Annotated in this window: 53 protein-coding genes (1 of these 53 only partly in view); 30 read left to right on the plus strand and 23 right to left on the minus strand. The window is 62.3% G+C overall.

Going from position 1 to position 56,756, the window contains the following annotated elements; translation table 11 throughout:
* The first annotated feature begins 253 nt into the window (after window positions 1–253).
* The 4 genes from BLT00_RS20920 to BLT00_RS20935 all read left to right on the plus strand — a co-directional run bounded on the left by BLT00_RS20920 (window position 254) and on the right by BLT00_RS20935 (window position 3,779).
* A complete protein-coding gene (locus BLT00_RS20920) occupies window positions 254–1,051 on the plus strand; it encodes a hydroxymethylpyrimidine/phosphomethylpyrimidine kinase (protein ID WP_003205858.1) in 798 nt (265 codons plus the stop codon).
* Between the two features lie 17 nt (window positions 1,052–1,068).
* The gene (gene thiE, locus BLT00_RS20925; RefSeq protein ID WP_092149975.1) at window positions 1,069–1,695 is read left to right on the plus strand and encodes a thiamine phosphate synthase; all 627 of its coding nucleotides are present in this window, start codon (window positions 1,069–1,071) and stop codon (window positions 1,693–1,695) included.
* Between the two features lie 28 nt (window positions 1,696–1,723).
* The gene (hemL, locus tag BLT00_RS20930) at window positions 1,724–3,007 is read left to right on the plus strand and encodes a glutamate-1-semialdehyde 2,1-aminomutase (RefSeq protein WP_058546736.1); all 1,284 of its coding nucleotides are present in this window, start codon (window positions 1,724–1,726) and stop codon (window positions 3,005–3,007) included.
* A gap of 217 nt (window positions 3,008–3,224) precedes the next feature.
* Window positions 3,225–3,779 (plus strand): tetratricopeptide repeat protein, encoded by a 555-nt coding sequence (locus BLT00_RS20935; protein ID WP_003205863.1) that lies wholly within the window; start codon window positions 3,225–3,227, stop codon window positions 3,777–3,779.
* Window positions 3,780–3,973: 194 nt separating this feature from the next.
* On the opposite strand, the gene BLT00_RS20940 is transcribed toward BLT00_RS20935, so the two are convergent.
* On the minus strand, window positions 3,974–4,303 hold the full coding sequence (locus BLT00_RS20940) for a DUF1820 family protein (RefSeq protein WP_003185742.1): 330 nt from the start codon (window positions 4,301–4,303) through the stop codon (window positions 3,974–3,976).
* A gap of 133 nt (window positions 4,304–4,436) precedes the next feature.
* Here BLT00_RS20940 and miaB point away from each other — a divergent pair, with 133 nt between their 5' ends.
* The 5 genes from miaB (at window position 4,437) to lnt (ending at window position 9,875) form a co-directional block, all read left to right on the plus strand.
* Complete coding sequence (gene miaB, locus BLT00_RS20945) at window positions 4,437–5,765, plus strand: tRNA (N6-isopentenyl adenosine(37)-C2)-methylthiotransferase MiaB (protein WP_170862100.1); 1,329 nt, start codon at window positions 4,437–4,439, stop codon at window positions 5,763–5,765.
* 217 nt (window positions 5,766–5,982) lie between these two features.
* Window positions 5,983–6,993, plus strand: a complete 1,011-nt coding sequence (locus BLT00_RS20950) for a PhoH family protein (RefSeq protein WP_063324241.1) — start codon at window positions 5,983–5,985, stop codon at window positions 6,991–6,993.
* Entirely contained in the window at window positions 6,986–7,444 is a 459-nt protein-coding gene (gene ybeY, locus BLT00_RS20955) for an rRNA maturation RNase YbeY (RefSeq protein ID WP_003205868.1), read from the plus strand. The genes BLT00_RS20950 and ybeY overlap by 8 nt, the downstream gene beginning before the upstream one ends.
* 40 nt (window positions 7,445–7,484) lie before the next feature.
* Window positions 7,485–8,324 (plus strand): HlyC/CorC family transporter, encoded by an 840-nt coding sequence (locus BLT00_RS20960; protein WP_003205870.1) that lies wholly within the window; start codon window positions 7,485–7,487, stop codon window positions 8,322–8,324.
* Window positions 8,325–8,351: 27 nt separating this feature from the next.
* Complete coding sequence (lnt, locus tag BLT00_RS20965; RefSeq protein WP_063324240.1) at window positions 8,352–9,875, plus strand: apolipoprotein N-acyltransferase; 1,524 nt, start codon at window positions 8,352–8,354, stop codon at window positions 9,873–9,875.
* A 362-nt stretch (window positions 9,876–10,237) separates the two neighbouring features.
* Here the strand turns inward: lnt and BLT00_RS20970 are convergent, their stop codons facing one another.
* Window positions 10,238–10,999 carry a YdcF family protein gene (locus BLT00_RS20970; RefSeq protein WP_092149981.1) on the minus strand — a complete coding sequence of 254 codons (762 nt, stop codon included), beginning with the start codon at window positions 10,997–10,999 and terminating at the stop codon, window positions 10,238–10,240.
* Window positions 11,000–11,102: 103 nt separating this feature from the next.
* Complete coding sequence (locus tag BLT00_RS20975; protein WP_063324238.1) at window positions 11,103–11,423, minus strand: hypothetical protein; 321 nt, start codon at window positions 11,421–11,423, stop codon at window positions 11,103–11,105.
* 303 nt (window positions 11,424–11,726) lie between these two features.
* On the opposite strand from BLT00_RS20975, the gene leuS reads away from it, so the two are divergent.
* From leuS to BLT00_RS21000, 5 genes are all read left to right on the plus strand, one after another.
* Window positions 11,727–14,333, plus strand: a complete 2,607-nt coding sequence (gene leuS, locus BLT00_RS20980) for a leucine--tRNA ligase (RefSeq protein ID WP_092149991.1) — start codon at window positions 11,727–11,729, stop codon at window positions 14,331–14,333.
* A 90-nt stretch (window positions 14,334–14,423) separates the two neighbouring features.
* The gene (gene lptE, locus BLT00_RS20985; protein WP_063324236.1) at window positions 14,424–15,029 is read left to right on the plus strand and encodes an LPS-assembly lipoprotein LptE; all 606 of its coding nucleotides are present in this window, start codon (window positions 14,424–14,426) and stop codon (window positions 15,027–15,029) included.
* Between the two features lie 39 nt (window positions 15,030–15,068).
* A complete protein-coding gene (gene holA, locus BLT00_RS20990; protein ID WP_072345408.1) occupies window positions 15,069–16,106 on the plus strand; it encodes a DNA polymerase III subunit delta in 1,038 nt (345 codons plus the stop codon).
* Window positions 16,107–16,347: 241 nt separating this feature from the next.
* Window positions 16,348–16,512, plus strand: a complete 165-nt coding sequence (gene arfA, locus BLT00_RS20995; protein ID WP_063324234.1) for an alternative ribosome rescue factor ArfA — start codon at window positions 16,348–16,350, stop codon at window positions 16,510–16,512.
* Window positions 16,513–16,584: 72 nt separating this feature from the next.
* Entirely contained in the window at window positions 16,585–17,907 is a 1,323-nt protein-coding gene (locus BLT00_RS21000) for a lytic murein transglycosylase (RefSeq protein WP_092149983.1), read from the plus strand.
* Window positions 17,908–17,974: 67 nt separating this feature from the next.
* Here the strand turns inward: BLT00_RS21000 and BLT00_RS21005 are convergent, their stop codons facing one another.
* Entirely contained in the window at window positions 17,975–18,919 is a 945-nt protein-coding gene (locus tag BLT00_RS21005) for a S66 peptidase family protein (protein WP_092149985.1), read from the minus strand.
* A gap of 154 nt (window positions 18,920–19,073) precedes the next feature.
* Between BLT00_RS21005 and BLT00_RS32215 the strand changes: the two genes are divergently transcribed.
* Window positions 19,074–19,199 carry a tannase/feruloyl esterase family alpha/beta hydrolase gene (locus BLT00_RS32215; RefSeq protein ID WP_256572786.1) on the plus strand — a complete coding sequence of 42 codons (126 nt, stop codon included), beginning with the start codon at window positions 19,074–19,076 and terminating at the stop codon, window positions 19,197–19,199.
* Between the two features lie 783 nt (window positions 19,200–19,982).
* On the opposite strand, the gene lipA is transcribed toward BLT00_RS32215, so the two are convergent.
* The 12 genes from lipA to BLT00_RS21065 form a co-directional block, all read right to left on the minus strand.
* Window positions 19,983–21,005, minus strand: coding sequence for a lipoyl synthase (gene lipA, locus BLT00_RS21010; protein WP_003205886.1), 1,023 nt, complete (start codon window positions 21,003–21,005; stop codon window positions 19,983–19,985).
* A gap of 1 nt (window position 21,006) precedes the next feature.
* A complete protein-coding gene (gene lipB, locus BLT00_RS21015; RefSeq protein WP_072345416.1) occupies window positions 21,007–21,654 on the minus strand; it encodes a lipoyl(octanoyl) transferase LipB in 648 nt (215 codons plus the stop codon).
* Complete coding sequence (locus BLT00_RS21020) at window positions 21,654–21,929, minus strand: DUF493 domain-containing protein (RefSeq protein WP_003185772.1); 276 nt, start codon at window positions 21,927–21,929, stop codon at window positions 21,654–21,656. The genes lipB and BLT00_RS21020 overlap by 1 nt, the downstream gene beginning before the upstream one ends.
* Before the next feature lie 81 nt (window positions 21,930–22,010).
* Complete coding sequence (locus BLT00_RS21025) at window positions 22,011–23,168, minus strand: D-alanyl-D-alanine carboxypeptidase family protein (RefSeq protein ID WP_092150480.1); 1,158 nt, start codon at window positions 23,166–23,168, stop codon at window positions 22,011–22,013.
* A 168-nt stretch (window positions 23,169–23,336) separates the two neighbouring features.
* On the minus strand, window positions 23,337–24,362 hold the full coding sequence (locus BLT00_RS21030) for a septal ring lytic transglycosylase RlpA family protein (RefSeq protein ID WP_063324229.1): 1,026 nt from the start codon (window positions 24,360–24,362) through the stop codon (window positions 23,337–23,339).
* Window positions 24,362–25,372, minus strand: coding sequence for a lytic murein transglycosylase B (gene mltB / locus BLT00_RS21035; protein WP_092150483.1), 1,011 nt, complete (start codon window positions 25,370–25,372; stop codon window positions 24,362–24,364). Before mltB ends, BLT00_RS21030 begins: the two co-directional genes overlap by 1 nt.
* Window positions 25,373–25,389: 17 nt before the next feature.
* Window positions 25,390–26,493, minus strand: coding sequence for a rod shape-determining protein RodA (gene rodA, locus BLT00_RS21040; protein ID WP_063325216.1), 1,104 nt, complete (start codon window positions 26,491–26,493; stop codon window positions 25,390–25,392).
* Window positions 26,494–26,524: 31 nt separating this feature from the next.
* The gene (gene mrdA / locus BLT00_RS21045; protein WP_063324227.1) at window positions 26,525–28,420 is read right to left on the minus strand and encodes a penicillin-binding protein 2; all 1,896 of its coding nucleotides are present in this window, start codon (window positions 28,418–28,420) and stop codon (window positions 26,525–26,527) included.
* Between the two features lie 9 nt (window positions 28,421–28,429).
* Window positions 28,430–28,897, minus strand: a complete 468-nt coding sequence (gene rlmH / locus BLT00_RS21050; RefSeq protein ID WP_047229490.1) for a 23S rRNA (pseudouridine(1915)-N(3))-methyltransferase RlmH — start codon at window positions 28,895–28,897, stop codon at window positions 28,430–28,432.
* A 9-nt stretch (window positions 28,898–28,906) separates the two neighbouring features.
* Window positions 28,907–29,401, minus strand: coding sequence for a ribosome silencing factor (rsfS, locus tag BLT00_RS21055; RefSeq protein WP_003205895.1), 495 nt, complete (start codon window positions 29,399–29,401; stop codon window positions 28,907–28,909).
* A 71-nt stretch (window positions 29,402–29,472) separates the two neighbouring features.
* A complete protein-coding gene (nadD, locus tag BLT00_RS21060) occupies window positions 29,473–30,147 on the minus strand; it encodes a nicotinate-nucleotide adenylyltransferase (RefSeq protein WP_092150587.1) in 675 nt (224 codons plus the stop codon).
* Between the two features lie 28 nt (window positions 30,148–30,175).
* Complete coding sequence (locus tag BLT00_RS21065; protein WP_092150486.1) at window positions 30,176–31,447, minus strand: glutamate-5-semialdehyde dehydrogenase; 1,272 nt, start codon at window positions 31,445–31,447, stop codon at window positions 30,176–30,178.
* 196 nt (window positions 31,448–31,643) lie between these two features.
* On the opposite strand from BLT00_RS21065, the gene BLT00_RS21070 reads away from it, so the two are divergent.
* Together BLT00_RS21070 and BLT00_RS21075 are read left to right on the plus strand one after the other, a co-directional pair.
* The gene (locus BLT00_RS21070) at window positions 31,644–32,321 is read left to right on the plus strand and encodes a DNA-3-methyladenine glycosylase (RefSeq protein ID WP_092150489.1); all 678 of its coding nucleotides are present in this window, start codon (window positions 31,644–31,646) and stop codon (window positions 32,319–32,321) included.
* A gap of 133 nt (window positions 32,322–32,454) precedes the next feature.
* Complete coding sequence (locus tag BLT00_RS21075) at window positions 32,455–33,771, plus strand: bifunctional DedA family/phosphatase PAP2 family protein (protein WP_092150492.1); 1,317 nt, start codon at window positions 32,455–32,457, stop codon at window positions 33,769–33,771.
* Window positions 33,772–33,837: 66 nt separating this feature from the next.
* On the opposite strand, the gene BLT00_RS21080 is transcribed toward BLT00_RS21075, so the two are convergent.
* From BLT00_RS21080 to BLT00_RS21090, 3 genes are read right to left on the minus strand one after another with little or no spacing between them, the layout of a single operon-like run.
* Window positions 33,838–34,428, minus strand: a complete 591-nt coding sequence (locus tag BLT00_RS21080) for an LON peptidase substrate-binding domain-containing protein (RefSeq protein ID WP_014340384.1) — start codon at window positions 34,426–34,428, stop codon at window positions 33,838–33,840.
* A 10-nt stretch (window positions 34,429–34,438) separates the two neighbouring features.
* On the minus strand, window positions 34,439–35,155 hold the full coding sequence (locus BLT00_RS21085) for an LrgB family protein (RefSeq protein ID WP_063324222.1): 717 nt from the start codon (window positions 35,153–35,155) through the stop codon (window positions 34,439–34,441).
* Window positions 35,152–35,517, minus strand: coding sequence for a CidA/LrgA family protein (locus BLT00_RS21090; protein WP_063324221.1), 366 nt, complete (start codon window positions 35,515–35,517; stop codon window positions 35,152–35,154). Before BLT00_RS21090 ends, BLT00_RS21085 begins: the two co-directional genes overlap by 4 nt.
* 330 nt (window positions 35,518–35,847) lie before the next feature.
* On the opposite strand from BLT00_RS21090, the gene BLT00_RS21095 reads away from it, so the two are divergent.
* From BLT00_RS21095 to BLT00_RS21105, 3 genes are all read left to right on the plus strand, one after another.
* Window positions 35,848–36,303 (plus strand): MaoC family dehydratase, encoded by a 456-nt coding sequence (locus tag BLT00_RS21095; RefSeq protein WP_092150495.1) that lies wholly within the window; start codon window positions 35,848–35,850, stop codon window positions 36,301–36,303.
* Window positions 36,304–36,405: 102 nt separating this feature from the next.
* Entirely contained in the window at window positions 36,406–38,124 is a 1,719-nt protein-coding gene (locus tag BLT00_RS21100) for a C13 family peptidase (protein WP_092150498.1), read from the plus strand.
* Between the two features lie 27 nt (window positions 38,125–38,151).
* On the plus strand, window positions 38,152–38,793 hold the full coding sequence (locus tag BLT00_RS21105) for an oxidoreductase (RefSeq protein ID WP_092150502.1): 642 nt from the start codon (window positions 38,152–38,154) through the stop codon (window positions 38,791–38,793).
* A gap of 202 nt (window positions 38,794–38,995) precedes the next feature.
* Here the strand turns inward: BLT00_RS21105 and BLT00_RS21110 are convergent, their stop codons facing one another.
* The 4 genes from BLT00_RS21110 to BLT00_RS21125 form a co-directional block, all read right to left on the minus strand.
* On the minus strand, window positions 38,996–39,280 hold the full coding sequence (locus tag BLT00_RS21110; RefSeq protein WP_092150505.1) for a YceK/YidQ family lipoprotein: 285 nt from the start codon (window positions 39,278–39,280) through the stop codon (window positions 38,996–38,998).
* Complete coding sequence (gene ubiX / locus BLT00_RS21115; protein ID WP_063324218.1) at window positions 39,273–39,920, minus strand: flavin prenyltransferase UbiX; 648 nt, start codon at window positions 39,918–39,920, stop codon at window positions 39,273–39,275. The genes BLT00_RS21110 and ubiX overlap by 8 nt, the downstream gene beginning before the upstream one ends.
* A complete protein-coding gene (gene mpl, locus BLT00_RS21120; RefSeq protein ID WP_092150508.1) occupies window positions 39,917–41,266 on the minus strand; it encodes a UDP-N-acetylmuramate:L-alanyl-gamma-D-glutamyl-meso-diaminopimelate ligase in 1,350 nt (449 codons plus the stop codon). The genes ubiX and mpl overlap by 4 nt, the downstream gene beginning before the upstream one ends.
* Before the next feature lie 321 nt (window positions 41,267–41,587).
* Complete coding sequence (locus BLT00_RS21125; protein ID WP_092150511.1) at window positions 41,588–43,495, minus strand: sigma-54-dependent Fis family transcriptional regulator; 1,908 nt, start codon at window positions 43,493–43,495, stop codon at window positions 41,588–41,590.
* A 491-nt stretch (window positions 43,496–43,986) separates the two neighbouring features.
* Here BLT00_RS21125 and BLT00_RS21130 point away from each other — a divergent pair, with 491 nt between their 5' ends.
* The 10 genes from BLT00_RS21130 to BLT00_RS21175 form a co-directional block, all read left to right on the plus strand.
* On the plus strand, window positions 43,987–45,507 hold the full coding sequence (locus BLT00_RS21130) for an acetaldehyde dehydrogenase ExaC (RefSeq protein WP_072345441.1): 1,521 nt from the start codon (window positions 43,987–43,989) through the stop codon (window positions 45,505–45,507).
* 274 nt (window positions 45,508–45,781) lie between these two features.
* Window positions 45,782–47,152 carry an ethanolamine permease gene (gene eat / locus BLT00_RS21135; protein ID WP_063324214.1) on the plus strand — a complete coding sequence of 457 codons (1,371 nt, stop codon included), beginning with the start codon at window positions 45,782–45,784 and terminating at the stop codon, window positions 47,150–47,152.
* Window positions 47,153–47,286: 134 nt separating this feature from the next.
* Window positions 47,287–48,681, plus strand: coding sequence for an ethanolamine ammonia-lyase subunit EutB (locus tag BLT00_RS21140; RefSeq protein WP_092150514.1), 1,395 nt, complete (start codon window positions 47,287–47,289; stop codon window positions 48,679–48,681).
* 11 nt (window positions 48,682–48,692) lie between these two features.
* On the plus strand, window positions 48,693–49,517 hold the full coding sequence (gene eutC / locus BLT00_RS21145) for an ethanolamine ammonia-lyase subunit EutC (protein WP_092150517.1): 825 nt from the start codon (window positions 48,693–48,695) through the stop codon (window positions 49,515–49,517).
* A gap of 107 nt (window positions 49,518–49,624) precedes the next feature.
* Window positions 49,625–50,086 carry a GNAT family N-acetyltransferase gene (locus tag BLT00_RS21150; protein WP_092150520.1) on the plus strand — a complete coding sequence of 154 codons (462 nt, stop codon included), beginning with the start codon at window positions 49,625–49,627 and terminating at the stop codon, window positions 50,084–50,086.
* An 870-nt stretch (window positions 50,087–50,956) separates the two neighbouring features.
* Entirely contained in the window at window positions 50,957–51,604 is a 648-nt protein-coding gene (locus BLT00_RS21155; protein ID WP_092150523.1) for a DedA family protein, read from the plus strand.
* A 6-nt stretch (window positions 51,605–51,610) separates the two neighbouring features.
* Window positions 51,611–52,423 carry a M90 family metallopeptidase gene (locus tag BLT00_RS21160; RefSeq protein WP_092150526.1) on the plus strand — a complete coding sequence of 271 codons (813 nt, stop codon included), beginning with the start codon at window positions 51,611–51,613 and terminating at the stop codon, window positions 52,421–52,423.
* 111 nt (window positions 52,424–52,534) lie between these two features.
* Window positions 52,535–53,062: an inorganic diphosphatase gene (gene ppa, locus BLT00_RS21165; protein WP_003205933.1), complete on the plus strand. Its 528-nt coding sequence runs from the start codon at window positions 52,535–52,537 to the stop codon at window positions 53,060–53,062.
* Between the two features lie 195 nt (window positions 53,063–53,257).
* Window positions 53,258–53,989: a LexA family transcriptional regulator gene (locus tag BLT00_RS21170; RefSeq protein ID WP_063324208.1), complete on the plus strand. Its 732-nt coding sequence runs from the start codon at window positions 53,258–53,260 to the stop codon at window positions 53,987–53,989.
* A gap of 660 nt (window positions 53,990–54,649) precedes the next feature.
* Window positions 54,650–56,756: the 5' portion of a type I restriction-modification system subunit M gene (locus BLT00_RS21175; protein ID WP_092150529.1), read on the plus strand. The gene runs 389 nt beyond the window's last position; 2,107 of the gene's 2,496 nt are visible here — the first part of the coding sequence; it begins with the start codon at window positions 54,650–54,652; its stop codon lies off the right edge, out of view.

The following is a 56,756-nucleotide window of genomic DNA, read 5'->3' on the forward strand; positions in this document are numbered from 1 at the left end:
GGGCGTTCCAGCGCTAAGCATTGAAATAGAGCTGTTGCTTTGGTCAGACAGGAATCTTGAACGATGACCGTGGCGAGGGAGCTTGCTCCCGCTGAGGTGCGAAGCGCCTCCCCGATAACAGGCGGCCGCTTCGCGCCCGAGCGGGAGCAAGCTCCCTCGCCACGATGAGCCGGGCCTTGCCATCACAGCCAGCGTACAAATCCTCTGACTCCCGCCAACCGATAAAACAGGTTTGGTGGTAAGCTCGCGCACCATGAATATCTACAGCTCTCGCCCCGTTGTCCTCTGTCTCTCCGGCCACGATCCCAGTGGTGGCGCCGGCTTGCAGGCAGATATCGAAGCCCTGCTCGCCCAGGGTTGTCATGCCGCCCCTGCCGTTACCGCATTGACCGTGCAAGACACCGTCAACGTCAGCGATTTCCGAGTGCTCGACCGAGAGTGGGTACTGGCACAAGCCAATGCCGTGCTCAACGATGCCCAGGTGGCAGCGGTCAAGCTGGGGATGCTTGGCTCACTGGAAATGGTCGACACGGTGGTCGAACTGCTCCAGGCGCACCCGCACCTGCCGATGGTCTGCGACCCGGTGCTGCGCGCCGGCGGTGGCGGGCGCCTGGGCAAGGATGAGGTCGGCTACGCCATGCGCGAACGCCTGCTGCCCCTGGCAATCATCGCCACCCCCAACCTGCCTGAAGCACGCATCCTTGCTGAATTGCCCGAGGGCAGTGCCGACGAGTGCGCGGAAAAACTGCTGCCCTTCGTCAAACACCTGTTGATCACCGGTGGTCACGGCGACGAACATGAAGTCCATAATCGCCTGTACAGCCGTGACGGCGGGCGCGAGACCTTTACCTGCCAGCGTCTGCCCGGCAGTTATCACGGTTCCGGCTGCACCCTGGCCAGCGCCCTGGCCGGTCGGCTGGCCCAGGGCGAACAGCTCGCCAGCGCCGTCAAGACGGCACTGGATTACACCTGGCGCACCCTGCGCGATGCCGAACAACTGGGCAAAGGCCAGTTCGTACCGCGTCGCCTGCCGCTGGATTTCTGCTCGTAGCACCGGAGGCCTGTGGAATGAAATTACGTGGCCTTTACGCCATCACCGATAGCCAATTGCTGGCCGGCAAGTTCCTCGCTTATGTAGAAGCGGCGCTGGAAGGTGGCGTCACCCTGCTGCAATACCGCGACAAAAGCAGCGACGAGGCCCGCCGGCTGCGGGAAGCCGAAGCACTGCGCAACCTGTGCGAACGCTACAAGACCCAGTTGATCATCAACGACGACGCCGAACTGGCCGCGCGCCTGGGCGTTGGCGTGCACCTGGGCCAGACCGATGGCCCGTTGGCGCCAGTGCGGGCACTGCTCGGGCACAAGGCGATCATCGGTGCCACTTGCCACGCCAGCCTGGCACTGGCCGAACAGGCCGCCAGCGAAGGCGCCAGTTATGTCGCGTTCGGGCGTTTCTTCAATTCCAACACCAAGCCCGGCGCCCCCAGGGCAAACCTTGAACTGCTCGCACAGGCGCACCTCAAACTGCATATCCCGGTGTGCGCCATTGGCGGCATCACCCTGGACAATGCCGCCCCGCTGGTGGCCCACGGGGTCGACCTGCTGGCGGTGGTCCACGGCCTGTTCGGCGCCGACAGCACCACTGAAGTGACGCGCCGCGCCCGCGCCTTCAATGAGCTGCTGCAGATCAAATAGTCTATTTTCCGTTTTCGAGAGCCCAACCATGTCCCGTTCCGAAACCCTGTTTGCCAATGCCCAGAAACACATCCCCGGCGGCGTGAACTCGCCCGTTCGTGCGTTCAAGAGCGTCGGCGGCACCCCGCTGTTCTTCAAGCACGCCGAAGGCGCGTACGTCACCGACGAAGACGACAAGCGCTATGTGGATTACGTCGGCTCCTGGGGCCCGATGATCCTCGGCCACAGCCATCCGGACGTGCTGGATGCGGTGCGCAAGCAACTGGTACACGGCCTCTCCTACGGCGCCCCGACCGCGATGGAAACCGAGATGGCCGACCTGGTCTGCTCGATCGTGCCGTCGATGGAAATGGTGCGCATGGTCAGCTCCGGCACCGAAGCGACCATGAGCGCGATCCGCCTGGCGCGGGGTTTTACCGGCCGCGACAGCATCATCAAGTTCGAAGGCTGCTACCACGGCCACTCCGACAGCCTGCTGGTCAAGGCCGGTTCTGGCGCATTGACCCAAGGCGTGCCGAGCTCGGCAGGCGTACCGGCAGCGTTCGCCAAACACACCCTGACCCTGCCATTCAACGACCTCGAAGAAGTCGAGAAGATGCTCGGCGAAGTCGGCCAGGAAGTGGCGTGCATCATCGTCGAGCCAGTGGCCGGCAACATGAACTGCGTGCCGCCGGCACCGGGTTTCCTCGAAGGCCTGCGCAGCCTGTGCGACCAGCATGGCGTGGTGTTGATTTTCGATGAAGTGATGACCGGTTTCCGCGTGGCCCTCGGCGGCGCCCAGGCCCATTACGGCGTCACGCCGGACCTGAGCACCTTCGGCAAGATCATCGGCGGCGGCATGCCGGTGGGCTGCTTCGGCGGCAAGCGCAAGATCATGGAATGCATCGCGCCGCTGGGCCCGGTCTACCAGGCCGGCACCTTGTCGGGTAACCCCCTGGCCATGGCCGCCGGCCTGACCACGCTGCGCCTGATCAGCCGCCCGGGCTTCCACGCCGAACTGACCGACTACACCACCCGCCTGCTCGACGGTTTGCAGGTCCGCGCCGACGCGGCCGGCATTCCGTTCGTGACCACCCAGGCCGGGGGCATGTTCGGCCTGTATTTCAGTGGCGCCGATGACATCGTCACCTTCGAAGACGTGATGGCCAGCGACGCCGACCGCTTCAAGCGCTTCTTCCACCTGATGCTCGACGGCGGCGTGTACCTGGCCCCGAGCGCATTCGAAGCCGGTTTCACCTCCATCGCCCATGGCGAGACCGAGCTGAAGATCACCCTCGATGCGGCCGAACGGGCGTTTGCCGCGCTGAAGTAAGCCTGTGGATAACTGACGCCGGCTGAAGCTGGCGTCAGCGATTGCTGACAACCTCCCGCCTTTTTCCTACGTATTTATGCCCGAAGCAGCTATTAGCATTCCCTCGCAGCAGAAAAACGAGTAAAGACTTTGTAAGGATGGCCCTGCTTATTTCATAATGCGCGCTTATTGGATCCCCCGGAGGGTCCGCGCGCCCCTCAGAGGTAAGTCGATTCCCATGAACCGCACCGGCCGCACCCTTGCCTTGGGCTGCCTGTTGCTCCTTCAGCCCCTGCTCGCGAATGCACAGGCAGGCGGTAACTCGTTGTTGATCCCGGCGCTGGGCCGTTGCACGCTCAATACCCAGCCACAAGATCTCGCACCGGCACTCGACGCCTGTCAAAAAGCGGCGGACGCAGGTGATGCACAAGCGCAATACGAGTTGGGCGAGTTCTACTACGAAGGCAAGGCTGCGCCGCGCGACCTCAAGAAAGCCCTCGACTACTTCGAAAAAGCCTCGCTGCAAGGTCATGCCCAGGCGCAATTCAAGCTCGGCGGCATGTTCTTCCATGGCGAAGGCGTGCCAGCCAACAACGTCCAGGCCTATATCGTCCTGAAGATGGCCGCGGTCAACGGCGCCGAAGAAGCCCTGGACACCGCCGACGAAGTCGCCGAGCAAATGCCCCGTGACGAGTTGGAAGTGGCCACCCAGGTGCTGGGGCAGATCTTTCGCAAATACCTGATGGAATTGCAGAACGCCGATGGGCGTACGCCCTTCTCGCCACTGCCCTAAGTTCACTGCGCCCCCCTGTGGCGAGGGGATTTATCCCCGCTGGGCTGCGAAGCGGCCCCAAATCCGTCAACTCAATCGAGCTCCAATACCGCAGAGTCAGGCTTTAGGGTCGCTTCGCGCCCCAGCGGGGATAAATCCCCTCGCCACAAGGACTGTGCCCGACCTTAGAGACTCATCTTGCCAAGAGCCGAGGGTTACTTCTCAGGCATCGGCATCGGAAACGGCATCACATTGCCGACCGCGCCGCGGGCTTCGCTGATTTTCGGGGTGCCCAGGCGTTCGACTTCGTCGATGCGCACGATCGAATGCATCGGCACGAAGCTGCGCACCACGCCTTCGAACTGCGCCTTGAGCTTTTCCTCGCTCGGATCGACGACCACTTGCGTGCGCTCGCCAAAGACGAATTCTTCCACTTCCAGGAAACCCCACAGATCACTTTGATAGATCTGCTTGGCGTACATTTCGAACACCTGGCCCTGGTTGAGGAAAATCACCTTGTAGATTGGAGCTTCACGTTTGGTCATGGCTGGCGAAACACATCGGCGGGTAAAAATGAGGGCGCGAACTATAGCATAGCCACTGCTCGCACAGCGGTAGGAACCGGGGGACTTGTTCCCTATAATGCGCGGTTCTTTGAATCACGTGATGATCCCGTCCATGGCCAAGAAGCTTTACATCGAAACCCACGGTTGCCAGATGAACGAGTACGACAGCTCGCGCATGGTCGATCTGCTGGGTGAACACCAGGCCCTGGAAGTCACCGCCCGCGCCGAAGACGCGGACGTGATCCTGCTCAACACCTGCTCGATTCGCGAACGCGCCCAGGACCGGGTGTATTCCCAGCTCGGCCGCTGGCGCGAACTGAAGTTGGCCAACCCGGAAATGGTCATCGCCGTGGGCGGTTGCGTGGCCAGCCAGGAAGGCGCGGCCATTCGTGATCGCGCGCCGTACGTGGACGTGGTCTTTGGCCCGCAGACCTTGCACCGCCTGCCGGAGATGATCGACGCCGCCCGCAGCACCAAGCTGCCGCAAGTGGACGTTTCGTTCCCGGAAATCGAAAAATTCGACCACCTGCCCGAACCGCGTATCGATGGCCCAAGTGCCTACGTGTCGGTGATGGAAGGTTGCAGCAAGTACTGCACGTTCTGCGTGGTGCCCTACACCCGCGGTGAAGAAGTCAGCCGACCGTTCGACGACGTGCTCGCCGAGATCATCCACCTGGCGGAAAACGGCGTGCGCGAAGTGACCCTGCTGGGGCAGAACGTCAACGGCTATCGCGGCCTGACCCATGACGGGCGCCTGGCGGATCTCGCCGAACTGATCCGCGTCGTGGCAGCGGTGGATGGCATCGACCGCATCCGCTACACCACGTCTCATCCGCTGGAGTTCTCCGACAGCCTGATCCAGGCCCACGCCGAAGTCCCCGAACTGGTCAAGCACCTGCACCTGCCGGTGCAATCGGGCTCCGACCGGATCCTTGCGGCCATGAAACGCAACCACACGGCGCTGGAGTACAAATCCAAGCTGCGCAAGTTGCGCGCAGCAGTGCCGGGGATCTGCATCAGCTCGGACTTTATCGTCGGCTTCCCTGGCGAAACCGAGAAAGACTTCCAGCAGACCATGAAGCTGATCGAAGACGTGGGCTTCGACTTCTCCTATTCCTTCGTCTACAGCCAGCGTCCTGGCACTCCGGCGGCCGACCTGGCGGACGACACGCCCGAAGAACTGAAAAAGGAGCGGCTCAACGCCTTGCAACATCGCCTCAACCAGCAAGGTTTCGAGATCAGCCGACAAATGGTCGGCTCCGTCCAGCGGATTCTGGTGACCGATTATTCGAAAAAAGACCCGGGCGAGTTGCAAGGCCGGACCGAAAACAACCGCATCGTCAACTTCCGCTGCGACACCCCGGCCCTGATCGGCCAGTTCGCCGACGTGCACATCGACGCCGCGCAACCGCACTCCCTGCGCGGTTCGTTGATCCAGTAACAACGCGAATCCTTGTGGGAGCGGGCTTGCTCGCGAAGGCGGCATACCAGGCGATACCTGTACTGGATGAAAGACCGCTTTCGCGAGCAAGCCCGCTCCCACAAAAGACCGCGCCGGTCGCTGGAATCAGATTCGCCTGTTTAAGAGCTTTCGCACCCAGCCTACTGGCGTTATCCTTGATTTCACCTTAATTGCCCCCGGGCGGCTAAAAACGACCTTGAACGCACCCATCGAACCACATCGCTTTATTCTCGAGCCCTTTGAGGCTCGCCGCTTCGCCAATCTGTGCGGGCAATTCGACGAGCACCTGCGCTTGATCGAACAGCGCCTGGCCATCGAGATCCGCAACCGCGGAAACCAGTTCGAACTGATCGGCGAACCCAAGCACACCACCTCCGCGGAAAACCTGCTGCGCCGTCTCTACCGGGAAACCAAGGGGAGCGAGCTGTCGCCGGATACGGTCCACCTGTTCCTGCAGGAGTCGGCCGTCGAAGAACTCGACAACCATGCCCCGTCGGAACCTGCCGTGGCCCTGCGCACGAAAAAAGGCATGATTCGCCCTCGCGGCTTGAATCAGCAGCGCTACGTGAAGGAAATCCTGGGCAACGACATCAACTTCGGCATCGGCCCGGCCGGTACCGGCAAGACCTACCTGGCCGTGGCCTGCGCCGTCGATGCGCTGGAACGTGAACAGGTGCGGCGTATCCTGCTGGTGCGACCGGCGGTCGAAGCGGGTGAAAAACTCGGCTTCCTGCCCGGCGACCTGGCCCAGAAAATCGACCCGTACCTGCGCCCGCTCTATGACGCGCTGTATGAAATGCTCGGCTTCGAATACGTCGCCAAGCTGATCGAGCGCCAGGTCATCGAGGTCGCGCCGCTGGCCTACATGCGTGGTCGGACCCTGAACAACAGCTTCATCATCCTCGACGAAAGCCAGAACACCACGGTCGAGCAGATGAAAATGTTCCTGACCCGCATCGGCTTCGGCTCCACCGCCGTCATCACCGGGGACATCACCCAGGTCGACCTGCCCCGCGGCACCAAGTCCGGGCTGAACCATGTGATCCAGGTGCTCAAGGACGTGCCGGGCATCAGTTTCACGCACTTCATGCCCAAGGACGTGGTGCGTCATCCGTTGGTCCAGCGCATTGTCGAAGCCTACGAGCGCTTCGAGCATCGCGAGGCCGACGATGCGCCTGAAGGCAAAGGCAATCGCCACAATGCTTGAACTCGACCTGCAAGTGGCCTGCGAACACGCCGCCCCCAGCGAAGCCCAGTTCCGCCAATGGTGCGAACTGGCCCTGCGCCAGCGCAGCGCCGACTCGGAGCTGACGATCCGCCTGGTGGACGAACCCGAAGGCCGTGAACTGAACCACACCTGGCGGCAGAAAGACTACGCCACCAACGTGCTGTCGTTCCCCGCCGACGTACCCGACGAACTGCTCGACATCCCACTGCTGGGCGATCTGGTGATCTGCGTCCCGGTGGTGGAGCGTGAAGCAGCCGAACAAGACAAGACCCCCGAGGCTCACTGGGCCCATCTGGTGATTCACGGCTGCTTGCATCTACTGGGTTACGACCATATAGAAGATGACGAAGCCGAAGAAATGGAAGCACTGGAACGAACGTTGCTTGCAGAGCTGGGTCATCCCGATCCCTACGCCGGCGACGAACACTGATACATCAACCTGTAACGACAAAGGATTCAGAGTAATCGCTATGAGCGAAGATCGATCGAGCAACGGGCAGAAGTCATGGCTGGGCAAGCTCACCCAGGCTTTTGCCCATGAGCCGAAAAACCGCCAGGAGCTGCTGGAGCTGCTGCGCGATGCACACCAGAACAAACTGCTGGACAGCGAAGCGCTGGCCATCGTCGAAGGCGCCATCCAGGTCGCTGACCTGCAAGTCCGGGACATCATGGTCCCGCGCTCGCAGATGGTCAGCATCAAGGCGACCCAGACCCCCCGTGAATTTTTGCCCGCCGTGGTCGACTCCGCTCACTCGCGCTATCCGGTTGTCGGCGAGAGCCATGACGACGTCATGGGCGTGCTGCTGGCCAAGGACCTGCTGCCGCTGATCCTTCAGGAAAACGGCGACAGCTTCAACATCAAGGACCTGTTGCGCCCGGCCACCTTCGTGCCCGAGTCCAAGCGCCTGAACGTGCTGCTGCGTGAATTCCGCGCCAACCACAATCACATGGCCATCGTCATCGACGAATACGGCGGCGTGGCCGGCCTGGTCACCATCGAAGACGTCCTCGAGCAGATCGTCGGCGACATCGAGGACGAGCACGATGTCGAGGAAGACAGCTACATCAAGCCCCTGCCCAGCGGCGACTTCCTGATCAAGGCCCTGACGCCGATCGAGAACTTCAACGAATTCTTCGACAGCCAATTCTCCGACGATGAGTTCGACACCGTCGGCGGCCTGGTGATGAGTGCTTTCGGGCATCTGCCCAAGCGCAACGAAACCACGGAAATCGGCTCCTGGCGCTTCCGCATCCTGAATGCCGACAGCCGTCGGATTCACTTGCTGCGCCTGTCGCCCATTGGCCGATAACCCCTGCGAGACCCGCTAAGGACAAAAATGCGCTGGATAACCCGCCCCGGCTGGCCCGGTAACCTGCTGGCCATGGCGGCCGGTGCGATCACCACCCTGGCCTTGGCGCCGTTCGACTTCTGGCCGCTGGCATTGCTGGCGGTCGGCTTGTTCTACGCCGGGCTGCGCGAGCTCTCGCCACGCCAGGCCCTGGGCCGAGGCTGGTGTTTCGGTTTTGGCCTGTTTGGTGCTGGCACCAGTTGGATCTACGTCAGCATCCACAACTTCGGCGGCGCCTCGGTGCTGCTCGCCGGGTTATTGATGCTGCTGTTCATCGCCGCCATCGCCTGGTTCTTCGCCCTGCCCGCCTGGCTGTGGGCACGCTGGTTGCGCCGCAACGAGGCGCCGCTGGCCGATGCCCTGGCGTTCGCCGCGCTGTGGTTGGGCCAGGAAGCTTTCCGCGGCTGGTTCCTCACCGGGTTCCCCTGGCTGTACTCCGGCTACAGCCAGCTCAACGGCCCGCTGGCCGGCCTCGCGCCGCTGGGCGGGATGTGGCTGATCTCCTTCACCCTGGCCTTGACCGCCGCGCTGCTGTACAACGCGCCCCGGTTGATCCGCACCGGACGCAAGGGCTTCATCGCCGCGGGCGTGATGCTGCTGATCGGCCCATGGGTGGCCGGCCTGGCCCTCAAGGGCCATGCCTGGACCAGTCCTTCGGGCGACCCGCTGAGCGTCGCGGCGATCCAGGGCAACATCGAACAAAGCATGAAGTGGGACCCCGAGCAGCTCAACGCGCAGTTGGCGCTGTACCGCGACATGAGCTTTGCGTCCAAGCGCGTCGACCTGTTGATCTGGCCGGAAACCGCAGTACCGGTGCTCAAGGAATCTGCCCAGGGTTATCTGGACATGATGGGCAGCTTCGCCGCCGAGCGGCATTCGGCGTTGATTACCGGTGTGCCGATTCGCCAACTGGTGCGCCACGAGAAGCGCTATTTCAACGGCATCACCGTGACCGGCGAAGGCGACGGTACTTACTTGAAGCAAAAGCTCGTGCCGTTTGGCGAATACGTGCCGCTACAGGACATCCTGCGCGGCCTGATCGCCTTCTTCGACCTGCCCATGTCGGACTTCGCCCGGGGCCCGGCCGACCAGCCACTGCTGCAAGCCAAGGGTTACCAGATCGCGCCGTTCATCTGCTATGAAGTGGTCTATCCGGAATTTGCCGCCAGCTTGTCAGCGCGCAGCGACCTGTTGCTGACCATCAGCAACGACACCTGGTTCGGCACCTCGATCGGCCCGTTGCAACACCTGCAAATGGCCCAGATGCGCGCCCTGGAAGCCGGTCGCTGGATGATCCGCGCCACCAACAACGGCGTCACCGGGCTGATCAACCCCTTCGGCCAGATCACCGCACAGATCCCGCAATTCGAGCGTGGCATCCTGTACGGCGAAGTGGTGCCGATGCACGACCTGACGCCGTACCTGCAATGGCGCTCATGGCCGCTGATCATTTTGTGCCTGTCGCTGTTGGGCTGGGCGTTGATGGCGAGCCGGATGGCCAAGACCGTTTAAGGCCTCTGGCACCCCTTGTGGCGAGGGAGCTTGCTCCCGCTGGGTGGCGCAGCCGCCCCGTTTTTCCCAACCACTGAAGATGTTCCAGCCCGGCGACAGTGGCGTCTGCTGCGCAGCCGAGCGGGAGCAAGCTCCCTCGCCACAGAAGCTCGCTAGCCCATGACATTGGCGAACACCCATGCATTGGATGTCTGCACAAGGCAGGCGACTACCCACTCTGGAAGACCATTGAGCTCTTGTGGCGTGGGAGCTTGCTCCCGCTGGACTGCGAAGCAGGCCCTGTTTTTAGGGGGACCGCTTCGCGGCCCAGCGGGAGCAAGCTCCCTCGCCACAACCATGTTCGGCCCACACATTTCGTATGCTCAGCGATAGAACAACCAATACCCCAACAACCCCATCGCCTCATTCATCAACTGCCCGGACTGCCAGATCGACTTGAACTCCGGCATCCAGCCACCCAGTGGCCGGGCGTTGTCCGGGCCCAGGAAGCCGACAGGCGCCGGCACCACTTCAAATCCTGACCGCTCGAAACTCCAGACCGCCCGCGGCATGTGCCACGCCTGGGTCACCACCACAACCCGCTTGATGCCTTCCGGCAACAGGATCTCGGCGCTCATCTGGGCGTTTTCCCAGGTGGTGCGGCTACGTCCTTCCTGCCAACGCACGTTGACGCCAAAATCCTCCAGCATCGAGTCGGCCATCAACTTGGCCTCGCTGGGCGGGGTGCCGTAGTGCAAGCCGCCAGTGGTCAGCACGGGCAAGCCCGACGCCTTGGCCAGTCGCGCCGCATAACGCTGGCGTTCGAGGCCGACACCGGTGGGCTGGTCGGAACCCCAGGCCAGGTCACCGCGCTCGCGACCGGAACCCAGCACCACGATGGCGTCGGCACGCTGGGCCAGGGTCGCCCATTCACTGCGCAGCAGCGGCGGCTCACGCTCCAATGCCTTGGCGCTCCACTGCACCACCACCGGCAGGCTCATCAACCAGAAACCGCCCAGGCCCACGGCGAAACACAGGCGGGCCAGGCGCGGCCGAGAATGGCGCCACCACCAGGCGAGCGCCAACAGCAGCAGAAGAATGCCGGGCGGCAATAGAAGTTGTTTGATGAAATAGCGAAAGGGCATCGGGCATCTCCATAGATGCCCGAAGCCTAAGGGGGTTGACGCAAAGCGACAACAGATTCGAAAAAGCCTTGAACCAAAAAAAGCGACACGCGTGAATCCGGCTTTACTTGAACTGCAGCGACCGGATCTTTACTGCATCCTTATCAGGCGTCCGGTCCTTGAGCCACACAACCTTGGCCGAACGGGGCGCTTCGAGACGCTTGAGTACCTGGGCCCCACTGGTGGGGGGGTTATGTCCGGCCTGTTCAAGGTAAGCCTTGACCAGTTCGAACTCTGCGGGGCTCAAGCCTCGCAGTTCCAGCTCTACCGGGCGCTCATCACGCAAGCGACCGGCGGTTCTTGCAGCGTCCAGGGCCACCCCGAGACGATCGATCAGTTTTTCGTACAACTCAGGTGTAGCGACTTTTCGTTGTGATTCAACCATCCCTCACCTCATTGAAGATAAGACTCACTCCCCATTGAGAAGCTTAGCTTCGCTGGGCAAACCGGCAGTGCGCCGCGACCAACGGCCCTGAACACGGGTCATCGCCGATGATCGGCAATGGCTCGGCGGTGGTTCGGCAGCAATCAGGGTTTCCCTCGGCAGAGCGCGGTCATGTATGCTACGGCGCTTCCTGTAACTCCACTTCCAGCTTGGCTGGGCATCGAAAACGCCGCATTCGGCGTCGTCTGCGTCCAGCATGGCAACGAAGAGGATTGGGCCACCCCATTCAGTACAAAAGTAGCCATGCACGAACACTACCAGCCCCGTGAAATCGAAGCCGCCGCCCAGTCGTTCTGGGACGAGCAAAAGTCCTTTGAAGTCAGTGAACAGCCAGGCAAGGAGACTTACTACTGCCTGTCGATGTTCCCTTACCCCAGCGGCAAGCTACACATGGGGCACGTGCGCAACTACACCATCGGCGACGTGATCTCCCGTTACCAGCGCATGCAAGGCAAGAACGTCCTGCAACCCATGGGTTGGGACGCCTTCGGCATGCCGGCGGAAAACGCCGCGATGAAGAACAACGTGGCCCCCGCCAAGTGGACCTACGAAAACATCGCCTACATGAAGACCCAGCTGCGTAGCCTGGGCCTGGCGGTGGATTGGTCCCGCGAGGTCACCACCTGCAAGCCCGACTACTACCGCTGGGAACAATGGCTGTTCACCCGCCTGTTCGAAAAAGGCGTGATCTACCGCAAGAACGGCACCGTGAACTGGGACCCGGTGGACCAGACCGTACTGGCCAACGAACAAGTGATCGACGGCCGCGGCTGGCGCTCCGGCGCGCTGATCGAAAAGCGCGAAATCCCGATGTACTACTTCAAGATCACCGCCTACGCGGATGAGCTCCTGGAGAGTCTCGACGAACTGACCGGTTGGCCCGAGCAGGTCAAGACCATGCAGCGCAACTGGATCGGCAAGTCCCGGGGCATGGAAGTGCAGTTCCCCTACGACGTCGCCTCCATTGGCGAAGCCGGCACCCTGAAAGTCTTCACCACCCGTCCGGACACGCTGATGGGCGCCACGTATGTGGCCGTGGCCGCCGAGCATCCGCTGGCCACCCTGGCGGCCCGGAACAACCCTGAGCTGCAGGCGTTCATCGCCGAATGCAAGGGCGGCAGCGTCGCCGAAGCCGATGTCGCCACTCAAGAGAAGAAAGGCCTGGCAACGTCGTTGTTCGTCGAGCACCCGCTCACTGGCGAGAAGCTGCCGGTGTGGGTCGCCAACTACGTGTTGATGCACTACGGCGACGGCGCGGTGATGGCCGTGCCGGCCCACGACGAGCGTGATTTCGAATTCGCCCACAAGTACAACCTGCCGGTCAAACCGGTGGTGCGCACCAGCGCCGGCGACCAGACTCCCGCACCTTGGCAGGACGCCTATGGCGAACACGGCGAACTGATCAACTCCGGCGAGTTCAACGGCCTGGACTTCGCGGGCGCATTCGATGCCATCGAAGTCGCCCTGATCAAGAAGAACCTCGGCGCCTCGCGCACCCAATTCCGCCTGCGGGACTGGGGCATCAGCCGCCAGCGCTACTGGGGCTGCCCGATCCCGATCGTGCACTGCGACACCTGCGGCGACGTACCGGTGCCGGAAGACCAACTGCCCGTGGTCCTGCCGGAAGACGTCGTACCCGACGGCGCCGGTTCGCCCCTGGCGCGCATGCCCGAGTTCTACGAGTGCAACTGCCCGAAATGCGGTGCACCGGCCAAGCGCGAAACCGACACCATGGACACCTTCGTCGAGTCCTCCTGGTATTACGCGCGCTACGCCTCGCCGCACTATGAGGGCGGCCTGGTGGAAAAATCCGCGGCCGACCACTGGTTGCCAGTGGACCAGTACATCGGCGGCATCGAACACGCCATTCTCCACCTGCTCTACGCACGCTTCTTCCACAAGCTGATGCGTGACGAAGGCCTGGTGAGTTCCAACGAGCCGTTCAAGAACCTGCTGACCCAAGGCATGGTGATCGCCGAGACTTACTATCGTCGCGAAGCCAACGGTGCCTACACCTGGTTCAACCCGAGCGACGTCGAACTCGAACGCGACAGCAAAGCCAAGGTCATCAGCGCCAAGCTGATCGCCGACGGCCTGCCGGTGGAAATCGGCGGCACCGAGAAAATGGCCAAGTCGAAGAACAACGGCGTCGACCCACAGTCGATGATCGACCAGTTCGGCGCGGACACCTGCCGCCTGTTCATGATGTTCGCCTCGCCACCTGACATGAGCGCGGAATGGTCCGACTCGGGCGTCGAGGGCTCGCACCGCTTCCTCAAGCGCGTCTGGCGCCTGGCCCAAGCCCACGTCACCCAGGGCCTGCCGGGCAAACTGGCCGTCGCCAGCCTGAACGACGAGCAGAAAGCCGTCCGTCGCTCGATTCACCTGGCCATCAAGCAGGCCAGCCATGACGTCGGCCAGAACCACAAATTCAACACCGCCATCGCCCAGGTGATGACGCTGATGAACGTGCTGGAAAAAGCCGCGCAAGGCACCGAGCAGGATCGCGCACTGGTTCACGAAGGCCTGGAAGCCGTGACGTTGCTGCTCGCGCCGATCACCCCACACATCAGCCACGAGCTGTGGAATCAACTGGGTCACGCCGACCCGGTGATTGATGCACGCTGGCCGGTGGTGGACGAAACCGCGCTGGTGCAGGACAGCCTGACCCTGGTTATCCAGGTCAACGGCAAGCTGCGCGGCCAGATCGAAATGCCGGCTGCGGCAACGCGCGAAGAAGTTGAAGCCGCCGCGCGGGCCAATGAAAACGTGCTGCGCTTCGTCGATGGCCTGACCATTCGCAAAGTGATCGTCGTGCCCGGCAAGCTGGTCAACATCGTCGCAAGCTAATTGGATCGGGCGCGAGGCTCAAGCCTGGCGCCGAATACAACCTGCGGGGTCGCATGGTCGACCCCCATAGGGTTCAAGGGGAGCAACAAGATGATCAAACGTAATCTGCTGGTAGTGGGCCTGGCGGTCCTGTTGAGCGCCTGCGGCTTCCAACTGCGCGGCACCGGCACCACCGAGCTGGCCATCACGGAACTGGACCTCAGCGCACGGGACGCCTATGGCGACACCGTGAAACTGCTGCGCGACACCCTGGAAAACAGTGGCGTGAAAGTCTACAGCGGGGCCCCGTACAAGCTGGTACTGGCCCGTGAACAGCAGAGCCAGCGCAGCCTGAGCTATGCCGGTGCCGGTCGTTCCGCCGAGTACGAACTGAACAACGTACTGAGCTATGAGATCCGCGGCCAGAACGACCTGGTACTGCTGGACGACAAGCTGCAGGTGCAGAAGGTCTACCTGCACGATGGCAACAACATCACCGGTTCCGACCAGGAGTCGAGCGAAGTGCGCGATGAAATGCGTCGTGACCTCGTGCAACGCATGATGCTGCGCCTGCAACAGCTGAGCCCGGCCCAGCTGGAGCAACTGCAACAGACCGCCAACGCCCGCGCCAAGGCCGAAGCCGATGCGCTGGAAGCGGCACGCAAGGCTGAAGCGGAAACCCCGCAACAGTCGCCGATGCAGATCCCGGCTGAATAAGCCTTGCGGGGCGCTCCGGCGCCCCGCTCGCCTTCTCTTATGAAGCTCGCTCCCGCCCAACTCGGCAAACACCTGCAAGGCGCCCTCGCGCCGGTCTACATCATCAGTGGCGATGACCCACTGCTGTGCCAGGAAGCCGCCGACGCCATCCGCGCCGCTGCACGCCAGCAAGGTTTCGACGAGCGCCAGGTATTTGCCGCCGACGCCAGTTTCGACTGGGGCACGCTGCTGCAGGCCGGGGCGAGCATGTCGTTGTTCGCCGAAAAACGCCTACTGGAGCTGCGTTTGCCGTCTGGCAAACCCGGTGACAAAGGCGCCGCTGCGCTGATCGAATATTGCTCTCGCCCGGCCGAGGACACCGTGCTGCTCATCAGCTTGCCGAAACTCGACGGCAGCGCGCAAAAGACCAAATGGGGCAAGGCCCTGGTCGAAGGCCCGCAGACCCAGTTCGTGCAGATCTGGCCGGTGGATGTCAGCCAGTTGCCCAGCTGGATCCGCCAGCGCCTGTCCCAGGCCGGCCTCTCGGCCAGCCAGGACGCGGTGGAACTGATCGCCGCCCGGGTCGAAGGCAACCTGTTGGCCGCTGCCCAGGAAATCGAAAAGCTCAAGCTGATGGCCGAAGGCGGCCAGATCACCGTGGAAACGGTGCAAGCCGCCGTGGCCGACAGTGCGCGCTTCGATGTCTTCGGGCTGACCGATGCGATCCTCAACGGTGAGGCCGCCCATGCCCTGCGCATGCTCGAAGGCCTGCGGGGCGAAGGCGTCGAGCCGCCGGTGATCCTCTGGGCCCTGGCCCGGGAATTACGCCTGCTGGCCAACCTGTCCCTGCAATACAGCCAGGGCGTCCCACTGGACAAAGCCTTCAGCCAGGCCCGCCCACCGGTGTGGGACAAACGCAAACCGCTGATGAGCAAGGCCCTGCAACGCTACTCGGCACCACGCTGGGCGCAATTGCTCCTCGAAGCCCAGCGCATCGACGCGCAGATCAAGGGCCAGGCCGCCGGCTCACCGTGGATGAGCCTCAGTCGCTTGTCGCTGTTGATGGCCGGTCAACGATTGCCCCTGCCTGCCGAGTAAACACACTCAGGCCAGAGGGCTTTCTGTGGCGAGGGAGCTTGCTCCCGCTGGGGCGCGAAGCGGCCCTGTTTTTCGGGTCTGCTTCGCAGCCCAGCGGGAGCAAGCTCCCTCGCCACACAAAAGCTGTCTCCCCCAAATCCGCCACCTGAGGCGAAACTTCCTACTGCATGCAGGGACTGGACAGCCCGCCAACTCTGCCCCATGATTTGCCCCGCAAAACCACCCCACGAGAGACACCATCATGAGCAAAAAGCCATCCAGGCATGGCCCCAACAAGGCCAAATCCATCGTCGCCCAGCCCCTGTTCCGCAGCCGCCAGGAACGACCCGCCAAGGGCAAAGGCAGCTACCGCCGCGAAGCCTTCCAGTCTGACAACTGGGAGGCTTCTTGCTTTGTGGCAGCTTGAAACACCCGGACAAGCCCTACACCCCTTTCGCATGATAAGGTCAGCACCTGATTTGTATTTCTGGACCCGTGCATGCCCTTCTGTCTTTCCCATCGTTGGCCACTGCGCCAGATGATTGTTGCCGCCAGCGTTGCCCTGCTTGTCGCCTGCGCCGAAAAACCTACTGCCGCCGACGCCCAACCGCTCCAGACAGCCCCCGCCGTGACCGCTCCGGCCATCGTCCCGCCCCTGGTGCCGACCGGTGAAGACCTGGCCATTGCGCCCACCCAGACCTTCGCGCAATGGCAAGCAGGGTTTCGCAAGGAGGCACTGGCCGCCGGGATCCGTGGCGACCTGTTCGATCGTGCGTTTGTCGGCGTCAGCCCGGACATGAGCGTGATCAAGGCCGATCGCAGCCAGCCGGAATTCACCCGTCCCGTGTGGGAATACCTCGATGGCGCGCTATCGCCACTGCGGGTCAACAAAGGCAAGAGCCTGATCCAGCAGAACGCCCAGGTCCTGCAAAGTATCGAGCAGCGTTATGGCGTTGATCGCGAGGCGCTGGTGGCGGTGTGGGGCATGGAGAGCAACTTCGGCCAGTTCCAGGGTAGCAAGTCGGTGATCAATTCCCTGGCGACCTTGGCCTACGAAGGACGACGCCCGGGTTTTGCCCATGCGCAACTGATCGCCGCGCTGCAAATCCTGCAACAGGGCGATATCACACCGGAAAAAATGCTCGGTTCCTGGGCCGGCGCCATGGGCCAGACCCAGTTCATTCCCACCACGTACAACACCCATGCAGTGGATTTCGACGGCGACGGTCGCCGCGACATCTGGGGCAGCTCCACCGACGCCCTGGCCTCGACCGCCCATTACCTGCAAAGCTCCGGCTGGCAGCGTGGCCAGCCATGGGGGTTCGAGGTCGATCTCCCAGAGGGCTTCGACTACACCCTGGCCGATGGCACGATCCGCAAGCCTGTTGCTGAATGGGAGCGACTGGGAGTTTCAGAATATGGCGGCCTGCCAATAACCCCGGATGACAAACAGCTCTCGGCGTCTCTGCTCCTGCCGGCCGGCCATCGCGGCCCGGCGTTCCTGATCTTCGATAACTTCCGCGCCATCCTCAAGTACAACAACTCGTCGTCCTATGCCTTGGCGGTCGGATTGTTGTCAAAGCGCTTTACCGACGGCGGACTGGTCTATGGCCAGTGGCCCAAGGAGGACCTGCCCCTGAGCCGCAGCGAGCGCATCGAATTGCAGACACTGCTGAGCAAGCACAACTACGACGCGGGCAACCCCGATGGCATCATCGGCGCCAACACCCGCAAGGCCATCCGCAGTGCCCAGCAGTCGTTCGGCTGGCCGGCGGATGGGTATCCGACGCAGCAGTTGCTGGAAGCATTGCGTAACCGCTGAATTGCCGTATGGCGGCTACAGCTATCGCGAGCTTGCTCGCGATAGCTGACTCCCAGGCGCTACATGACTAGCGACTGACCACCACATCCTGCTCCAGCACCAACCTCTTCTCCTCCGCATCGAGCGTCACCAAGGCCCCCATGGGCAAGGTCAGGTTCGGATCGCAGTGCCCGCTGCGCCAGCCGGACAGCACCGGGATACGCAACGGCTCGAAGGTCTGCTTGAGCAAGCGGTTCAACGCCTCGACGTCGACCCCGGCCACATCCCCCACCAAAACGCCGCGTAGCTGGTGCAACGTGCCGGCCAATCGCAGTTGAGTCAGCAATCGGTCGATGCGATACAGCGGCTCGTTGACGTCTTCGATGAACAGGATCACCCCTTCGGCGTCGATCTGAAAAGGCGTGCCCATGGTCGCGGCAATCATCGACAGGTTGCCGCCCAGCAGACGTCCGTGGGCGATGCCTGGCTCGACGGTGGTCAATGGGTAGGCTGCGGGGTGGTTCAGCTCGCTGCCGGCCTTCAACTGTCCACGCAGCAGGCTGAAAAACGAGGTGACGGTCGGGGGTTCCTTGTCGCCCAGCAGATCGGCGTTGAGCAGCGGGCCGTGGAAGGTCACGAAGCCTGCGTAGCGGCTGATGGCCAGGTGCAGGGCGGTGATGTCGCTGTAGCCTACGAATGGCTTGGGGTTGCGGCGCAGGAGGTCGAAGTCGATGCGGTCCAGCAGGCGTGGTGTGCCGTAGCCGCCGCGCAGGCAGATGATCGCGTTGACTTCTGAGTCGGCGAAGGCGCTGTGCAGGTCGTTGAGTCGTACTTCGTCGCTGCCGGCCAGGTAGTCGTTCTTTTCGTAGACGCCTGGGAAGATCCGGAGCTCATGACCTCGGGCGCGCATCCATTGGATGGCTTTTTCCGTGTCCAGGGGGGCGGGGCCGGCGGGGGCGATCACGGCGATCAACCCTTCGGACGGAAGTGCCGGGACGGGTTGATGTGGGTTCAGGACTTGGGTGACTTCCATGGGGTTCCCGGTTTTTCGGCTTGCTATGCGTGTATATCCGTTTTTTGTGTAACGGCTACTTATGGTTCCGCTCTTACAGCGGCTTACTTTTGAAAAGCGCAAAAGTAAGCAAAACGCTCTTGCCCCACCACTCGGTGCCTCGCCTAGGCTCGGCATGCCCGAACGCAGGCATTGCTCCGTGGGCCGCCGCGAAGGGCCATCCATGGCCCAGCGCGGCTATCCCGGCATCCATGCCGGGATGCCCACTGCGCAATACCTGCGTTCGGCCAGCGTGGTTTAACGGGGCGCCTAGATCAAGATCAAGATCAAGATCAAGATCCAAAGCAAAGCAAAGCAAAGCAAAGCAAAAGCGGGGCATTCACTTAGGGCAGTCGACAAACCCGTGGCGAGGGAGCTTGCTCCCGCTGGGCCGCGAAGCGGCCCCAAAACCTGCCAAATACGGAGCATCAGACACACCGCACCCGCCGGTTTACGACTACTTCGCAGCCGAGCGGGAGCAAGCTCCCTCGCCACAGGTCCATCATTTTTCTTAAGTGAACAGCATTACGCTCCCACAGGGCTTTGCGGTGTTCGCAATATCTGGGTAGGTGCAAAAACCTGTGGGAGCGGGTGATCACAGCATCTGCACACGACACAAAACCTTGCTCGCGATGCGGCACAGCCAACATCACCACAAACCTATCCTCCGCTTTCCCGAGCAAGCCCGCTCCCACAGAAGAAACGCGTTCACTCTAAGCCAGGCCGGCTATAAGGCCGCCTCGCGCAGCTTTTGATCTGGGGCGCCCCGTTAACCACGATGGCCGAACGCAGGCATTGCGCAGTGGGCACCTCGGCATGGATGCCGAGGTAGCCGCGCTGGGCCATGGATGGCCCTTCGCGGCGGCCCACGGAGCAATGCCGGAGTGAGGGCACACCGAGCCTAAGCGAGGTGCCGAGTGGTGGGGCAAGAGCGTTTTGGTTACTTTTGCGCTCTTCAAAAGTGACCCGCTGTAAGAGCGGAACCATAAGCCGCCGTTACGCAAAAACGGATATGCACACCACCCCAAAAACCAACGCTAAAAAATCAGGATCCGAGCAGCTCAGCCTTGACCAACTTAGCCTGCTCATCCGCATGATACGAAGACCGCACCAACGGCCCCGAAGCCACGTTCTTGAAGCCCATCTTGTACCCTTCCTCGGCAAACCAGGCAAAGGTATCCGGATGCACAAAACGCTGCACCGGCAGGTGACTACGCGAAGGCTGCAAGTACTGCCCCAAGGTCAACATATCGATGTCATGCTCACGCATGCGCTTCATGACCTCGATAACTTCCTCATCCGTCTCTCCCAGGCCCAGCATCAAGCCGGACTTGGTCGGAATGTGCGGCATCATCTGCTTGAAGCGTTGCAGCAAGGTCAACGACCACTGGTAATCCGAACCCGGACGCGCGGCCTTGTACAGGCGCGGAACGGTTTCCAGGTTGTGGTTGAACACATCCGGCGGCTCGGCGGCGGTGATTTCAAGGGCGATGTCCATGCGGCCACGGTAATCGGGCACCAGGGTTTCCAGCTGGACATTCGGCGACAGTTTGCGGATCTCGCGGATGCAGTCGGCGAAGTGCTGGGCACCGCCGTCACGCAGGTCGTCACGGTCCACCGAGGTGATGACCACGTACTTGAGCTTCAGGTCGGCGATGGCGATGGCCAGGCTTTCCGGCTCGTTGGTGTCCAATGGCTTCGGACGGCCGTGGCCAACGTCACAGAATGGGCAGCGACGGGTGCAGATGTCGCCCATGATCATGAATGTGGCAGTGCCGCCGGAGAAGCACTCGCCCAGGTTCGGGCAGGAGGCTTCTTCGCAGACGCTGTGCAGCTTGTGCTTGCGCAGCAGGGCCTTGATTCGGTCGACTTCCGGGGACACCGGGATGCGCACGCGGATCCAGTCAGGTTTCTTTGGCAATTCGGTGGTCGGAATGATCTTGACCGGGATGCGTGCAACCTTCTCGGCGCCGCGCAGCTTGACGCCGGCCTCTACCTTGGCACGTGGGGCCGGACGCTCGGTGACGTCCTGCGTCGGGATAATGGTTTGCACTGCATCAGTAGTCATATCAGTCGATTCCGCCCGTGAGGGTCGTCTGCTCAGCATAGTCGAGGTGTTTGACGAGCTGCGCGCGCAGCCGGGCACTTACCTCGGCAAATTCAATCGATCCTGCATGCTCGCTCAACTGGGTCATCGCCAGTCCCGCGTAGCCACAGGGATTAATCCGTCGAAATGGCGCAAGGTCCATGTCCACGTTCAGCGCCAGGCCATGAAACGAACAGCCGTGGCGGATTCGCAATCCCAAGGAGGCGATCTTCGCCCCGTCGACATAGACACCCGGCGCATCCGGCTTGGCCGCCGCCGTCACACCGTAGCTGGCCAGCAGCTCGATCAGGCATGTCTCCATGCGGGTGACCAGCTCGCGCACGCCAAACCCCAGCTTGCGCACATCCAGCAACAGGTAGGCGACCAATTGGCCAGGACCATGGTAGGTCACCTGCCCGCCCCGGTCGACCTTCACCACCGGGATATCCCCCGGCAGCAGCAGGTGCTCGGCCTTGCCGGCCTGGCCCTGGGTGAACACCGGCGGGTGTTCCACCAGCCAGACTTCATCGTCGACGGTAGTGCCGCGTTCGTTCGTGAAGCGTTGCATGGCATGCCAGACCGGCTCGTAAGCCATCGTGCCCAGCTCGCGAAAGCCCAGCGTGCCCGGCATCACAACACCATGTGCACGAAACCGGTCGCACGCAGCTCGCTGTTGATGTCGTAGAGCTGTTCCTGGCCGGTGGCAATGATGTGCAACTGGATCGTCGTGTACTTGCCGTTGGTACTCTGGCGCTCGGCCAGGGTCTTGTGGTCAACAGTGGCATGTTTCTCAAGGATCGCAATGATCCGGTCCTTGAAACCCACGCCGGTGTCGCCGATGACCTTGATCGGATAATCCGCGCAGGGGAATTCGATCTTCGGCGCTTTTACTTCAGAGTCTGTCATGGGGTAACGGCCTCGTAAGCCGTGGTAACGCACATGGCCCCGCTCCGAATGGGAACGAGGCCATGCAGGTCAACACTTCAATCAGTTGAACAAGCCGTAGAAGAATAGACGGATGCTATCCCACATGCGGCGGAAGATACCACCTTCCTCGACCGCGTCCAGAGCGATCAGGTCGGCGCTGTGCACCACTTTGTCGTCCAGTTTGACTTCGACTTTACCGATCACGTCGCCCTTGGCGATGGGAGCGGTCAGTTGCGGGTTCATGGTCATGCTGGCAGCGAGCTTCTTGAGCTGGCCTTTAGGCAAGGTCATGGTCAGGTCTTGGGCCAGGCCGGCCTTCACCTGATTGGTGGTGCCTTTCCAGACCTGGGCCTGGGCCAGTTCGGTGCCCTTCTGGTAGAAGGTCTGGGTTTCGAAGAAACGGAAACCGTAGGTCAGCAGCTTCTGGGTTTCAGCGGCACGGGCCACTTCGCTGCTGGTGCCGAAGACGACGGCGATCAGGCGCATGCCGTCACGGACAGCCGAAGACACCATGCAGTAGCCAGCTTCGTCGGTGTGGCCGGTCTTCAGGCCATCGACGGTCTTGTCGCGCCACAGCAGCAGGTTGCGGTTAGGCTGCTTGATGCCGTTCCAGAAGAATTCCTTCTGGGAGTAGATGGCGTAGTGCGCCGGGTCTTCATGAATGATCGCCCGCGCCAGGATCGCCATGTCGTGAGCCGACGAGTAGTGCTCAGGGTTCGGCAGGCCGGTAGGGTTCATGAAGTGGCTGTTGGTCATGCCCAGGTCGGCCACGGTCTTGTTCATCATGTCGGCGAACGCATCTTCGCTGCCGGCGATGTGCTCGGCCAGGGCGACGCTGGCGTCGTTGCCGGACTGGATGATGATGCCGTGCAGCAGGTCGCTGACGGTCACTTGCGAACCGACCTTGATGAACATCCGCGAACCGCCGGTACGCCAGGCGTTTTCGCTGACGGTCACCGGATCGTTTTCACCGATCTGGCCACGACGGATTTCCAGGGTGGCGATGTAGGCGGTCATCAGCTTGGTCAGGCTGGCCGGTGGCAGGCGCTGGTCACCGTTGTTCTCTACCAGGACCTCGCCGCTGCTGGCATCCATGAGCACGAAGGATTTGGCGGCCAATTGAGGAGGCGCAGGCATCATCTCCACCGCGAACGCGGCTGGGGAGAGAAGCAGCGGGACTAGCAGGCAAAGGCGTTTGGCAAAGGTGGTGATGTTCATCCGTCTCTCGAAATCGCTAATGGGACTGCCCGAAGGCAAAACTGAAACAGGCAACCTTCTAACGGGTCGCCGCGTATTTAAGTTGCTCACTCACAACCCTTGCCGGGCTTTTGTTATTCATGGAGCCAACAACCTGGCCCGCTCCAACCGCAAGCGGGCCTCAATCAATTACTCGGCGGTGACCAGGCTCGGCGAACCGAGATTGGCCAGGCGCACACTGTTCTGCACTTGCTGGACTTCACCCGGAGAACCGATCGGCCCCAGGCGCACCCGATGCAGTGTCTGCTGGTTGCGCACGATCGAGCTGATGAACACCGGGGCGCTCACCATCGAGCTGAGCTTCGACCTCAGCAGCTCGGCAGCGTCCGGGTTGGCGAACGCGCCCACTTGCAGAAACTGGCCAGACGCTGTTGCAGAAGCGTTTTTTTTTGCGTCGAGCTGAACGGGCACTACGGCCGCCGCGTGCTGCTGCGGCGGTGGCGTCCACTGCTCGACCGTGCCGGTGGACGCCGTCACGGTCGGCGCGGCATTTTGCGCCACTTTCGGCTCGTTGAGCATCAAAGGCGCCGGACGGCCGCGTTGGGCCCACCATTCCTGCGGGTCGATACCTTCAACCTTGACCCGGGCGGTGCCGATTTCAGCGTAACCGAGTTTTTTCGCCGCCGCATACGACAAGTCGATGATGCGGTCGGAATAGAACGGCCCACGGTCATTGACCCGCAGGATCACGCTCTTGTTGTTGTCCAGGTTGGTCACCCGCACATAGCTGGGCAGCGGCAAGGTCTTGTGGGCCGCGCTCATGCCATACAGGTCATACACCTCGCCGTTGGCGGTGTTCTGGCCGTGGAACTTGGTGCCATACCAGGACGCCGTGCCCGAGGCCACGTAGCGCTTGGAGTCGGACAGCGGGAAATAGGTCTTGCCCAACACCGTGTACGGGTTGGCCTTGTAGGGGCCCGTGTGCAGGGTCGGCGTGGCATCGGGAATGCGCGAGACATCCACATCCCACCACGGCGCGCCGTCCTTGTGGGCCCGGTTGATGTCCAGGCCGGGCGTCGCGCGCACGGCGGTGGAGTTCTTCTGGGCCGGCGCGCGGCTGGTCGAACAACTGACGACCAACAGCGACAGCGCGGCCAACGCCACGAGCTTGAGGGGTTTGGCTTTCAGGGGTAGATAGGTAGGCAATGCCCGCATTATTTGACGCCCCGTGCTTTGACCAGCTCTTCAGACAGTTGATATACGGCCATGGCGTACATCACGCTGCGGTTATAACGCGTAATCGCGTAGAAATTCTTCAGGCCCATCCAGTATTCGGGGCCTTGTTCGCCTTCCAGGCGTATCGCGGTGACCGGCATGTCGTCACGCAGCGCATCATGACTCGACCAGCCCAACGCCCGCAACTCCCCGACGGTTTTCGTCGGCTCGATGCCCTCGGTCAGGCCCTGGTCCACCTGCTCGCCACGCACGTCGGCACGGCTGACCACCGGCTGGCCGGCTTCCCAGCCGTGGCGCTTGAAATAGCTGGCAACACTGCCGATGGCATCGGTCGGGTTGGTCCAGATATTGATGTGACCGTCGTCGTCGAAGTCCACCGCGTAAGCACGAAAACTGCTGGGCATGAATTGCGGCAGGCCCATGGCTCCGGCATAAGAACCCTTGAGGGTCAGCGGATCAACCTGCTCTTCGCGGGCCAGCAGCAAGAACTCGCGCAGCTCCTTGCGAAAGAATTCGGCGCGCGGCGGGTAATCGAAGCCCAGGGTCGACAGCGCGTCGATCACCCTGAAATTCCCGGTGTTACGGCCAAAGAACGTCTCGACGCCAATGATAGCCACAATGAACTGGGCCGGTACGCCGTATTCCTGCTCGGCACGGGCCAGGGCCGCCTCGTGCTGGCGCCAGAAGTCCACGCCCCGGGCGATACGCGCCTCGGTGATGAACATCGGCCGGTACTCGCTCCACTGCTTGACCCGCTCGGCGGGCCGGGAGATGGCGTCAAGGATCGACTGCTTGCGCTCGGCCTCGCGAAATACCCCCATCAGTTGCTCACCGGCAAAACCGTAGTCGCGGGTCATCTCACCGACGAATTCGGCCACCTGCGGCGAACCTTCGTATTCGCCTGCCTGGGCATGCGGCGCACCGCCCAGGAAGCCGACCAGGCCGATCCACGGCGCATATCGCGTCGACCAGCCACGCATTGCTTGCATTGAACTCTTCACCTTATTCAAACCTGCGCGATCCACTTGCGATGCGTATGAATCGACATCAAGACCCCAAACGCTGACAGTAGTGTCACCAGCGAAGTTCCTCCGTAGCTAATGAACGGCAACGGCACCCCCACGACCGGCAACAGGCCACTGACCATACCGATGTTGACGAAAACATAAACAAAAAACGTCATGGTCAGGCTGCCCGCGAGCAACTTGCCGAACAATGTCTGGGCCTGGGCGGTGATCACCAAGCCGCGACCGATCAGCAGCAGGTAGATCAACAGCAACACGCAGATGCCTACCAGGCCGAACTCCTCGCCCAGTACGGCGATGATGAAGTCGGTGTGGCTTTCCGGCAAAAAGTCCAGGTGCGACTGGGTGCCCATCAGCCAGCCCTTGCCGAACACCCCGCCGGAGCCGATGGCGGCCTTGGACTGGATGATGTTCCAGCCAGTGCCCAGCGGATCGCTCTCCGGGTCGAGGAAGGTCAGGATTCGTTGCTTCTGGTAGTCGTGCATCACGAAGTACCACATGGCCACCGAGACCGGCACCGCGATGGCGACGACGCTGAGGATCCAGCGCCAGCGCAAACCGCCCATGAACAGCACGAAGGCGCCACCGGCCAGGATCAGCAGCGAAGTGCCAAGGTCCGGCTGGCGCACGATCAGGATGAACGGGATGCCGATCAGCAACAGGCTGATGCACACGTGCTTGAGCTGCGGCGGCAGGGTGCGCTTGGCCAGGTACCAGGCGATGGTCGCCGGCATGATGATCTTGAGGAATTCCGAAGGCTGAAAGCGGATCACCCCGGGAATGTTGATCCAGCGAGTGGCGCCCATGGCGTTGTGACCCATCACGTCCACCACCACCAGCAGGCTCACGCCCACCACATAGGCCAGCGGCACCCAGCGGGCCATGAAACGCGGCTCGAGCTGGGCAATGACGACCATCGACACCAGGCCGATGCCGAACGAGGTGGCCTGCTTGCCCAGCAGGTCCCAGTTCTTGCCACTGGCCGAATACAGCACGAACAGGCTGCCTGCGGCCAGGGTCAGCAGCAGGATCAGCAACGGACCATCGATGTGCATGCGCTGCAGCAAGGTGGCACGGCGGCGCATCACATCTTCGCTGGAGAGGATCCGGTCGAAATTATTCTTCACGGGCCGTAGCCTCCGCAGTGATGGGGCTTGCGTATTCCGGCTTGAGCTGGCCGTGCTCGTCCAGCAGCCAGGCGTCCATGATCTGGCGCACCACCGGCGCGGCGACGCCGGAACCCGACTCACCGTTCTCGACCATCACCGACACGACGATCTTCGGGTTGTCGGCCGGCGCGAAGCCGACGAACAAGGCGTGGTCGCGATGGCGTTCCTGGACCTTGGAGCGGTCGTACTTCTCGCCCTGCTTGATGGCGACGACCTGGGCCGTACCGCTCTTGCCGGCAATCCGGTATTGCGCACCGATGGACGCCTTGCGGGCGGTGCCGCGGGCGCCGTGCATCACCTGCTGCATGCCGTTGTTGACCTTCTGCCAGTCCGACGGGTTGCGCAGGATGATGTCTGGCATCGGGTCCGGGTCCACCGGTTTCTGGCCTTCGATGGTCTTGGCCAGGTGCGGGCGATACCACTTGCCCTTGCTCGCCACCAGCGCCGTGGCCTGGGCCAGTTGCAGTGGCGTGGCCTGCATGTAGCCCTGGCCGATCCCCAGGATCAGGGTTTCGCCGGGGAACCAGGCCTGGCGCCGGGTCGCCCGCTTCCATTCGCGCGAAGGCATCAGGCCGGGGGATTCCTCGAACATATCCAGGGAGACTTTCTGACCGAGACCGAACTTGTTCATGTAGGACGACAACCGATCGATCCCCAGCTTGTGGGCCAAGTCATAGAAGTAGGTGTCGTTGGAACGCATGATCGCCGTTTCCAGGTCCACATAACCGTCGCCGGTGCGGTTCCAGTTGCGGTACTTGTGGTCATAGTTCGGCAGTTGGTAATAACCCGGGTCGTAGACCCGGCTCGACGCGGTCACCACGCCGGAGTCCAGCCCGGCAATCGCCACGGCCGGCTTGATGGTCGAGCCCGGCGGATAGAGACCGCGCAGCACCCGGTTGAACAGCGGCCGGTCGATGGAATCGCGCAGCTCGGCGTAGGCCTTGAAGCTGATGCCGGTGACGAACAGGTTCGGGTCGAAACTCGGCTGGCTGACCATTGCCAACACCTCGCCAGTGTTCGGGTCCAGCGCCACCACGGCACCACGCCGACCACCCAGCGCCGCTTCGGCGGCCTCTTGCAGCTTGATGTCCAGGCTCAGGACGATGTCCTTGCCGGGAATCGGGTCGGTGCGCTTGAGCACCCGCAATACGCGGCCGCGGGCGTTGGTTTCGACTTCCTCGTAACCCACCTGGCCATGCAGCTCGGGCTCGTAGAAACGCTCGATGCCGGTCTTGCCGATATGGTGGGTGCCGCTGTAATTGACCGGATCGAGGGTCTTGAGCTCTTTCTCGTTGATCCGTCCCATGTAGCCGACCGAGTGGGCAAAGTGCGGCCCCTGGGGATAATGCCGCACCAACTGCGCCACCACCTCGACGCCGGGCAGGCGGAACTGGTTCACGGCGATCAGGGCGATCTGCTCTTCGGTCAGCTCGAACAGGATCGGCACCGGCTCGAACGGACGTCGGCCCTGGCGCATGCGCTTCTCGAAGATCGCCCGGTCCTCGGGCGTCAGTTGCAGCACTTCGACAATCACGTCGAGCACGTGCTGCCAGTCGCCGGAGCGCTCGCGGGTCATGCTCAGGCTGAAACTGGGACGGTTATCCGCCACCACCACGCCATTGCGGTCGAAAATCAGCCCGCGGGTCGGCGGAATCGGCTGCACATGCACGCGGTTGTTTTCCGACAGGGTCGAGTGGTACTCGTACTGGATCACCTGGAGGAAATACAAGCGCGCAATCAGCACACAGATCAGCGTCACCACCATAATAGCGCCGAACACGACGCGGCCCCGCACCAGACGGGCGTCTTTTTCGTGGTCCTTGATGCGGATCGGCTGGGGCATGGGGCAGGATTACTTGTGGTAAGGGTGCCCGGACAGGACTGTCCAGGCACGATACAGCTGTTCGCCGATCAGGATCCGCACCAGCGGATGTGGCAACGTCAACGGCGACAAGGACCAGCGCTGATCGGCCCGGGCACAGACTTCCGGCGCCAGCCCTTCCGGGCCACCGACCATGAAATTGACCGTGCGCGCGTCCAACCGCCAGCGATCGAGCTCCACCGCCAGTTGCTCGGTGCTCCAGGGCTTGCCATGGACTTCGAGGGTGACAATGCGCTCGTTCGGCCCGACCTTGGCCAGCATGGCTTCGCCTTCCTGGCGGATGAAGCGCGCCACGTCGGCGTTCTTGCCACGGGTATTGAGCGGAATTTCCACCAGTTCCAGGGCCAGCTCGGACGGAAGACGCTTGGCATATTCATGCCAGCCTTCTTCCACCCACTTGGGCATGCGAGAACCGACGGCGATCAGGCGCAGTCGCACAGCGGTCCCTTATTGCTGGTCTTTGTTGAGCTTGGTGAAGTGCTCATGGGGGTTTTCCGGGCTGTGGTGCGCGGCGCTGGCCGAACGGCTCTGCTCGGCACCGGCCCACAGGCGTTCCAGGTCATAGAACTGGCGCGCCGAGGCCGTCATCATGTGCACGATGACATCGTCCATATCCAGCAGTACCCAGTCGCTGTCGCCCTTGCCTTCTTCACCCAGCGGCTTGACACCCTGGGCCTTGACCGCTTCGCGGACCTTGTCCAGCATCGCGCCGATCTGGCGGTTGGAGGTACCGGTGGCGATGATCATGTAGTCCGTGATGCTCTGCTTTTCACGAACGTCGATCACCTGGATGTCCTGGGCCTTGACGTCTTCCAGGGCCGCAACGGCGACCTTGACCAGTTCTTCACCGGCCAGTACGACGCCGGTGTGGGCCTCTACCGGCAGCGGGGCGCTTTTGAACGTGCCTTTGCGCTTTACTTTGTTTACGTCTTTGTCAGTCATATAAAACTCGTTTTGCTCGTATGTTCGGGCGCTTCGCTACACGCATTCACGTGCCTTGAAGCACACCTTTTTCAGTTCGACGCACGGTAAAGCCCGTGCGCATCGATGTAGGCCAGGACCGCGTCGGGCACCAGGAAACGTACCGACTTACCGCTGGCCAGCAGTTGACGGATCTGGGTGGCGGATACCGCGAGCGGCGTCTGCCAGACGAATGCAATCTGTCCGCTCGGCCCTTTCAGGGCCAGCGGGTCGCTCACCGAGCGGGCCGCCAGCAGGTTGCGCAAGGCATCCGGCGGCTCGCTGTCGGCATCCGGGCGTTGCAGCACCAGGATGTGGCAATGCTGGAGCAACTCTTCCCAGCGATGCCAAGTGGGCAGGCCGCAAAATGCGTCCCAGCCCAGAAGCAGAAAAACCTGGGCATCAGCGGCCAGTTCGGCGCGCATCAGCTCCAGGGTATCAATGGTGTAGGACGGTTTGTCCCGCTGCAATTCGCGGGCGTCCACCACCAACGGCGCCACACCGGCCACCGCGCACTCGACCATCGCCAGGCGGTCCTGCGCCGACACCTGCGGCGTATCCCGGTGAGGCGGCCGGGCGCTGGGCGTCAGGCGTAGCTCATCGAGGGCCAGGGCGTCGGCGACTTCCAACGCACCGCGCAAATGGCCGATGTGCACCGGGTCGAACGTGCCGCCCAGGATGCCGATGCGCTTTGGCGCGGTGGTTGCCGTCACAGCGGTCGTAGTCATAGAGGCCAGTGGGTCGAGATCGCCCAAGTCAGACTGGCTCCTGTCCGCGCAACTGGCCGTCACCGACCACGATGTACTTCTCGCAGGTCAGGCCTTCGAGGCCCACCGGGCCGCGGGCGTGCAGCTTATCAGTAGAAATGCCGATCTCGGCACCCAATCCGTATTCAAAGCCATCGGCGAAGCAGGTCGGGGTGTTGATCATCACCGACGCCGAATCCACTTCGGCCACGAAGCGCCGGGTTTCACCCAGGTGTTCACTGACAATGGAGTCGGTGTGGTGCGAGCCGTGGCGGTTGATGTGCTCGATGGCCGCGTCCAGCCCGTCGACCACACGGATCGACAGGATCGGCGCCAGGTATTCGGTGTCCCAGTCTTCTTCCGTGGCCGCAACGGCCTCGATGATCGCCCGGGTGCGCTCGCAACCGCGCAGCTCGACGCCTTTTTCGCGGAACTGGGCAGCCATCGACGGCAGGAAGTCCTTGGCCACGGCCTGATCCACCAACAGGGTTTCCATCGCGCCGCAGATGCCATAACGGTAGGTCTTGGCGTTGAAGGCGATGCGCTGGGCCTTCGGCAATTCGGCGTGGGCGCTGACGTAGACGTGGCAGATGCCGTCCAGGTGCTTGATCACCGGCACGCGGGCGTCACGGCTGACCCGCTCGATCAGGCCCTTGCCACCACGCGGCACGATGACATCGACGAACTCGGGCATGGTGATCAATGCGCCGACTGCGGCACGGTCAGTGGTTTCCACCACTTGCACCACGGCCGCCGGCAGATCGGCCTCGGCCAGGCCGCGCTGGATGCAGGCGGCAATGGCACGGTTGGAATGGATCGCCTCGGAGCCACCACGCAGGATGGTCGCGTTACCCGACTTCAGGCACAGGCTGGCGGCGTCGATGGTCACGTTCGGCCGCGACTCGTAAATGATCCCGACCACACCCAGGGGCACGCGCATCTTGCCGACCTGAATGCCCGATGGCCGGTAGCTCATGTCGCGGATCGCCCCGACCGGGTCCGGCAGGGCCGCGACCTGACGCAGACCGACGATCATGCCGTCGATGCGTGCCGGGGTCAGGGCCAGGCGTTCGAGCATGGCCGGTTCCAGACCATTGGCCCGGCCGGCGGCCAGGTCCAGTTCGTTGGCAGCGGACAACTCGGCACGCGCAGCGTCCAGCGCATTGGCGGCGGCCTGCAGGGCGCGGTTTTTCTGCGCGGTGCTGGCCCGGCCGATGATGCGCGACGCCTGGCGAGCGGCGCGACCCAGGCGGGTCATGTAGTCAAGAACGGACTCAGTCATGGTCTGTGTGGTCTTGGCGATGAGGAAAGCGGCAGATTATAGCTGTCGTAACCCTCGACTAACAGCATGGACTCACAGTGGTGACCGGCGGAGCAGCAAAACAGGCGTAAACAGCTGGTTGAAGCGACTGTTCAGCGGTGATTAAGCTTTCCATTGCTATCATCGCGCTTCCTTTGGCCTCCCTCTGTTTATCGCCATGACCGATTTGCCATCGCCCAACGCCCTGCCCCACGCCTTTTTCGATCGAGACGCCCAGGTGCTTGCCAAGGACCTGCTGGGCAAAGTCATCCGTCACAAGGTCGGTGACCTGTGGCTCGGCGCGCGGATCATCGAGACCGAGGCGTATTACTTCGCCGAAAAAGGCAGCCACGCCTCGCTGGGCTACACGCAAAAGCGCAAGGCTTTGTTTCTGGATGGCGGCCACATCTATATGTACTACGCCCGGGGCGGCGATTCGCTGAACTTCAGCGCCCAGGGCCCGGGCAACGCCGTATTGATCAAATCGGCCTACCCGTGGGTCGATGCCCTTTCCGGGCCGGCGAGCCTGGCGCAGATGCTGCTCAACAACCCCGATGCCCAAGGTCGGCCGCGTACACCGCAAAAGCTCTGTGCCGGCCAGACCTTGCTGTGCAAAGCGTTGGGACTGAAAGTGCCGGACTGGGACGCCAAACGCTTCGACCCCGAGCGCTTGCTGGTGGAAGATGTGGGTGTGCCGACGGTCAACGTGATCCAGACCACCCGCCTGGGTATTCCCCTGGGACGGGACGAGCATTTACCCTACCGCTTCGTCGACGCCGCCTACGCACCGTGGTGCACCCGGAACCCGCTGCGACGGGGGCAGGTCGAAGGTCGCGATTATTTCTTGCTTGGATGAAAACACCGCCCCCTGTGGGAGCGAGCAAGCTCGCTCCCACAGTTGATCTTCAGCGGCCATAGCTTTTGTGTTCGCAACACAATCCCACAGGGGATTCGGTGCATGCCAATCAATACTCAATGGAGTTGTATTTATGGGCCCATGGCTCGATAGCATCACCGGCTGGTTGACCGTCAACCCGCAATGGCTGGCGGTGGCGGTGTTCATCGTCGCCTGCGTGGAGTGCCTGGCCATCGCCGGCCTGATCGTGCCGGGTACCGTGCTGTTGTTTGCCATCGCCGTGCTGGCCGGCAGCGGCGCGTTGTCCTTGGGCGAGACGTTGCTGCTGGGCCTGCTTGGCGGGCTGCTCGGGGACCTGGTGTCGTACTTCCTCGGTCGGCATTTCCACCAGAACATCCGCCGCCTGCCCGGGCTGCGGCATCACCCGGAATGGATGAGCGCGGCGGAAAACTATTTCCAGCGCTACGGCATCGCCAGCCTGCTGGTGGGGCGTTTTATCGGCCCGCTACGGCCCATGTTGCCGATGGTGGCCGGAATGTGCGACATGCCGTTCCCACGCTTCGCCGCCGTCAGCGTGTTGGCCGCGGCGGGCTGGACCGTGGCGTACCTGCTGCCGGGCTGGGCCACCGGGGCGGCGTTTCGCCTGCCGCTGCCTGAAGGCTTCTGGCCACAGGCCGGCGTGGTCATCGGCAGCATCGCGGCAATGATCGGGCTGAGCGTCAACAGCAGCCTGCGTCGTCATCGCCATGCCACGGCGCTGATCGCCGGCCTTGGCCTGGTGATCCTGATCGGCCTGTTCATCGGCTTTCGTTACCTGACGGCGTTCGACCAAGGCTTGATGGCCCTCGTCCAGGAGCATCGCAGCGCGACGCTGGATGAAATCGCCGTGACCTTCACGCTGATCGGCGAATTCCGCTACATGCTGATTGTCTGCAGCCTGTTGACCGGGTTATTGCTGTTGGCACGGCAATGGCGGCAGGCGATCTTTGCCGGGGGCACGATGCTGCTCACCTCCCTGGCCAATACTGGGAGCAAACACTTCTTTGCCCGTGTGCGCCCGGAAATCCTCACCGACCCGCTGACCAGCTACAGCATGCCCAGCGGCCACTCCTCCGGGGCATTCGCGCTGTTCCTGACCCTCGCCGTCCTGGCCGGCCGCGGCCAACCGCCACGCCTGCGCCTGACCTGGCTGCTGCTGGGCTGCCTGCCGGCGCTGGCCATCGCCCTGTCGCGGGTTTACCTGGGGGCGCACTGGCCGAGCGACATCGTCGCCGGGGCGATGCTCGCCGCCAGCATCTGTGCGGCCGCCCTGTGGTTGAGCCAGCGCCAGACCCCGCTACCGGCCATGTCGCCGAAAGTCTGGTGGCTGATCCTGCCGGCGCTGGTGGCGGTGTTCAGCTTCTTCGCGCTGCGGCACTTGCCGCATGCGATGTTGCGGTATGCCTATTGAGCGGCGCGCCAATGAACACTGGAGATCCATGTGGGATCAGTGTTACTCAGTGAAATATGAGTTGAGTCAGGCGAAGAGTTCGCCCTGCAGTTCATCGAGCAAGGCCTGGATCGCATCCAGGCGCTGTTGCGGGTCGTCGAGTTGCAGCAGGTCGATCTTGTCCAATTCGTTGAACGGCAGCAAGTAAGCCAGTTGATTGGCCAGCGACTGCTGACCGGTCGCTTCGGTGCCCATGTTCAGCGCCTCGACCATCGGGTGCTCGGCCAGGGCCTTGAGCAGCGCCACCAGGTCGGCGTCTTCCTCTTGCAGCGGTTGCTCCGGTTCCTCTTCCAGCCACTCGACTTCAGCGACCGTCAGTTGATCCGCCTGGACGCTGCTGCCATGGACGATAAAGCGCCGCCCGCCCTGCACGCGAATGCCCAGCAGACCATTGTCCTGCTGGGAGAAATCAGTGATACGCGCCTCACAACCGACCCGCGCGTAGCCTTCAGGCGCGATGCCGACTTCCTCGCCATCGAGGATGCACACCACGCCGAAGCCTTCGCCCTTTTTCATGCAGCGCCCGATCATGTCGAGGTAACGCGCCTCGAAAATCTGCAAATCGAGGATGCAACCGGGGAACAGCACGGTGTTCAACGGGAAAAGCGGCAAGCTCATAACCAGTTCCTTAAACCGTCATCGACACCACCAACGGCAGCAACACCGCCGTGGCCACGCCCATCAGACTCATCGCCAGCGCCGCGAAGGCGCCTGTCTCCTCGCTTTCCTGCAATGCCACCGACGTACCCACCGCATGGGCCGCCAGCCCCAGGGCCATGCCCCGGGCCTCAGGACTGTGGACACCCAGCTTCGTCAGAATGCCCGGACCGAGGATCGCCCCGAGCACACCGGTAATCAACACAAACACCGCCGCCATCGCCGCCACACCGCCGATCTGCTCGGCCACCAGCATGGCGATCGGCGAGGTCACGGACTTGGGCGCCATGGTCATCAGAATCATGTGCTCGGCACCGAAAGCCCAGCCCAACACCACAGCAGAGCCCGTGGCAAACACCCCGGCTATCACCAGCGTAGTAAAAATCGGCCAGAACAACTGCCGGATCCGTCGCAAGTTCAAATACAACGGCACCGCCAGGGCGACCGTGGCCGGCCCCAGCAGGATGCTGAGGATCTCGGTGCTCTTGCGGTATTCGGCATAGTCGATGCCGCAGCCGACCAGCACGATGATCAACAGCACCATCGACATCAGCACCGGTTGCAGGAACACCCAGCGAGTCTTTTCGAACGCCGCCAGCACCAGTTGATAGGCGCCCAGGGTAATGCCGATGCCAAACAGCGGATGGTGGATCACCGAGGTCCAGGCACCTTGCCAGTCGAGCATCATTGGCTGTCCTCCGGGGCGGCGATGTGACGCCGGGCCAGGCGCTGCATCAGCACCCCCGTCAACGCCACGGACAGCACCAGGGACAACGTCAACGCACCGACGATGGCCCAGAAATCGGCGGCAATGGCCCGGGCATAGACCATCACCCCCACCGCAGGCGGCACCAGCAGCAATGGCAGATAACGCAGCAGGCTGCCGGCGGCCAGGTTCAGCGGCTCGCTGACTTCGCCGCGCATGACCAGATAGCCCAGCAGCAACAGCAGGCCGATGATCGGCCCCGGCAACACGGGCAGGAACAAATGATTGATCGCAGTGCCCAGCAATTGAAACAGCACCAGCCAGGTCAGGCCCCGTAGCAACATCCGCTCTCTCCCCTGCAACAGATCCAATGAACGCGCCAATTCGGTTCACGGCGTGGCGGTGTGGCGAGGGAGCTTGCTCCCGCTTGAGTGCGCAGCGCTCATAAAAAAATGGGGCCGCTGCGCAGCCCAACGGGAGCAAGCTCCCTCGCCACGGAATCAAACGCACACGCGCCGGCATTATAAGCATGCCCGCGCTATGGGTCGGCATTCGTAAAAAGCATGTTCGGTGACCTTACTTGCGCGCCATGTTGATCTACAGTGGTTCTCCGGGGATGCCGATCCCCGCTCCAGAAAAAAAAAGTAAAACAGATGAACCCAAGGAGAGTCTCAATGCCCTACGTCCCCGTTGCAGCGCTCAAAGATTATGTCGGCAAGGAACTTGGACGTTCCGAATGGCTCACCATCGACCAGGACCGCATCAACCTGTTCGCCGAAGCCACTGGCGACTTTCAGTTCATCCACGTCGATCCGGTCAAGGCCGCGCAGACCCCGTTCGGCAGCACCATTGCCCACGGTTTCCTGTCGCTGTCGCTGATGCCCAAGCTGATGGAAGACATCCTGATCCTGCCCGAGGGCGTGAAAATGGTCGTCAACTACGGGCTGGACAGCGTGCGTTTCATCCAACCGGTGAAGGTCGATTCCAGGGTCCGGCTCAAGGTCGACCTGGTGGAAGTCACCGAGAAAAAACCCGGCCAATGGCTGCTCAAGGCCACCGCCACGCTGGAGATCGAAGGTTCGGAAAAACCGGCCTACATCGCCGAGCCGCTGTCGCTCTGCTTCGTGTAAACCTGCGCGATCGCGAAACCGCTCGTGCAGTTTCGCATCGCTTCTCTATGTTCAACGCGCATAGCTGCGGCATACTCGTCGCCTGACGATCTGGATCCCGTTATGCGCTTATTCGTTCCCCTGACCCTATCCCTGCTGCTCACCGCCTGTGGCAACGGCGAATCGCCGCTGCCTCCCGACGCGCGCCTGCCCGACGGCGGACGCTATCGCGGCGACCTGGTGGACGGGCTGCTACAAGGCCAGGGACGCATCGATTACCCCAATGGCAGCTGGTACGCCGGGCAGTTCGACAAAGGCCAGTGGCACGGCACCGGGGAATGGCATGGCAGCAATGGCGAGGTCTATCGCGGCCAGTTCCAGCAGGGCCTGTTCCACGGCCAGGGCAGCCTGACCACACCGACCAGCAGCTACACCGGCGGCTTCAAGCTCGGGCGACGGGACGGTGAAGGGATGCTCAAGGAAAACGGCATGACCTACCGGGGCGAGTTCAAGGCCGACCGCTATTCCGGCCTCGGACGCCTGGAACTCGACGACGGCAGCCAGTACCAAGGCCCCTTCGCCAACGGCAAGCCCAACGGTGAAGGCCAGCGCTTCGACGCCAGCGGCAACCAGTTCACCGGGCATTTTGTCGACGGGCAACTGCAGGGCAAGGGCACCTTCAACAGTGCCGATGGCGATGTCTACATCGGCGGCTTCAAGAACAACCAGCTCAACGGTCGCGGGCGCTACGAAAATGCCGACGGCGATGTCTGGATCGGCCAATTCAAGGATGGCGCGCTGACCGGCAAGGGCGAACTGATCGGCGCCGACGGCAGCCACTATCTCGGACAATTCAATGATTGGCGCTTTACCGGCGAGGGCCGCCTGAACCTGCCCGACGGCAGTTTTTACGTCGGCCAGTTCGAAAGCGACAGCTACCACGGGCGCGGCACCCTGGTGCTGACCGACGGCACCGTGCAAAGCGGCACCTGGGCCAACGGCCAACGGGTGCGCGACGCGGATGGCAGGCTGCTGCCGGATGTGCTCGAACTCGGCTTGCTGGCCCAAGGCCGCCTGCTGGACGATGCCCTCGCCAACATCCCGGCCTCGACCCCGGCGGTGGAGCTGTACAGCCTGACCCTGGGCGGCGACGGCAAGCAAAGCGTATTCCTGCGCGAGTCCGACTATGTCGCCAACATGCTCACCAGCCGTTTCGGCGCGTTCGGGCAGATCCGCCTGGTCAACCACCGCGATCACCTCGGCGACCGGCCCATGGCCAGCCGCGAAAGCCTGCGCCGCGCCGCTGCCACGCTGGCCGAACGCAGTGGTCCGGAAGACCTTATCTTCCTCTACCTGACCAGCCACGGCACCAGCGAACATGAACTGGTGCTCGACCAGCCGCGCATGGAACTGGCCGACCTGCCCGCCGATGAACTGGCCGTGGTGCTGGCGCCACTGAAGAACCGCGACAAGATCGTGGTGATCTCGGCCTGTTATTCCGGCGGCTTCATCCCGGCACTCAAGGATGAACGCACATTGATCATGACCGCCTCCCGGGCCGACCGAGTGTCCTTCGGCTGCTCCGAGGAAGCCAACTTCACCTATTTTGGCGATGCGCTGTTCGCCCAGGCATTGAACCAGACCGACGACCTGGAGCAGGCCTTCAAGCGCGCCAAGGCCACCGTTGCCGAACGCGAACAGGCCGACAACTTCGAAGCGTCCGAACCGCAGATGTGGGCGCCGAGGACGGTCCTTTCCCACTGGCAACTGCTGCGCAAACAGCAGGCACGTAAAGCATTGCAAAGTGCTGCATTGAACGACGAGGCCACAAAGAGCAACTAAGCTGAACCGTATCAAGGGGGAAACACTATGTACTTGACGCCTCAGCATGTTTTGCTCGCCGGTGCTACCGGGCTGACCGGGGAACACCTGTTGGACCGGCTGCTCAACGAACCGACCATCACTCGCGTATTGGCACCTTCACGCCGGCCACTGGCTGAACATCCACACTTGGAAAACCCGGTTGGGGAGCCGGCCCAGGTGCTGCCACAACTCAGTGGCCAGGTCGACATCGCCTTCTGCTGCCTCGGCACAACCATCAAGAAAGCCGGCTCTGAAGCCGCCTTCCGCGCGATAGACCTGGACCTGGTCGTGGCGTTTGCCAAGCGCGCCCGGGAGTTGGACGCACGGCACCTGGTGGTGATCAGCGCACTGGGGGCCGACGCCAAGTCATCGATCTTCTACAACCGGGTCAAAGGCGAAATGGAGGCAGCACTCAAGGCCCAGGGCTGGCCGCAACTGACCATTTGCCGGCCTTCCCTGCTGCTGGGCGACCGGGTTGAACCGCGCCTGGCCGAGCAACTGGCCGGGCCCTTGTCGAAGCTGATTCCAGGCAAGTACCACGGCATCGAAGCCTGCCAACTGGCCCGCGCCATGTGGCGTCTGGCGCTGGAAGAGCAGGATGGGGTGCGGGTGGTGGAGTCGGATGAGTTGCGTAAGTTGGGGAAATAGGCATGTGGTGCCTGCCCGCAAAGGGCGTCCCACCGATCCAAAGCCAAGCGCTTATTGTGGCGAGGGAGCTTGCTCCCGCTGGGCTGCGAAGCGGCCCCAAGCTTCTGGGTTTGACTCAAATCCTAAGGCGACTGCTGCGCAGTCGAGCGGGAGCAAGCTCCCTCGCCACGGGTAAATCGGCTCATCACAGAGCACGCGTGCGCTACAACCCGCCAGTCGCCCGGAACCCCACGCCTATCGCCGTGAACAACGACAACGGCAACAACAAGGTATCGAGCAACGCACTGCCCGGCAGATCGACGCCAGGGTAACTCGGCGCCTCGGCGCCAAAGCGGTCCTTGGCGCAGCAGCCGCCGTTGAGGGCGTACAGATCCAAGCGCGTGCCCGCATACACCACCGGCGCCCCAGGCTTGGCGGCGTCGAGGGTGCGGGCGGTGGCGCAGCCGGTCATCTGCAGCGCCAGCAGCATGATCAGCAGCTTATTCATCGCTGCTCAAATGATGCTCGCCCCAGCGCGGCAACATATCCTGGGGGATGTTCAGCAGATTGAGAATCCGCGCCACCACAAAATCGATCAGGTCATCGATGGTCTGCGGTTGGTGATAAAAACCCGGCGACGCCGGCAGGATGGTCACGCCCATGTTCGACAACTTGAGCATGTGCTCCAGGTGAATGCTCGAATACGGCGCTTCCCGCGGCACCAGGATCAACTGGCGGCGCTCCTTGAGCGTGACGTCCGCGGCCCGTTCGATCAGGTTGTTGCAGGCCCCGGTGGCAATCGCCGACAGCGTCCCGGTGGAACAGGGCACCACCACCATGGCCGCCGGCGCCCCGGAGCCCGAGGCCACCGGCGACATCCAGTCTTCCTTGCCATACACGCGAATCTGCCCCGCCGCCGCACCGGTGTATTCGGTGAGGAAAGCCTGCATCATCTGGGTCTTGGACGGCAGGGTCACGTCGGTCTCGGTGGCCATCACCAGTTGCGCGGCCTTGGAGATGAGGAAGTGCACCTCGCGGTCTTCCCGCACCAGGCAATCGAGCAGGCGCAAGCCGTACTGGACACCGGAAGCACCGGTCATCGCCAAGGTGATGCGTTCCGGGCCACTGCCCTCCAAGTGAGTGTTCATTTCAGGGCCTCGGCCAGTTTGCCGTGCAGGCCGCCGAAGCCGCCATTGCTCATGATCACCACGTGGGTGCCGGGCTGGGCCTGGCTCTTCACGCGCTCGATGATGCCTTCCAGGGAACCACTGACAATCGACGGCACCGTACACAGCGCGGCGGTGGCGCCGAGGTCCCAGCCGAGGTTGGCCGGTGCGTACCAGATCACCTGGTCGGCATCGACCACGCTTTCCGGCAGGCCATCACGGTGCGCGCCGAGCTTCATGGAGTTGGAACGCGGCTCGATGATCGCAATCAGTGGTGCATCGCCGATGCGCTTGCGCAAACCGTCGAGGGTGGTGGCGATGGCCGTTGGGTGGTGGGCGAAGTCGTCATAAATAGTGATGCCGTTGACCTCGGCGACTTTCTCCATCCGCCGCTTCACGCTCTTGAACGCGCTCAACGCAGCAATGCCCATGGACGGCACCACGCCGACATGGCGGGCCGCCGCCAGGGTGGCCAGGGCGTTGGCGACGTTGTGCTGGCCGGTCATGTCCCACTCGACCACGCCCTGGGACACGCCTTCGAACATCACTTCGAACTGCGAACCGTCGTCCTTGAGCAACCTCACCTGCCATTGCCCGCCCGCACCGGTGGTTTGCACCGGGGTCCAGCAGCCCATCTCGATCACCCGCTGCAACGCCGGCTCGGTGGTCGGGTGGATGACCAGGCCTTCGCTGGGGATGGTGCGCACCAAATGGTGGAACTGCCGCTCGATGGCCGGCAGATCGGGGAAGATGTCCGCATGATCGTACTCAAGGTTATTGAGGATCGCCGTGCGTGGACGGTAGTGGACGAATTTCGAGCGTTTATCGAAAAACGCGCTGTCGTACTCATCGGCCTCGATCACGAAGAACGGCGTGCCGCCCAGGCGCGCCGACACTGAGAAATTCTGCGGCACTCCGCCGATCAGGAAGCCCGGGCTCATGCCCGCGTGCTCCAGCACCCAGGCGAGCATGCTGCTGGTGGTGGTCTTGCCGTGGGTACCGGCCACGGCCAGGACCCAACGGCCCTGCAGCACGTGATCGGCCAGCCACTGCGGCCCGGACACGTACGGCAGGCCTTTGTTGAGCACGTACTCCACCGCTGGGTTACCCCGGGACATGGCGTTGCCGATGACCACCAGGTCTGGCGCCGGATCCAGCTGCGCCGGATCGTAGCCTTGGGTCAGCTCGATGCCCTGGGCTTCCAGCTGCGTGCTCATCGGCGGATAAACATTGGCGTCGGACCCGGTGACGTGATGGCCCAGCTCCTTGGCCAGGACCGCCATAGAACCCATGAAAGTGCCGCAAATACCGAGAATATGGATGTGCATAGTCGACCTCGTAAACATGGCCGCAGGTTAGCGTAGGGAGGGGGAAATCGCACCTTGTGTTTCGACTTCACGCCGCTGAAGCACCGCAAATCACCTGTGGGAGCTTGCTCGCGATAGCGGTGGGTCAGCTTGCGGCGATGTTGAATGTGCCGCCGTCATCGCGAGCAAGCTCACTCCCACAGTTGAATGTACAACCCGGCTTTTGTGGCGAGGGAGCTTGCTCCCGCTGACTGCGCAGCAGTCCCCCCCCAAAAACAGGGCCGCTGCGCGCCCCAGCGGGAGCAAGCTCCCTCGCCACAACAGCGGTCAGCAGTCTGTACTTTATCGGGCGATGGCGTGTTTGCGCAGCTTCCGGTAGAGGGTGTTACGGCTGATGCCCAGTTGTTCGGCGGTGTGGGTCATGTGCCAGCGCTGGCGTTCCAGTGCTTCGATCAAGGCCAACCGCTCGGCATCGTCCAGCGGCCGCTCGGCCACCGCTTCGACCACCACCGTGGCCGGGCGCTGGCGGATCATCGCCGGCAAGTCTTCCAGGCCGATCCGCCCACCGTCGCACAGCGCGGCCAGGGTGCGCAGCACATTACGCAGCTGCCGCACGTTGCCCGGCCAGTCGAACGCCAGCAACGCCTGGCGCGCCGGCTCGTCGATGGACACCGTCTCGGCCCCGCTCTCCTCGGCCAACAGAAAATCCAGCAACTGCGACTTGTCACTGCGCTCGCGCAATGCCGGCAGCGGGATTTCCAGGCCGTTGAGGCGGTAGTACAAGTCCTCACGAAAACTGCCGTCCTGCACCCGATCCAGCAACTGCCGGTGAGTGGCGCTGATGATGCGCACGTTCACCGCCTCGGGCTCGCCGCCGATGGGCACCACCTGGCGATCTTCCAACACCCGCAGCAAACGGGTCTGCAAGGCCAGAGGCATGTCGCCGATTTCATCGAGGAACAGCGTGCCGCCGTCGGCCTGTTGCAGCTTGCCGCGCATGCCTTCCTTGCGCGCGCCGGTGAAGCTGCCGCCGCGATAACCGAACAGCTCGCTCTCGATCAGGCTTTCCGGGATGGCCGCGCAGTTAAGGGCCACGAAGTGCTTGCCGGCGCGCTGGCTGGCATGGTGCACAGCCTTGGCGAACGCTTCCTTGCCGGAGCCGGTTTCGCCCTGAATCAGCAGCGGCACATCGCGCTCGAACACCCGCAGCGCCTTGCGAAAATGTTCCTGTAACGCCGCATCCCCCAGGCAGATGCCCGGCAGGCGGGCGGGCTCAATAATCTTGAGCGCTGGCGCAACCGGCACCGGCACACTGCGCGGCTGCCCACGCAGTACCGCGAACAAATGCCGGCCGTCACGGGTGCGCAGCGGCCAACTGGCGCTGGCATTTACACTTGCGCGACCGAGCAACTCGTCCAATGAACAGTCGAAAAAATCCTCCACCCGCTGGCCCAGCAAGCTGCCGCGAATATGCCCCAACAGGTTGAGGGCGCTCTGGTTGACGGCGCTGATCCGGCCTTCGCCGTCGAATGCCAGCAGCCCTTCGCTGAACAGCCCCACAGACTCGGCCTGCAGGTGGAAGCGCAGCAGCCATTGATTGTCGAAGCAACGCAGGAAATAGCAGCTCTCGATCATCTTCGCCGAGAGATTGACCAGGGCCATGGTGTGGAACTGGCTCTGGCGCGACACGTCCGGCCGTGCCGAAGACACGTCGAGCACCGCCAGCAGTTCGCCGTGGGGGTCGAAGACCGGGCTGGCCGAGCAGGTCAGGCCGGTGTGGCGGCCACGAAAATGTTCTTCCTGGTGGATGGTCAGGGCCTGGCGCTCCACCAAACAGGTGCCGATGCCGTTGGTGCCTTCGCAGGCTTCGCTCCAGTCGGCGCCGAGCCAGAGGCCGGCCCGTTCGAAAATCTTGCGCTCGCTGGGGGCGGTGACGCAATTGAGGATCACGCCCCGGGCGTCGGTCAGCAACACCGCGTGGCCGGCGCCGGAGAGTTGCTGATGCAGGCTGGTCATTTCATTGCCGGCGATGTGCAGCACTTGCTGCAAGCGCTCGCGGCTTTCCAGCACCCGGCCATGTTCGAGCACCGTCGGCGCCAGGTTCTGCGCCGGGTCGAGGTGATAGTCCTCGAGGCAGCGCAGCCAGGAACGGGCAATCGACGGATCGCTGCCGGGGCCCTGCAAATGGGCCTTGCCCTGGGTGACCGTGAGGACTTGCTGGGCATGGCGACTCAAGTGGTTGCTGTGCATTTCTTATTATTCTCCCCGAAGGACCTTTGGACCTGCCAACACATTCCCCGTGGCGAGGGAGCTTGCTCCCGCTGGGCTGCGCAGCAGCCCCAAAACCTGAGTTTGCGGTGTATCAGGCTGACCGAGTTGGCTGCCTTGGGACCGCTTCGCGCTCCAGCGGGAGCAAGCTCCCTCGCCACAAAAGCTGTCCTGCCACAAAAATACAGTTGCCAGGGATTCCAGGATCGAAGCCCAGCATCCTCCAGCCCAACCGGCAATGCAATGCTGGCGCGACCTGTCAGTCACAGACTGTCTCGCATCTGGCACAAACTGTCACACCCGCTGTATCGCAAGCGTCACACACCCCATCCGTTTGTCCGACCAACTCCTCCTAAAGTCTTGATTTACGGGCCCTGCAAGGCAATGGCCCAACCTTTGCTCTAGGCTTAATTACCGGCGCTCAATTTTGCGCGGCCCTCCCGTATAAGCACAAAAGCCAAGGAGAACTCATCATGCGTTACGCTCACCCCGGTACTGAAGGCGCTATCGTTTCGTTCAAGAGCAAATACGGTAACTACATCGGCGGCGAGTTCGTCGCGCCTGTCAAAGGTCAGTACTTCACCAATACTTCGCCGGTCAATGGCCAGCCCATTGCCGAATTCCCGCGCTCCACAGCCGAAGACATCGAAAAAGCCCTGGACGCCGCCCACGCTGCCGCTGATGCCTGGGGTGCCACGTCGGCCCAGGCGCGTTCGCTGGTCCTGCTGAAAATCGCCGACCGCATCGAGCAGAACCTCGAAGTGCTAGCGATCACCGAATCCTGGGACAACGGCAAGGCCGTGCGTGAAACCCTCAACGCCGACATCCCCCTGGCCGCCGACCACTTCCGCTACTTCGCCGGTTGCCTGCGGGCCCAGGAAGGCGCGGCCGCCGAGATCGACGGCAACACCGTGGCCTATCACATCCATGAACCATTGGGCGTGGTCGGGCAGATCATCCCGTGGAACTTCCCGCTGCTGATGGCCGCCTGGAAACTCGCCCCGGCCCTGGCCGCCGGTAACTGCGTGGTGCTCAAGCCGGCCGAACAAACCCCACTGGGCATCTGCGTGCTCATGGAACTGATCGGCGACCTGCTGCCGCCCGGCGTGCTGAACGTGGTGCAAGGCTTCGGCAAAGAAGCCGGCGAAGCCCTGGCCACCAGCAAGCGCATCGCCAAGATCGCCTTCACCGGTTCCACCCCGGTGGGCTCGCACATCATGAAATGCGCCGCCGAAAACATCATCCCGTCCACCGTGGAACTGGGCGGCAAGTCGCCGAACATCTTCTTCGAAGACATCATGCAGGCTGAGCCGAGCTTCATCGAAAAGGCCGCCGAAGGCCTGGTGCTGGCATTCTTCAACCAAGGCGAAGTCTGCACCTGCCCATCCCGCGCCCTGGTGCAGGAATCGATCTACGACGAATTCATGCAAGTGGTGATGAAGAAAGTCCTGCAGATCAAACGCGGCGACCCGCTGGACACCGACACCATGGTCGGCGCCCAGGCGTCCGAACAGCAATTCGACAAGATTCTTTCGTACCTGGAAATCGCCAAGGGCGAAGGCGCCGAACTGCTGACCGGTGGCAAGGTGGAAAAACTCGAGGGCAACCTGGCGACCGGGTATTACATCCAGCCGACCCTGCTCAAGGGCACCAACAAGATGCGCGTGTTCCAGGAAGAAATCTTCGGCCCAGTGGTGAGCATCACCACCTTCAAGGACGAAGCCGAAGCCCTGGCGATCGCCAACGACACCGAGTTCGGCCTCGGCGCCGGCCTCTGGACCCGCGACATCAACCGCGCCTACCGCATGGGCCGGGCGATCAAGGCCGGTCGCGTGTGGACCAACTGCTACCACCTGTACCCGGCGCACGCCGCGTTCGGTGGCTACAAGAAGTCCGGCGTGGGGCGTGAAACCCACAAGATGATGCTCGACCATTACCAGCAGACCAAGAACCTGCTGGTGAGCTACGACATCAATCCGTTGGGGTTCTTCTAAGCCTACGGAAAGATCGTTGAGGGGATCGTTCCCACGCTCTGCGTGGGAATGCCTCAACGGACGCTCCGCGTTCGGCTTTTTGGGACGCAGAGCGTCCCGGGCTGCATTCCCACGCAGAGCGTGGGAACGATCGACTGGCACAACCCCTTGCTCGCGAGGGCGCTCTCACACACAGAATCAATGCCCCACCGCTCTGGCATGAGCCTTGCGTGCCCGCTCCACAGCAAACCCGAAAGTCCAACAGATCAAACAATAAAAAAGACAGAGAGGACTTATGACTTCTACCACCCAACTCAAACCCACACTCGGCACCCTGCATTTATGGGGCATCGCCGTCGGCCTGGTGATTTCCGGCGAGTACTTCGGCTGGAGCTACGGCTGGGGCACCGCAGGGACCCTCGGGTTTCTCGTCACCGCCCTCATGGTGGCGTTGATGTACACCTGCTTCATCTTCAGTTTCACCGAACTGACTACCGCCATTCCTCACGCCGGCGGGCCTTTTGCCTACAGCCGACGGGCCTTTGGCGAGAAAGGCGGGTTGATCGCCGGCATCGCCACCCTGATCGAGTTCGTCTTTGCGCCCCCGGCCATCGCCATGGCGATTGGCGCCTACCTCAATGTGCAATTCCCGGAACTGGACCCCAAGCTGGCGGCGGTCGGCGCGTACATCATCTTCATGACCCTGAACATCCTCGGCGTCAGCATCGCCGCCGCCTTCGAGCTGGTGGTCACCGTGCTGGCGGTCGCCGAATTGCTGGTGTTCATGGGCGTGGTCGCGCCGGGCTTCAGCTTCAGTAACTTCGTGCTCAACGGCTGGGCGGGCTCCAATGAGTTCAGCCTTGCCTCGATCCCGGGCATTTTCGCGGCGATCCCCTTCGCCATCTGGTTCTTCCTCGCCATCGAAGGCGCGGCCATGGCCGCCGAAGAAGCCAAGGACCCGAAACGCACGATCCCCCGCGCTTACGTCAGCGGCATCCTGACCCTGGTGTTCCTGGCCATCGGCGTGATGATCATGGCCGGCGGCGTGGGTGACTGGCGCACCCTGTCGAACATCAACGACCCGCTGCCCCAGGCCATGAAGGCCGTGGTCGGCAACGATTCAACGTGGATGCACATGCTGGTGTGGATCGGCCTGTTCGGCCTGGTGGCGAGTTTCCACGGAATCATCCTCGGCTATTCGCGGCAGTTCTTCGCCCTGGCCCGGGCCGGCTACCTGCCCCGTGGCCTGGCGAAACTGTCGCGTTTCCAGACCCCGCACCGGGCGATCCTGGCCGGCGGCGTGATCGGCATCGCGGCGATCTACAGCGATGGCCTGGTCAACCTGCAAGGCATGACGCTGACGGCGGCGATGATCACCATGTCGGTGTTCGGCGCCATCGTGATGTACATCATCAGCATGCTCAGCCTGTTCAGGCTGCGTAAGACCGAGCCGAACCTGGAACGCACCTTCCGCGCCCCGGGCTACCCGATCGTGCCGGGCATTGCGCTGTTCCTGGCGGTGGTGTGCCTGGTGGCGATGGCGTGGTTCAACATGCTGATCGGCCTGGTGTTCCTGGCGTTCATGGTTGTCGGCTACCTGTATTTCCAACTGACCGCCAAGCAACGCTCCGATGCACCGGCGGACGCTATGCTCACAGGTATCTGACGTTGCACCGGCACCGGGCCGGGGGTCCGGTGCTTGCCATTTAAAAGTGCACACCACTCCCCTGTGGGAGCAAGCGCCCACAGGGTTATGGGGTGTGTATTAAAGTTTTTTAGAGAATCAGGAGGACACCGCCCATGGCCGCATTCGCCCATTCCGTCGGCGCCCAGACCTATCGCTTCGACAGCCTCAAGGACCTGATGGCCAAGGCCAGCCCGGCGCGTTCCGGGGATTTCCTGGCCGAGGTCGCCGCGCTCAACGATGGCGAGCGGGTGGCCGCGCAAATGGCCCTGGCCGACCTGCCCCTCAGCCATTTCCTGCAAGAAATGCTGATTCCTTACGAGGTCGACGAAGTCACCCGGCTGATCGTCGACACTCACGATAAACAAGCCTTCGCCACCGTCAGCCACCTCACGGTTGGCGGCTTTCGCGACTGGCTGCTCAGCGATGCCGCCGATGAAGACAGCCTGCGGGCACTGGCCCCCGGCCTGACCCCGGAAATGGTCGCCGCCGTGTCGAAGATCATGCGCGTGCAGGACCTGGTACTGGTGGCGCAGAAAATCCGCGTGGTGACCAAGTTCCGCGGCACCCTCGGCCTGCGCGGGCGCTTGTCCACGCGCCTGCAACCCAACCACCCGACCGACGAACCGGCCGGGATCGCCGCGAGCATCCTCGACGGCCTGCTCTACGGCAACGGCGACGCCATGATCGGCATCAACCCGGCCACCGACAGCACCGCCTCGATCTGCGCCATGCTGGAAATGCTCGACGCCATTATCCAGCGCTACGACATCCCCACCCAAGGCTGCGTGCTGACCCACGTCACCACCTCCATTGAAGCGGCCAACCGCGGCGTGCCCCTGGACCTGGTGTTCCAGTCCATCGCCGGCACCGAAGCGGCCAACGCCAGTTTCGGCATCAACCTCAACGTGTTGAAAGAAGGCTACGACGCCGGGCTCAGCCTGAATCGCGGCACCCTCGGCAACAACCTGATGTATTTCGAAACCGGCCAGGGCAGCGCGCTGTCGGCCAACGCCCACCACGGCGTCGATCAACAGACCTGCGAGACGCGAGCCTACGCCGTGGCACGGTATTTCAAGCCGTTTTTGGTGAACACGGTTGTAGGATTCATCGGCCCGGAATACCTGTACAACGGCAAACAGATCATCCGCGCCGGCCTCGAAGACCACTTCTGCGGCAAGCTGCTGGGCGTGCCGATGGGTTGCGACATCTGCTACACCAACCACGCCGAAGCCGACCAGGACGACATGGACACCCTGCTGACCCTGCTCGGCGTGGCCGGGATCAACTTCATCATGGGCATCCCCGGCTCCGACGACATCATGCTCAACTACCAGACCACCTCGTTCCACGACGCCCTCTACGCCCGCCAGACCCTGGGCCTGAAGCCTGCGCCGGAATTCGAAACTTGGCTGGCGAACATGGGCATCTTCACCCAGGCCGATGGCCGGGTGCGGTTCGGCGACAACCTGCCACCGGCGTTCCGTCACGCCTTGGCGCATCTGGGATAAGTGAGTTGCCCATGGATAAAAAACCTGTCGACCCACAAAACCCTTGGCTGAACCTGCGCAACCTCACCCCGGCACGCATCGCCCTGGGCCGCACCGGCACCAGCCTGCCGACCCAGGCGCAATTGGACTTCCAATACGCCCACGCCCAGGCCCGCGATGCGGTGCACCTGGCGTTCGATCATCAGGGCATTCGCGCACAACTGACTGAGCGCGGCCGCGAAAGCCTGTTGCTCCACAGTGCGGCGGCTGACCGACATAGCTACTTGCAGCGCCCGGACCTGGGCCGACGACTCGACGAGTCCTCCGCAAAAATCCTGGAGGACTACGCAGCGGCTCATCCCGGCGGTGTGGACTTGGCTATCGTCGTGGCCGACGGCTTGTCGGCGCTGGCGGTGCATCGCCATACCTTGCCGTTCCTGGCGCGCCTGGAAGAACAGACCGCCGCTGACGGCTGGTCGGTGTCGCCCGTGATTTTGGTGGAACAAGGCCGCGTCGCGGTGGCCGATGAAGTGGCCGAGCGGCTCGGCGCGAAAATGTCGGTGATCCTCATCGGCGAACGCCCCGGCCTCAGTTCTCCCGACAGCCTGGGGCTGTATTTCACCTACGCCCCCAAGGTCGGCCTGACCGATGCCTATCGCAACTGCATCTCCAATGTCCGCCTCGAAGGCCTGAGCTACGGCATGGCCGCGCACCGCCTGATCTACCTGATGCGCGAAGCCTGTCGCCGCCAGCTCTCGGGGGTCAATCTGAAGGACGAAGCCCAGGTTCACACTCTAGAGTCGGAAAATACTGCCGATATGAAAGGTAACTTCCTACTCATGCCGCCCCGAAACTGATCCGTTTATCCGATTGCGTTTTTGATCCGCTTTCAGGCAGCATCAAAAGCACGGCAGCGCGAAGTTGTTGTCTGAATATCTGTCGACCTCTGCAGACGAGACCTACCATGCGGATTATCCAAGCGACCCTGGAACACCTGGACCTGCTGACCCCATTGTTCGTCAAATACCGGGAATTCTACGGCTCACTGCCCTACCCGGACTCGTCCCGAGCCTTCCTTGAAAAGCGCCTGCGCCGCAAGGAATCGGTGATCTACCTGGCCTTGCCCGATGACGATGACAGCCGGTTGCTGGGCTTCTGCCAGCTCTACCCGAGCTTCTCGTCGCTGTCGCTCAAGCGCGTGTGGATCCTCAACGACATCTACGTCGCCGAAGACGCCCGCCGCCAACTGGTGGCCGACAACCTGATCCGCACCGCGAAAAAAATGGCCAAGGAAACCAACGCCGTGCGCATGCGCGTCTCCACCAGCAGCAATAACGAAGTGGCGCAGAAAACCTACGAATCGATCGGCTTCAAGGAAGACACCGAGTTCAAGAACTACGTATTGCCGATCAGCGAAAGCATCTGACCCCTGTGGCTGAGTCCCCCTGTCACAACACCAAACCCTCTGTGGCGAGGGGATTCATCCCCGCTGGGCTGCGAAGCAGCCCCAAAACCTGAGCACGCGGTGCATCAGACTGACCGAGTCGCCTGCCTCAGGACCGCTCCGCGCCCCAACGGGGATAAATCCCCTCACCACAAAACCAGCACACACCAATCCCCCTGACACACCCCCAACCCTGTGGCGAGGGAGCTTGCTCCCGCTGGGCTGCGAAGCAGCCCCAAACCCTAAGCACGCGGTGCATCAGATTGACCGAGTCGCCTGCCTCAGGGCCGCTCCGCGCCCCAACGGGGATAAATCCCCTCACCACAAAACCAGCACACACCAATCCCCCTGACACACCCCCAACCCTGTGGCGAGGGAGCTTGCTCCCGCTGGGCTGCGAAGCAGCCCCAAACCCTAAGCACGCGGTGCATCAGATTGACCGAGTCGCCTGCCTCAGGGCCGCTCCGCGCCCCAACGGGGATAAATCCCCTCATCACAAAACCAGCGCACACCCATCCCCCTGACACACCACCAAACTCTCTGTGGCGAGGGGATTTATCCCCGCTGGGCTGCGAAGCAGCCCCAAAACCTAAGCACGCGGTGCATCAGATTGTCCGAGCCGGCTGATTCAGGACCGCTCCGCGCCCCAACGGGAACAAACCCCCTCACCACAAGAGTCCTCACTCAATCGCACACCACCGAAATCCCCAGCTACAAACTCACCCCGCTCCCCGCCCTTCACCCCGTATAATGCCGCTCTTCCCGGCTTGTAAGAAAAAGCTACACACTCTGTAGCCACTCCAAGCCCGACCCAAAGCCTGCCGAGCCAGGCCACCACCACAGGTGTTATGCATGGATTTCAATCCCCTCGACCTCATCCTGCACCTCGACGTCTATCTCGACATGCTGGTGAGCAACTACGGAACCTGGGTCTACGCCATCCTGTTCCTGGTGATCTTCTGTGAAACCGGCCTGGTGGTCACACCCTTCCTGCCCGGCGACTCCCTGCTGTTCATCGCCGGCGCCGTCGCCGCCGGTGGCGCCATGGACCCGCTGCTGCTGGGCGGCCTGCTGATGCTCGCGGCGATCCTCGGCGACAGCACCAACTACCTCATCGGCCGCACCGCCGGTGAAAAACTGTTCAGCAACCCCAACTCGAAAATCTTCCGCCGCGACTACCTGCAGCAAACCCACGACTTCTACGACAAGCACGGCGGCAAAACCGTGACCCTGGCGCGCTTCCTGCCAATCATCCGCACCTTCGCCCCCTTCGTCGCCGGCGTCGGCAAAATGAACTACCTGCGCTTCTTCGGCTTCAGCGTCCTCGGCACCGTCCTCTGGGTCGGCGGCCTGGTGACCCTCGGCTACTTCTTCGGCAACGTGCCCTTCATCAAGCAAAACCTGTCGTTGCTGGTAGTGGGCATCATCCTCGTGTCGCTGCTGCCGATGATCATCAGCCTGGTACGCAGCAAACTGAGCCAGCGCGCTTCGAAAGCCTGATCGCCCATGTGGTCCCTGAGCAACTGGCGCCGCCAACGCACCCTCGCCAAACACCCCGTCCCCGAGGAAACCTGGCAACGGGTGCGCCATCAACTGAGCTTCCTCGACGGCATCAGCGCCGCCGAGGACCAGTGGCTGCGGGAAGCCTGCGTACTGTTCCTGCACGATAAACACCTCACCGCCCTGCCCGGCGTCGAACTGCACCAGGAACAACGCCTGCTGCTCGCCGCCCAGGCCCAACTGCCGCTGATGCACCTGGGCGAACTGAACTGGTACCAGGGCTTCCACGAAATCGTCCTCTACCCCGACGACTTCCTCAGCCCCCAGCGCTACCGCGACGCCAGCGGCATCGAGCACGAATGGGACGGCGAACACAGCGGCGAAGCCTGGCCCCAAGGCCCGATCATCCTGGCCTGGGACGGCGTGATGGCCAGCGGCGGCTGGGACGGCTACAACCTGGTGATCCACGAACTGGCGCACAAACTCGACATGCTCAACGGCGACGCCAACGGCCTGCCGCCCCTGCACCCCGACATGCGCGTCAGCGACTGGGCCGAGGCCATGCAACAGGCCTTCGACGACCTCGACCGCCAACTGGACCAACATCCAAACACACAAACCCTCATCGACCCCTACGCCGCGGAAAACCCGGCGGAGTTCTTCGCCGTCACCAGCGAATACTTCTTCAGCGCCCCAGACCTGCTGCACCAGGCCTATCCAAAGGTCTATGAACAGCTCAAGGCCTTCTACCGCCAGGATCCTTTGGCCCGGCTGCGGCAACTTCAAGCCGAAGATCCGGTCTATCAGGCGTCATACTAAGGTCTCTACGACCCTGGTAACGTGGCATCAGCGGCCGAATATGCCTATAATCGCCGCCACTTTTTGGTCAATCCGACCAGTCATTTGGTCAACTAACGGGGGCACCGCCCAATGAGCTACAGCAAGATTCCGGCTGGCAAAGACCTGCCGAACGACATCTACGTCGCGATCGAAATCCCGGCCAACCACGCCCCGATCAAATACGAAATCGACAAAGACAGCGATTGCCTGTTCGTTGACCGTTTCATGGCCACCCCCATGTTCTACCCGGCCAACTACGGTTACATCCCCAACACCCTGGCCGACGACGGCGACCCCCTCGACGTGCTGGTCGTGACCCCATACCCAGTTGCCCCAGGTTCGGTCATCCGCGCCCGTCCAGTCGGCATCCTGAACATGACCGACGACGGCGGCGGCGATGCCAAAGTCATCGCAGTGCCACACGACAAACTGTCGCAACTGTACGTCGACGTGAAGGAATACACCGACCTGCCACCGCTGCTGATCCAGCAGATCGAGCACTTCTTCGCGAACTACAAAGACCTCGAAAAAGGCAAGTGGGTCAAGATCGAAGGCTGGGCCGGTGCAGACGCCGCCCGCGAAGCGATCACCAAGTCGGTTGCCGCCTACAAAGGCTGAAACAAACTTGATCAAGAACCCCGGTTTGCCCCGGGGTTTTTTTATGTCTTAATGGTTCTTAATACAAAATCGTATTAACACTGTTTAACTGCGTTTAGCCCGCGCCTTTCAAATCCTGCAAACGGAAAGATCGTCTTATATATTTGCACGACTTGTTTATTGCCGAAAACATCGTCGCCCCTAAACTTTCCGTTTATGAAAAAGATCTCCAGTGGCGACCGCTTCAGAGCCCTTCTAAAAGAAGCCCATATCCGTTCCGCCGACTTCGCGAAGTTATACGGCGTGAAATCCCAGCACGTGAACAACTGGTTCAACCGTGGCATCCCACCCCGGCGCATCCACAGCATCGCCAGCCTGCTGACCGTCAGCCCAGAATGGCTCGCCCACGGCGAAGGCCCACAAACCCCTTTGGGCCTGGGCCCCGGCACCACCTACGACGCCGCCGAAGTCCAAGGCGTCTACAGCGTGGTGGAACCCACGGACATTGAACTGCCCTTCTACAAGGAAGTCCCCATCGCCCCCGGCGAAACCAAAACCCACATCACCGAAATCCCCGACCAATCCATCCGCCTGCCCCGCAGCCACCTCGACTCCCTGGAAATAAACCCCAGTGACGCCATCTGCACCACCATGGTCGGCGACAGCATGGCCGAACGCATCGCCGACGGCTCCACCCTCGCCATCGACCGCGGCCTGACCCAAATCGTCGACGGCCAAATCTACGCCCTCGAACACGACGGCATGCTGCGCATCAAATACCTGCACCGCATCCCCGGCAACCGCCTGCGCCTGCGCAGCCACAACAGCGCGGCTTACCCGGACGAAGTCTTCAGCGCCGAACAGATCGACGCGCAGAACATACGGGTGATCGGCTGGGTGTTCTGGTGGTCCACCCTCAACAAACAGAGACCGCCGGTGTGCGACTAACCCACCCGAACGGAAAGACAGGCAAAGCGCCTCGTGCCGAGGAGCTTTATGGTGAAGAGCTTTTGTGGCGAGGGAGCTTGCTCCCGCTGGGCTGCGCAGCAGCCCCTGCTTTTCACCCTGAATCCCCCTAACCCAATGATTCCACACCACTTACCACTGGGATTCTGCCGAAAACCCGCGTATCCTCCGCCCCACATTTGCGAGCCCACGCCTCGCACCGACAAGGCAGATCACTTTCTGACCAAGTCCCACAGCCGGCCGCAAGAGCCGGATGTACGTTTTGAAGGCTGGTGAGGTTTGTCAAAAACGAACTGAGTTAGTCAACGAGAAGCCGGCCATAAGCCGGCTTTTTAATGTCAGAGATCTTTACTTATCTTCGCCGCGACGGCGTTTAAGCGTCAGCATCCGGGCATCCCGCGTTGCGCAATCAAACCGGCTGCCAACGATGCGGTAACAACACCCCAATCTCGCTCGCCCACAATGTGGGCCATCGCGTCCCTGGCTGGAACTAAAAGAGTCAGTATAGATAGCGCTAGACGCCCAACCCGACCCCGTGCAACCGAGACTGCTCAGTGCCGGGCTTGGATTGGGATACAATCCCCGGCATTTAATACGATCAGGATCGGCATCCGCTCCCTGAGTGTCCACAAGAGATCCGCAATGCCCCTTACGCTGCAACAACTGGAACGCCACCTTTTCAAGGCTGCCGATATTCTGCGCGGCAAGATGGATGCCTCGGAGTTCAAGGAATACATTTTTGGCATGCTGTTCCTCAAGCGCTGCTCCGACGTTTTCGAGGAGCGCTATGAGCAGGTCGTTGCCGATCAGATAAATGCCGGCAAGAGTAAATCCGAAGCATGTGCCATGGCGGAAAATCCGCGCTGGTACAAGCTCCACGGCAATTTCTGGGTGCCCATCCATTCGCGATTCTGGTACGTGCTCAACGAAGCACACATCAACGTCGGCGATCTGTTGAACAAAGCGTTGGCCGGCATAGAGGAAAACAATGCGGACCTGGACGGAGTGCTGGAGCATATCGATTTCACCCGCAAGGTCGGCCAGGGAAAGATTCCCGATCAGAAGCTGCGCCAGCTCATCACCCACTTCGGTGAAGTGCGTCTGCGCAACAGCGACTTCGAGTTCCCTGACTTGCTCGGCGCCGCCTACGAGTACCTGATCGGCGAGTTCGCCGACTCGGCCGGCAAGAAGGGTGGCGAGTTTTATACACCGCGTGCGGTGGTGCGGTTGATGGTTCACCTGCTCAAGCCACGCCTCGAACACGACATCTATGACCCGTGTTGCGGCTCGGGCGGCATGTTGATTGCTGCCAAGGAGTACATTGACGAGCACGGCGAGGACGGCCGCAAGGCCAATCTTTTCGGCCAGGAGTTCAACGGTACCGTGTGGTCCATCGCACAGATGAACATGCTGTTGCATGGCATCAGCGGCACCGGGCTGGAGAACGAAGATACCTTGGCCAACCCTCGGCATATCGAGGGCGGCGAACTGCGCCGCTTCGACCGCATTCTCACCAACCCGCCGTTCTCCATCAACTGGGGCCATACCGAAAAAAGCCCAGATGGCAGCCTGGCCTGGAACCCGACATTCCGCGAGCAACGCTTCTGCTTCGGCGAGGTGCCGCTGGGCTCAAAAAAGGCCGACCTGATGTTCCTGCAGCACATGCTCGCCGTGACCCGCGACGAGGGCATGATTGCCACCGTACTGCCCCATGGCGTGCTATTCCGTGGCGGTGAGGAACGCGGCATCCGCGCTGGCATTATCGAGAACGACCTGCTCGAAGCAGTGATCGGCTTGCCGGCCAACCTGTTCTATGGCACCGGCATTCCGGCATGCATCCTCATCCTGCGCCAACAAAAGCAGGAAGGCGCCAACCGTGTCAGCGCCAAGCCTGCCGAGCGCCAGGGCAAGGTGCTGTTTATCAATGCCGACCGAGAGTACTTCGAAGGCCGCGCGCAGAACTATCTGCTGCCCGAGCACATCGAGAAAATCACTACTTCCTTCGACGAATTTCGGCGGATCGACGGCCTTAGCGATGTGGCGGATATTGCCACCCTGCGCGACAACGATTACAACCTGAATATCCGTCGCTACGTGGACAACGCACCGCCGCCCGAGCCACATGATGTGCGTGCTCACCTGCTGGGCGGGGTGCCTTTGGCTGAAGTTGAAGCGAAAGCTCCGCTGTTCGCCGCCCACGGACTCGATCCGCATGACCTGTTCGTGGCACGCGATGCGCAGTACTTCGACTTCCGTAGCGAGCTGACCCGCCGCACCGACCTCAAGCCGGCCATCGAAGGCAATGCAGGCCTGCAGGTCAAGGAAGCAGCCCTCCGTGAGGCCTTCGAGCGCTGGTGGCACGAACACAGCCCGCGTATCACCACACTAGCAGGGAAGCTGGATAACAGCGCTGCACTAGTCGAATTGCGCGGCGAGCTGCTGGCTAGCTTTAGCCAGACACTGGAAGGCATCGGCCTGCTCGACCCCTTCCAGGTGAGGGGCATCGTCGCCGGCTTCTTGTACCAAAATAAATACGATTTCCTCGGCCTGATGGCCCGCGGCAGCCAGGGCGTGATTGATGCCTGGCGTACCAGCATCATCACCGCCCTGGATGACAAGGCCAGCAAGCAAAGCCCGCTGGAGCACAAGCTGGTGAAATTCCTGCTCGGCGATTTCGTTGCCGAGTTGGCCGAGCTGGAAGCGAAAAAGGCCGAACTGGATAGTCAGCTCAAGGCTGCCGCCCCAACCA

Origin of the sequence: Pseudomonas sp. NFACC51, from assembly GCF_900103575.1 — a bacterium.
Taxonomy (GTDB): domain Bacteria; phylum Pseudomonadota; class Gammaproteobacteria; order Pseudomonadales; family Pseudomonadaceae; genus Aquipseudomonas; species Aquipseudomonas fluorescens_Q.

What these genes read in the sequence shown, in the direction of transcription:
- BLT00_RS20920 (WP_003205858.1), top strand. Translation starts at nt 254, where the DNA reads ATGAATATCTACAGCTCTCGCCCCGTTGTCCTCTGTCTCTCCGGCCAC.
- thiE (WP_092149975.1), top strand. Translation starts at nt 1,069, where the DNA reads ATGAAATTACGTGGCCTTTACGCCATCACCGATAGCCAATTGCTGGCC.
- hemL (WP_058546736.1), top strand. Translation starts at nt 1,724, where the DNA reads ATGTCCCGTTCCGAAACCCTGTTTGCCAATGCCCAGAAACACATCCCC.
- BLT00_RS20935 (WP_003205863.1), top strand. Translation starts at nt 3,225, where the DNA reads ATGAACCGCACCGGCCGCACCCTTGCCTTGGGCTGCCTGTTGCTCCTT.
- BLT00_RS20940 (WP_003185742.1), bottom strand. Translation starts at nt 4,303, where the DNA reads ATGACCAAACGTGAAGCTCCAATCTACAAGGTGATTTTCCTCAACCAG.
- miaB (WP_170862100.1), top strand. Translation starts at nt 4,437, where the DNA reads ATGGCCAAGAAGCTTTACATCGAAACCCACGGTTGCCAGATGAACGAG.
- ybeY (WP_003205868.1), top strand. Translation starts at nt 6,986, where the DNA reads ATGCTTGAACTCGACCTGCAAGTGGCCTGCGAACACGCCGCCCCCAGC.
- BLT00_RS20960 (WP_003205870.1), top strand. Translation starts at nt 7,485, where the DNA reads ATGAGCGAAGATCGATCGAGCAACGGGCAGAAGTCATGGCTGGGCAAG.
- lnt (WP_063324240.1), top strand. Translation starts at nt 8,352, where the DNA reads ATGCGCTGGATAACCCGCCCCGGCTGGCCCGGTAACCTGCTGGCCATG.
- BLT00_RS20970 (WP_092149981.1), bottom strand. Translation starts at nt 10,999, where the DNA reads ATGCCCTTTCGCTATTTCATCAAACAACTTCTATTGCCGCCCGGCATT.
- BLT00_RS20975 (WP_063324238.1), bottom strand. Translation starts at nt 11,423, where the DNA reads ATGGTTGAATCACAACGAAAAGTCGCTACACCTGAGTTGTACGAAAAA.
- leuS (WP_092149991.1), top strand. Translation starts at nt 11,727, where the DNA reads ATGCACGAACACTACCAGCCCCGTGAAATCGAAGCCGCCGCCCAGTCG.
- lptE (WP_063324236.1), top strand. Translation starts at nt 14,424, where the DNA reads ATGATCAAACGTAATCTGCTGGTAGTGGGCCTGGCGGTCCTGTTGAGC.
- holA (WP_072345408.1), top strand. Translation starts at nt 15,069, where the DNA reads ATGAAGCTCGCTCCCGCCCAACTCGGCAAACACCTGCAAGGCGCCCTC.
- arfA (WP_063324234.1), top strand. Translation starts at nt 16,348, where the DNA reads ATGAGCAAAAAGCCATCCAGGCATGGCCCCAACAAGGCCAAATCCATC.
- BLT00_RS21000 (WP_092149983.1), top strand. Translation starts at nt 16,585, where the DNA reads ATGCCCTTCTGTCTTTCCCATCGTTGGCCACTGCGCCAGATGATTGTT.
- BLT00_RS21005 (WP_092149985.1), bottom strand. Translation starts at nt 18,919, where the DNA reads ATGGAAGTCACCCAAGTCCTGAACCCACATCAACCCGTCCCGGCACTT.
- BLT00_RS32215 (WP_256572786.1), top strand. Translation starts at nt 19,074, where the DNA reads ATGCCCGAACGCAGGCATTGCTCCGTGGGCCGCCGCGAAGGGCCATCC.
- lipA (WP_003205886.1), bottom strand. Translation starts at nt 21,005, where the DNA reads ATGACTACTGATGCAGTGCAAACCATTATCCCGACGCAGGACGTCACC.
- lipB (WP_072345416.1), bottom strand. Translation starts at nt 21,654, where the DNA reads ATGCCGGGCACGCTGGGCTTTCGCGAGCTGGGCACGATGGCTTACGAG.
- BLT00_RS21020 (WP_003185772.1), bottom strand. Translation starts at nt 21,929, where the DNA reads ATGACAGACTCTGAAGTAAAAGCGCCGAAGATCGAATTCCCCTGCGCG.
- BLT00_RS21025 (WP_092150480.1), bottom strand. Translation starts at nt 23,168, where the DNA reads ATGAACATCACCACCTTTGCCAAACGCCTTTGCCTGCTAGTCCCGCTG.
- BLT00_RS21030 (WP_063324229.1), bottom strand. Translation starts at nt 24,362, where the DNA reads ATGCGGGCATTGCCTACCTATCTACCCCTGAAAGCCAAACCCCTCAAG.
- mltB (WP_092150483.1), bottom strand. Translation starts at nt 25,372, where the DNA reads ATGCAAGCAATGCGTGGCTGGTCGACGCGATATGCGCCGTGGATCGGC.
- rodA (WP_063325216.1), bottom strand. Translation starts at nt 26,493, where the DNA reads ATGCGCCGCCGTGCCACCTTGCTGCAGCGCATGCACATCGATGGTCCG.
- mrdA (WP_063324227.1), bottom strand. Translation starts at nt 28,420, where the DNA reads ATGCCCCAGCCGATCCGCATCAAGGACCACGAAAAAGACGCCCGTCTG.
- rsfS (WP_003205895.1), bottom strand. Translation starts at nt 29,401, where the DNA reads ATGACTGACAAAGACGTAAACAAAGTAAAGCGCAAAGGCACGTTCAAA.
- nadD (WP_092150587.1), bottom strand. Translation starts at nt 30,147, where the DNA reads ATGACTACGACCGCTGTGACGGCAACCACCGCGCCAAAGCGCATCGGC.
- BLT00_RS21065 (WP_092150486.1), bottom strand. Translation starts at nt 31,447, where the DNA reads ATGACTGAGTCCGTTCTTGACTACATGACCCGCCTGGGTCGCGCCGCT.
- BLT00_RS21070 (WP_092150489.1), top strand. Translation starts at nt 31,644, where the DNA reads ATGACCGATTTGCCATCGCCCAACGCCCTGCCCCACGCCTTTTTCGAT.
- BLT00_RS21075 (WP_092150492.1), top strand. Translation starts at nt 32,455, where the DNA reads ATGGGCCCATGGCTCGATAGCATCACCGGCTGGTTGACCGTCAACCCG.
- BLT00_RS21080 (WP_014340384.1), bottom strand. Translation starts at nt 34,428, where the DNA reads ATGAGCTTGCCGCTTTTCCCGTTGAACACCGTGCTGTTCCCCGGTTGC.
- BLT00_RS21085 (WP_063324222.1), bottom strand. Translation starts at nt 35,155, where the DNA reads ATGATGCTCGACTGGCAAGGTGCCTGGACCTCGGTGATCCACCATCCG.
- BLT00_RS21090 (WP_063324221.1), bottom strand. Translation starts at nt 35,517, where the DNA reads ATGTTGCTACGGGGCCTGACCTGGCTGGTGCTGTTTCAATTGCTGGGC.
- BLT00_RS21095 (WP_092150495.1), top strand. Translation starts at nt 35,848, where the DNA reads ATGCCCTACGTCCCCGTTGCAGCGCTCAAAGATTATGTCGGCAAGGAA.
- BLT00_RS21100 (WP_092150498.1), top strand. Translation starts at nt 36,406, where the DNA reads ATGCGCTTATTCGTTCCCCTGACCCTATCCCTGCTGCTCACCGCCTGT.
- BLT00_RS21105 (WP_092150502.1), top strand. Translation starts at nt 38,152, where the DNA reads ATGTACTTGACGCCTCAGCATGTTTTGCTCGCCGGTGCTACCGGGCTG.
- BLT00_RS21110 (WP_092150505.1), bottom strand. Translation starts at nt 39,280, where the DNA reads ATGAATAAGCTGCTGATCATGCTGCTGGCGCTGCAGATGACCGGCTGC.
- ubiX (WP_063324218.1), bottom strand. Translation starts at nt 39,920, where the DNA reads ATGAACACTCACTTGGAGGGCAGTGGCCCGGAACGCATCACCTTGGCG.
- mpl (WP_092150508.1), bottom strand. Translation starts at nt 41,266, where the DNA reads ATGCACATCCATATTCTCGGTATTTGCGGCACTTTCATGGGTTCTATG.
- BLT00_RS21125 (WP_092150511.1), bottom strand. Translation starts at nt 43,495, where the DNA reads ATGCACAGCAACCACTTGAGTCGCCATGCCCAGCAAGTCCTCACGGTC.
- BLT00_RS21130 (WP_072345441.1), top strand. Translation starts at nt 43,987, where the DNA reads ATGCGTTACGCTCACCCCGGTACTGAAGGCGCTATCGTTTCGTTCAAG.
- eat (WP_063324214.1), top strand. Translation starts at nt 45,782, where the DNA reads ATGACTTCTACCACCCAACTCAAACCCACACTCGGCACCCTGCATTTA.
- BLT00_RS21140 (WP_092150514.1), top strand. Translation starts at nt 47,287, where the DNA reads ATGGCCGCATTCGCCCATTCCGTCGGCGCCCAGACCTATCGCTTCGAC.
- eutC (WP_092150517.1), top strand. Translation starts at nt 48,693, where the DNA reads ATGGATAAAAAACCTGTCGACCCACAAAACCCTTGGCTGAACCTGCGC.
- BLT00_RS21150 (WP_092150520.1), top strand. Translation starts at nt 49,625, where the DNA reads ATGCGGATTATCCAAGCGACCCTGGAACACCTGGACCTGCTGACCCCA.
- BLT00_RS21155 (WP_092150523.1), top strand. Translation starts at nt 50,957, where the DNA reads ATGGATTTCAATCCCCTCGACCTCATCCTGCACCTCGACGTCTATCTC.
- BLT00_RS21160 (WP_092150526.1), top strand. Translation starts at nt 51,611, where the DNA reads ATGTGGTCCCTGAGCAACTGGCGCCGCCAACGCACCCTCGCCAAACAC.
- ppa (WP_003205933.1), top strand. Translation starts at nt 52,535, where the DNA reads ATGAGCTACAGCAAGATTCCGGCTGGCAAAGACCTGCCGAACGACATC.
- BLT00_RS21170 (WP_063324208.1), top strand. Translation starts at nt 53,258, where the DNA reads ATGAAAAAGATCTCCAGTGGCGACCGCTTCAGAGCCCTTCTAAAAGAA.